General features: G+C 40.5%; 50 protein-coding genes and 1 pseudogene (1 of these 51 running past the window's edge). 23 read left to right on the forward strand and 28 right to left on the reverse strand.

Annotated features, from left to right (window positions below; genetic code table 11):
• Positions 1-79: 79 nt before the first annotated feature.
• Positions 80-232 (reverse strand): hypothetical protein, encoded by a 153-nt coding sequence (locus AB5N96_RS06170; protein ID WP_499704956.1) that lies wholly within the window; start codon positions 230-232, stop codon positions 80-82.
• Between the two features lie 15 nt (positions 233-247).
• Positions 248-1,465 carry a helix-turn-helix domain-containing protein gene (locus tag AB5N96_RS06175; protein WP_499704957.1) on the reverse strand — a complete coding sequence of 406 codons (1,218 nt, stop codon included), beginning with the start codon at positions 1,463-1,465 and terminating at the stop codon, positions 248-250.
• A 451-nt stretch (positions 1,466-1,916) separates the two neighbouring features.
• Between AB5N96_RS06175 and AB5N96_RS06180 the strand changes: the two genes are divergently transcribed.
• Entirely contained in the window at positions 1,917-3,233 is a 1,317-nt protein-coding gene (locus AB5N96_RS06180) for a S8 family peptidase (RefSeq protein WP_499705090.1), read from the forward strand.
• Positions 3,234-3,271: 38 nt separating this feature from the next.
• Here the strand turns inward: AB5N96_RS06180 and AB5N96_RS06185 are convergent, their stop codons facing one another.
• Complete coding sequence (locus AB5N96_RS06185; RefSeq protein ID WP_204590534.1) at positions 3,272-3,745, reverse strand: competence protein ComK; 474 nt, start codon at positions 3,743-3,745, stop codon at positions 3,272-3,274.
• Between the two features lie 247 nt (positions 3,746-3,992).
• On the opposite strand from AB5N96_RS06185, the gene AB5N96_RS06190 reads away from it, so the two are divergent.
• Positions 3,993-4,454, forward strand: coding sequence for a sigma-70 family RNA polymerase sigma factor (locus tag AB5N96_RS06190; protein ID WP_499704958.1), 462 nt, complete (start codon positions 3,993-3,995; stop codon positions 4,452-4,454).
• Between the two features lie 64 nt (positions 4,455-4,518).
• On the opposite strand, the gene AB5N96_RS06195 is transcribed toward AB5N96_RS06190, so the two are convergent.
• The 3 genes from AB5N96_RS06195 to pcp all read right to left on the reverse strand — a co-directional run bounded on the left by AB5N96_RS06195 (position 4,519) and on the right by pcp (position 7,239).
• Complete coding sequence (locus AB5N96_RS06195) at positions 4,519-4,830, reverse strand: hypothetical protein (RefSeq protein ID WP_392454341.1); 312 nt, start codon at positions 4,828-4,830, stop codon at positions 4,519-4,521.
• Positions 4,831-4,915: 85 nt separating this feature from the next.
• Entirely contained in the window at positions 4,916-6,619 is a 1,704-nt protein-coding gene (locus tag AB5N96_RS06200) for a phospho-sugar mutase (RefSeq protein ID WP_499704959.1), read from the reverse strand.
• A gap of 11 nt (positions 6,620-6,630) precedes the next feature.
• Positions 6,631-7,239: a pyroglutamyl-peptidase I gene (pcp, locus tag AB5N96_RS06205; RefSeq protein WP_499704960.1), complete on the reverse strand. Its 609-nt coding sequence runs from the start codon at positions 7,237-7,239 to the stop codon at positions 6,631-6,633.
• 108 nt (positions 7,240-7,347) lie between these two features.
• Between pcp and AB5N96_RS06210 the strand changes: the two genes are divergently transcribed.
• Positions 7,348-8,520: a DUF2157 domain-containing protein gene (locus AB5N96_RS06210; protein ID WP_499704961.1), complete on the forward strand. Its 1,173-nt coding sequence runs from the start codon at positions 7,348-7,350 to the stop codon at positions 8,518-8,520.
• Positions 8,517-8,975, forward strand: coding sequence for a GDYXXLXY domain-containing protein (locus AB5N96_RS06215; RefSeq protein WP_499704962.1), 459 nt, complete (start codon positions 8,517-8,519; stop codon positions 8,973-8,975). Before AB5N96_RS06210 ends, AB5N96_RS06215 begins: the two co-directional genes overlap by 4 nt.
• Positions 8,976-9,637: 662 nt before the next feature.
• Here the strand turns inward: AB5N96_RS06215 and AB5N96_RS06220 are convergent.
• Complete coding sequence (locus AB5N96_RS06220; RefSeq protein WP_499704963.1) at positions 9,638-10,051, reverse strand: pyridoxamine 5'-phosphate oxidase family protein; 414 nt, start codon at positions 10,049-10,051, stop codon at positions 9,638-9,640.
• Positions 10,052-10,117: 66 nt separating this feature from the next.
• Positions 10,118-10,648 (reverse strand): CAP domain-containing protein, encoded by a 531-nt coding sequence (locus tag AB5N96_RS06225; protein ID WP_499704964.1) that lies wholly within the window; start codon positions 10,646-10,648, stop codon positions 10,118-10,120.
• Positions 10,649-10,769: 121 nt separating this feature from the next.
• Here AB5N96_RS06225 and AB5N96_RS06230 point away from each other — a divergent pair, with 121 nt between their 5' ends.
• Positions 10,770-11,330, forward strand: coding sequence for a biotin transporter BioY (locus tag AB5N96_RS06230; RefSeq protein WP_499704965.1), 561 nt, complete (start codon positions 10,770-10,772; stop codon positions 11,328-11,330).
• Here AB5N96_RS06230 and AB5N96_RS06235 read toward each other — a convergent pair.
• Together AB5N96_RS06235 and AB5N96_RS06240 are read right to left on the reverse strand one after the other, a co-directional pair.
• A complete protein-coding gene (locus AB5N96_RS06235) occupies positions 11,327-11,782 on the reverse strand; it encodes a VanZ family protein (RefSeq protein WP_499704966.1) in 456 nt (151 codons plus the stop codon). The two genes, AB5N96_RS06230 and AB5N96_RS06235, sit on opposite strands and share 4 nt — an antisense overlap.
• An 8-nt stretch (positions 11,783-11,790) precedes the next feature.
• Positions 11,791-12,219, reverse strand: coding sequence for a hypothetical protein (locus AB5N96_RS06240; protein WP_204590545.1), 429 nt, complete (start codon positions 12,217-12,219; stop codon positions 11,791-11,793).
• 117 nt (positions 12,220-12,336) lie between these two features.
• Here AB5N96_RS06240 and AB5N96_RS06245 point away from each other — a divergent pair, with 117 nt between their 5' ends.
• A complete protein-coding gene (locus AB5N96_RS06245) occupies positions 12,337-13,641 on the forward strand; it encodes a diguanylate cyclase domain-containing protein (RefSeq protein ID WP_499704967.1) in 1,305 nt (434 codons plus the stop codon).
• Positions 13,642-13,915: 274 nt separating this feature from the next.
• Positions 13,916-17,698 carry a S8 family serine peptidase gene (locus AB5N96_RS06250; protein ID WP_338032459.1) on the forward strand — a complete coding sequence of 1,261 codons (3,783 nt, stop codon included), beginning with the start codon at positions 13,916-13,918 and terminating at the stop codon, positions 17,696-17,698.
• A gap of 41 nt (positions 17,699-17,739) precedes the next feature.
• Here AB5N96_RS06250 and AB5N96_RS06255 read toward each other — a convergent pair whose 3' ends face one another.
• The 3 genes from AB5N96_RS06255 to AB5N96_RS06265 are packed head-to-tail and all read right to left on the reverse strand — an operon-like array spanning position 17,740 to position 19,267.
• Positions 17,740-18,030: a hypothetical protein gene (locus AB5N96_RS06255; protein ID WP_204590547.1), complete on the reverse strand. Its 291-nt coding sequence runs from the start codon at positions 18,028-18,030 to the stop codon at positions 17,740-17,742.
• Between the two features lie 56 nt (positions 18,031-18,086).
• Entirely contained in the window at positions 18,087-18,713 is a 627-nt protein-coding gene (locus AB5N96_RS06260; protein WP_204590548.1) for an HAD family hydrolase, read from the reverse strand.
• Positions 18,710-19,267, reverse strand: a complete 558-nt coding sequence (locus AB5N96_RS06265; RefSeq protein WP_204590549.1) for a DUF2179 domain-containing protein — start codon at positions 19,265-19,267, stop codon at positions 18,710-18,712. Before AB5N96_RS06265 ends, AB5N96_RS06260 begins: the two co-directional genes overlap by 4 nt.
• Positions 19,268-19,447: 180 nt before the next feature.
• On the opposite strand from AB5N96_RS06265, the gene AB5N96_RS06270 reads away from it, so the two are divergent.
• A complete protein-coding gene (locus AB5N96_RS06270) occupies positions 19,448-19,786 on the forward strand; it encodes a YflT domain-containing protein (protein WP_204590550.1) in 339 nt (112 codons plus the stop codon).
• A 131-nt stretch (positions 19,787-19,917) separates the two neighbouring features.
• Here the strand turns inward: AB5N96_RS06270 and AB5N96_RS06275 are convergent, their stop codons facing one another.
• Positions 19,918-23,796 (reverse strand): endonuclease, encoded by a 3,879-nt coding sequence (locus AB5N96_RS06275; RefSeq protein ID WP_499705091.1) that lies wholly within the window; start codon positions 23,794-23,796, stop codon positions 19,918-19,920.
• 16 nt (positions 23,797-23,812) lie between these two features.
• Positions 23,813-25,435: a BCCT family transporter gene (locus AB5N96_RS06280; protein WP_499704968.1), complete on the reverse strand. Its 1,623-nt coding sequence runs from the start codon at positions 25,433-25,435 to the stop codon at positions 23,813-23,815.
• Positions 25,436-25,613: 178 nt separating this feature from the next.
• On the opposite strand from AB5N96_RS06280, the gene AB5N96_RS06285 reads away from it, so the two are divergent.
• Positions 25,614-26,777 carry a dicarboxylate/amino acid:cation symporter gene (locus AB5N96_RS06285; protein WP_204590553.1) on the forward strand — a complete coding sequence of 388 codons (1,164 nt, stop codon included), beginning with the start codon at positions 25,614-25,616 and terminating at the stop codon, positions 26,775-26,777.
• 300 nt (positions 26,778-27,077) lie between these two features.
• Here the strand turns inward: AB5N96_RS06285 and AB5N96_RS06290 are convergent, their stop codons facing one another.
• On the reverse strand, positions 27,078-27,695 hold the full coding sequence (locus AB5N96_RS06290) for a vWA domain-containing protein (RefSeq protein WP_204590554.1): 618 nt from the start codon (positions 27,693-27,695) through the stop codon (positions 27,078-27,080).
• Positions 27,696-27,773: 78 nt separating this feature from the next.
• A complete protein-coding gene (locus AB5N96_RS06295; protein WP_204590555.1) occupies positions 27,774-28,772 on the reverse strand; it encodes a macro domain-containing protein in 999 nt (332 codons plus the stop codon).
• Between the two features lie 209 nt (positions 28,773-28,981).
• On the opposite strand from AB5N96_RS06295, the gene AB5N96_RS06300 reads away from it, so the two are divergent.
• Positions 28,982-30,526, forward strand: coding sequence for a malate:quinone oxidoreductase (locus AB5N96_RS06300; RefSeq protein WP_204590556.1), 1,545 nt, complete (start codon positions 28,982-28,984; stop codon positions 30,524-30,526).
• A 504-nt stretch (positions 30,527-31,030) separates the two neighbouring features.
• Here the strand turns inward: AB5N96_RS06300 and AB5N96_RS06305 are convergent.
• The 5 genes from AB5N96_RS06305 to AB5N96_RS06325 all read right to left on the reverse strand — a co-directional run bounded on the left by AB5N96_RS06305 (position 31,031) and on the right by AB5N96_RS06325 (position 38,616).
• A complete protein-coding gene (locus AB5N96_RS06305; RefSeq protein WP_499704969.1) occupies positions 31,031-32,314 on the reverse strand; it encodes a hypothetical protein in 1,284 nt (427 codons plus the stop codon).
• Between the two features lie 104 nt (positions 32,315-32,418).
• Positions 32,419-35,328: a glycoside hydrolase family 113 protein gene (locus AB5N96_RS06310; protein WP_499704970.1), complete on the reverse strand. Its 2,910-nt coding sequence runs from the start codon at positions 35,326-35,328 to the stop codon at positions 32,419-32,421.
• On the reverse strand, positions 35,325-36,746 hold the full coding sequence (locus AB5N96_RS06315) for a glycosyltransferase family 2 protein (RefSeq protein WP_392454381.1): 1,422 nt from the start codon (positions 36,744-36,746) through the stop codon (positions 35,325-35,327). The genes AB5N96_RS06310 and AB5N96_RS06315 overlap by 4 nt, the downstream gene beginning before the upstream one ends.
• Positions 36,746-37,795, reverse strand: a complete 1,050-nt coding sequence (locus tag AB5N96_RS06320) for a HEAT repeat domain-containing protein (protein ID WP_499704971.1) — start codon at positions 37,793-37,795, stop codon at positions 36,746-36,748. Before AB5N96_RS06320 ends, AB5N96_RS06315 begins: the two co-directional genes overlap by 1 nt.
• Positions 37,792-38,616, reverse strand: a complete 825-nt coding sequence (locus tag AB5N96_RS06325; protein WP_499704972.1) for a response regulator — start codon at positions 38,614-38,616, stop codon at positions 37,792-37,794. The genes AB5N96_RS06320 and AB5N96_RS06325 overlap by 4 nt, the downstream gene beginning before the upstream one ends.
• A 263-nt stretch (positions 38,617-38,879) precedes the next feature.
• Here AB5N96_RS06325 and AB5N96_RS06330 point away from each other — a divergent pair, with 263 nt between their 5' ends.
• Positions 38,880-39,314 (forward strand): hypothetical protein, encoded by a 435-nt coding sequence (locus tag AB5N96_RS06330; protein ID WP_392454389.1) that lies wholly within the window; start codon positions 38,880-38,882, stop codon positions 39,312-39,314.
• Positions 39,315-39,323: 9 nt separating this feature from the next.
• On the opposite strand, the gene AB5N96_RS06335 is transcribed toward AB5N96_RS06330, so the two are convergent.
• Entirely contained in the window at positions 39,324-40,451 is a 1,128-nt protein-coding gene (locus tag AB5N96_RS06335; RefSeq protein ID WP_499705092.1) for an IscS subfamily cysteine desulfurase, read from the reverse strand.
• A gap of 81 nt (positions 40,452-40,532) precedes the next feature.
• Between AB5N96_RS06335 and AB5N96_RS06340 the strand changes: the two genes are divergently transcribed.
• The 4 genes and pseudogenes from AB5N96_RS06340 to nadA (AB5N96_RS06355) all read left to right on the forward strand — a co-directional run.
• Positions 40,533-42,050, forward strand: coding sequence for an L-aspartate oxidase (locus tag AB5N96_RS06340; protein ID WP_499704973.1), 1,518 nt, complete (start codon positions 40,533-40,535; stop codon positions 42,048-42,050).
• Positions 42,031-42,882: a carboxylating nicotinate-nucleotide diphosphorylase gene (gene nadC, locus AB5N96_RS06345; RefSeq protein ID WP_499704974.1), complete on the forward strand. Its 852-nt coding sequence runs from the start codon at positions 42,031-42,033 to the stop codon at positions 42,880-42,882. The genes AB5N96_RS06340 and nadC overlap by 20 nt, the downstream gene beginning before the upstream one ends.
• Positions 42,879-43,985, forward strand: a complete 1,107-nt coding sequence (gene nadA, locus AB5N96_RS06350; protein WP_499704975.1) for a quinolinate synthase NadA — start codon at positions 42,879-42,881, stop codon at positions 43,983-43,985. The genes nadC and nadA (AB5N96_RS06350) overlap by 4 nt, the downstream gene beginning before the upstream one ends.
• A gap of 250 nt (positions 43,986-44,235) precedes the next feature.
• Positions 44,236-44,484 (forward strand): annotated as a pseudogene (gene nadA, locus AB5N96_RS06355) (quinolinate synthase NadA); the annotation flags it as partial.
• A 150-nt stretch (positions 44,485-44,634) separates the two neighbouring features.
• On the opposite strand, the gene AB5N96_RS06360 reads toward nadA (AB5N96_RS06355), so the two are convergent.
• Positions 44,635-45,498: a DegV family protein gene (locus tag AB5N96_RS06360; RefSeq protein WP_499704976.1), complete on the reverse strand. Its 864-nt coding sequence runs from the start codon at positions 45,496-45,498 to the stop codon at positions 44,635-44,637.
• A gap of 102 nt (positions 45,499-45,600) precedes the next feature.
• On the opposite strand from AB5N96_RS06360, the gene AB5N96_RS06365 reads away from it, so the two are divergent.
• The 6 genes from AB5N96_RS06365 to AB5N96_RS06390 all read left to right on the forward strand — a co-directional run bounded on the left by AB5N96_RS06365 (position 45,601) and on the right by AB5N96_RS06390 (position 52,306).
• On the forward strand, positions 45,601-47,205 hold the full coding sequence (locus tag AB5N96_RS06365) for an ATP-binding protein (protein ID WP_499704977.1): 1,605 nt from the start codon (positions 45,601-45,603) through the stop codon (positions 47,203-47,205).
• Positions 47,189-47,866, forward strand: coding sequence for a response regulator (locus AB5N96_RS06370; protein ID WP_204590569.1), 678 nt, complete (start codon positions 47,189-47,191; stop codon positions 47,864-47,866). The genes AB5N96_RS06365 and AB5N96_RS06370 overlap by 17 nt, the downstream gene beginning before the upstream one ends.
• 327 nt (positions 47,867-48,193) lie before the next feature.
• Positions 48,194-49,225 (forward strand): tripartite tricarboxylate transporter substrate binding protein, encoded by a 1,032-nt coding sequence (locus AB5N96_RS06375; RefSeq protein ID WP_499704978.1) that lies wholly within the window; start codon positions 48,194-48,196, stop codon positions 49,223-49,225.
• 55 nt (positions 49,226-49,280) lie between these two features.
• Positions 49,281-49,736, forward strand: a complete 456-nt coding sequence (locus AB5N96_RS06380; protein ID WP_204590571.1) for a tripartite tricarboxylate transporter TctB family protein — start codon at positions 49,281-49,283, stop codon at positions 49,734-49,736.
• 14 nt (positions 49,737-49,750) lie between these two features.
• Positions 49,751-51,277 carry a tripartite tricarboxylate transporter permease gene (locus tag AB5N96_RS06385; RefSeq protein ID WP_499704979.1) on the forward strand — a complete coding sequence of 509 codons (1,527 nt, stop codon included), beginning with the start codon at positions 49,751-49,753 and terminating at the stop codon, positions 51,275-51,277.
• A 120-nt stretch (positions 51,278-51,397) separates the two neighbouring features.
• Positions 51,398-52,306 (forward strand): GAF domain-containing protein, encoded by a 909-nt coding sequence (locus AB5N96_RS06390; protein WP_499704980.1) that lies wholly within the window; start codon positions 51,398-51,400, stop codon positions 52,304-52,306.
• 17 nt (positions 52,307-52,323) lie between these two features.
• On the opposite strand, the gene AB5N96_RS06395 is transcribed toward AB5N96_RS06390, so the two are convergent.
• Positions 52,324-53,184 carry a DegV family protein gene (locus AB5N96_RS06395; RefSeq protein ID WP_499704981.1) on the reverse strand — a complete coding sequence of 287 codons (861 nt, stop codon included), beginning with the start codon at positions 53,182-53,184 and terminating at the stop codon, positions 52,324-52,326.
• Between the two features lie 208 nt (positions 53,185-53,392).
• Between AB5N96_RS06395 and AB5N96_RS06400 the strand changes: the two genes are divergently transcribed.
• Together AB5N96_RS06400 and AB5N96_RS06405 are read left to right on the forward strand one after the other, a co-directional pair.
• Positions 53,393-53,665, forward strand: coding sequence for a hypothetical protein (locus AB5N96_RS06400; RefSeq protein WP_499704982.1), 273 nt, complete (start codon positions 53,393-53,395; stop codon positions 53,663-53,665).
• Between the two features lie 134 nt (positions 53,666-53,799).
• Positions 53,800-55,293 (forward strand): sensor domain-containing phosphodiesterase, encoded by a 1,494-nt coding sequence (locus AB5N96_RS06405; protein ID WP_499705093.1) that lies wholly within the window; start codon positions 53,800-53,802, stop codon positions 55,291-55,293.
• Positions 55,294-55,332: 39 nt separating this feature from the next.
• On the opposite strand, the gene AB5N96_RS06410 is transcribed toward AB5N96_RS06405, so the two are convergent.
• The 3 genes from AB5N96_RS06410 to AB5N96_RS06420 all read right to left on the reverse strand — a co-directional run.
• Entirely contained in the window at positions 55,333-56,532 is a 1,200-nt protein-coding gene (locus tag AB5N96_RS06410; protein ID WP_204590576.1) for an MFS transporter, read from the reverse strand.
• A 62-nt stretch (positions 56,533-56,594) separates the two neighbouring features.
• Positions 56,595-57,314, reverse strand: a complete 720-nt coding sequence (locus AB5N96_RS06415; RefSeq protein ID WP_204590577.1) for a class I SAM-dependent methyltransferase — start codon at positions 57,312-57,314, stop codon at positions 56,595-56,597.
• A gap of 76 nt (positions 57,315-57,390) precedes the next feature.
• Positions 57,391-57,671, reverse strand: partial view of a queuosine precursor transporter gene (locus tag AB5N96_RS06420; protein ID WP_204590578.1) — the end only. 352 nt of this gene lie beyond the right edge of the window; only the last 281 of its 633 coding nucleotides appear in the window; its start codon lies off the right edge, out of view — the gene reads right to left on this strand; its stop codon occupies positions 57,391-57,393.

Consider the following 57,671-nt stretch of genomic DNA (forward strand, 5'->3'; position numbering starts at 1 on the left):
ACACAAAAAGCGCGCACCGCAGAATTTTCTGCAGTGCGCGCTTTTTCAATTAGAGTCTAGGTTTTGTCCCAGCCTCTACTCAACCTATTGGTGGCAAGATTGGAATTGTTGGTGGTTTCGATGGTCCAAATGGAGACAAAAAGTCTGGACCAGCAAGTACATTTACATCTGCCGATAAAGAAAAAGCCAAAGCAAATACTAAAATCGCTCCAAATAATATACCTTTTTTCATAATTAATCTCTCCTCTTAGTTTAAAAGTTCCAAAGCTTTATCATATTGCCCTCTATCTTTATAATATTCTGATAGTAAATGTGCAAAATGTCGGTGTGACTCTTTAAGTTCTAAATGCCTTTTGGTGTAAGGAAGTATTTTATGCTCTAAGAAATTCATAGCATCTGCCTCTTGATTATTAATATACATGGAATAAAACTTTGAAAACAATTGATAATGTAAAATTTTCGATCTAGATGCAATAGAATACAACTCTTTAAAATTCGCTTCACTATTTTCTTTATCATTTAATTGATTTTCAGAAATAGCTTTATTATACAAACAAAGCATATAGAGCTCACTTTCTTCTGGTAAAAGGTCCATTGCTTTGTCAAAGTATAAACAAGATTTTTCATGATTGTCCATCGTATAATATAAATCGCCCATATTATGATAAATTCTTGGTAATAGGTTACTCATCTTCAAGATTCTTGTATTTCTTATTAAATGCTTATAACTTTCTTCAGCTTCATTAAACATATTGGCCCTAGAATAATTGATTGCTAAAAGCATCTGAGTATTTACTATACGAACAAAATTAAAATCCTCTTTAAACTGTTGCAAAGCATTTTTACCATAATAAATTGAAGCGCCATACTCACTCAGAGAAGATTTAACTAAGGAAAAATTATAACTAAGTTCTCCTAAATGCTCACTAGAAATGAAACTTTTTTCAATCAACTCACTTAACTGTTTATCTGCTTCTTCCATATTCCCCCTTAACATTAAAACTAATGCACTAATATAATTGTGTAAATACATTTCTTGTTGGGAAAAGTTTGACTTATGAGCATTTAACCATTTAAGTTGATTTTCAACTTTTTCTATAGAGTTAAGCAGTAGATAAAAACGAGTTTTAAATAATTCGTATAAATATAAGTACTCTGTAAATGGAATTAATTCCTCTTTCAATTGTAAATTTGAAAAAGTAATTTTTGCTTCTTCCACCTCAAGATAATACATCTGATCTGTAAACTGCTTCAACAGCTCTTTAATCTCCACTTCTAACTTCTCAACATCCTGCAAGTCTATACTTAGGCGCTCTAAGAGTAAGCGGATTGTCTCTTCGTTGGCTTCTTTGCTGTTGTTCTCAATCTTACTCAAATGAGGAACGGAACAAATCCCATCTGCAAGGGTTTGTTGCGTAAGACCTTGCTTTGTACGATGGAACTTAATTAAGGATCCTATCTTCATTTTTCCTCGACCTCCCCTCGGCTCTTCTTCATTTTAGAACAAATTTTCGGAATTTACAAAACAAATAATGGAATGTATAGACAGGGAAATAGTAGAAAATGTTGGGAAAAGAGAACAAATATTCGCCCTAAAGTTTTCCCAATAAACAAAATATTCTGCCCATGCTATAGTCATATCAGCACCACACCCAGCTCTTTGCAAAGAAGATCGGGAACAGCTTGTGCGAAATCGTGAAGTAGAATGCTTAGCGCTATCATTCCACTGAATCGCTCGCACGAAACCTTTTGAACGTATCCCTTGGTACTGAGTCTACTAATGAAGGGGTGAGTGGTTGGACACTCGCTCGTTAAAAGTAGCGAACATGCAGAATCAAAGCGATACCAAAAAAGGGAGTCCTACATAATGAGGACGAAAAAATCAGACAATGGTGGAGGAGAAGAGACGTATGAAGATGAACAAAGCAAAAGCAATCGTGATGAGTGGATTACTGGCATTATCTATGGCTGGCTCGATGACGAGTGTAGCAGCAGCTGAAGTAAACGTGAATGCAAATGGTGGCGAAAAGATTCGTGTTCTTATTGAAGCATCAGCTTCTAGTGGCGGCGGCGTATCAACAATGAGTCAATCGAAAGCACAATTGAATTCCGCTAAAGCAACTTACGGGAAACGTTGGGAGTTTGCTAATGGCAACTCATTCTCTACTGAGATGACGGAAAAACAATTTGCTGCATTGCAAAAGAACAAGAACCTTAAAGTGACGAAAGTTGATCAAGTGACTGTAGCAGCTGACTTGCGCGCAGCAAAAAAGCCAGGTACTGTTCAGACAACAGCGCAAACACCTACACAACAAGTTCCTTGGGGAATCAAGTCCATCTACAATAATAATAACTTGGCCTCTACAAGCGGTGGCGGTGGCATTAACATCGCAGTTCTTGATACAGGTGTAAATGTTAACCACATCGACCTTGTGAACACTGTGGAGCAATGTAAAGATTTCACGACGGCAGCTGGTTTAACGAATGGTCAATGTAACGATGCTAATGGACACGGTACGCACGTTGCAGGTTCTGCATTAGCAGACGGCGGTAGTGACAAACTTGGACTTTACGGAGTTGCTCCAGATTCAGACCTATGGGCATACAAAGTATTAGGTGATAATGGTTCAGGATACTCAGATGACATCGCAGCAGCAATTCGCCATGCAGCGGATCAAGCAACAGCTACTCGTACAAAAACTGTTATCAACATGTCTTTAGGTTCTTCTGCTAACAACAGCTTAATCTCGAGTGCAGTAGACTATGCATATGGAAAGGGTGTTCTAGTAGTTGCAGCAGCTGGGAACTCTGGTCCGGCACAAGGTTCAATCGGTTACCCAGGCGCACTTCGCAATGCAATCGCTGTTGCAGCTCTTGAAAACCGTCTAGAAAATGGAACTCTTCGCGTAGCAGACTTCTCTTCTCGTGGGTTCACAGCAACAGATGGGGACTATGTAATTGGTGTTGGTGATGTTGAAATCTCTGCTCCAGGTGCAGCAATCTACTCTACCTGGAACAATGGTGGCTACAACACTATCAGTGGTACATCTATGGCGTCTCCTCACGTGGCAGGTCTAGCAGCAAAAGTTTGGGCACAAAACCCAACTTGGACGGCAGCTACATTACGTACAAACTTACAAAACCGTGCAAGAGCAAATGATATCTTAGGTGGCCGTGGTGCTGCAGTCGGCGATGACTATGCATCAGGTTTCGGATACGCTCGCGTTCAATAATAATCTACATGTAAAAACCCCGTCCTCAGACGGGGTTTTTAGTATGTATGAAGTGTATAAAAGCCAACAACACTGAAATTTCGACTCCTCTGTTTCTCTAACATGGCTACTGAAGCTTTAACGCAGATTTTTTCTCCATTTAGAAACTCCACTTGAGTTTTCGATTCCGTTAGTTTTGTGAAGGTCATGAAGTGATTGAATAACCATACACAATCCAGATGATTCGGAGAGCACGTTGGGAATGCCGCCACACCTGGTGTTGCTATTAAAACCGGTACTTTCTTCGTATAACGCCGATTACTTAAAGCGCGCGTCGCTTCTTCCCTTCCTTTGTAAGACGCTCCATTGCGAATACATAATTCTTCTAACACTTGAAATGCTGTTAGTTCTGAATAGTGCACACCGTCTTTGGTGAAAATAATTGATTTGAAAGGGTGTATATACCATCCTGCCACAGCATAGATCGATCGACTATCCACTCCAGATAATCTCCACTGTTCACCTATCTTCATTTACTTCTCCTTCTTAAGTCCGACTAATTTCAGTATAGCGTTCCATTTTTAGCCAGTAAATACTTTTATCTGAATTTTCCTCATTTTATGAAAGTTTCGTTTTGCAAATTTGTAGTTTTGTAGTGTAAACGACTACGTTTGCTATCCCAAACGTTCACTTGCTCTGTTCGCACGTACGAGAGGAACTCTGTAAAGTAAGACTCACCTAGGAAAACCCTACTTGTACAAGTACTAAAGGACAAAAAACATGCCCTCTTTTGAAGAAATTGCTGAAGCCTACCAACCGATGATTAGTTCGATCTTACGTAAAACGTTCATCTATAAAGATCATGAAACCTTTCGTCAAGTCGCTATGATTGCACTTTGGAAAGCATCAATGAACTATGAAGAGTCAAAAGGATCGTTTGCAGGGTACGCTTATCGCTGCATGTATGGAAGTGTGCTCGATGAGTTAAAAAAATCATTTAAGGATGTTCCAATGGAAGACTCTTACTTTATTTCTATAGAGGTAGAAGCGGTTTCGGAACAGATAAAATTAGTAATCAATAGTTTACCACTCCCTTATCAACAAGTGCTCTACTTAAGTTATTTTCACGGTTTGACAGCCGAAGAAATAGCAACTGCAATCGGTCTATCTACTGCTGGCGTAAAAAAGAGAAAGAAAAAGGCTTTGGCTCAATTACGGGAATTGTATTTCAATCACTCTTAGACTCTAATCGAGACGATAAAAAATCACAGTCACCTTTATTGTAGGAGACTGTGATTTGGGGGTCTTATTTAAATTGGAGGACCATGATACCACGACGTAGTAGAACATAGCCTTCTTTTTCAAGCTGCTTCAAAATTTGAGAAGCGAAGTAGAGAGTCAATCCCGCACGCTCTGCAATTTCACTTTTTGAGGCTTCAACCACGCGTTCTTGATTCATCAATTCAAAAACGGCTTGAACGACTGCGTGGACTCGGTTTGGTGCATGGCTTGAAAAAACCATAGATTCTTCCTTTAAAGTTTCGAGAAAACGTTTCTTTAGTCCAGATACATATAACTGATCCATCGGTCGTGTTGCAAGAATACTTGTACTGTTCATGTTGATTCCTCCTCAGCTCTATTCTTCTGTAACTAAGTATAGCAACCGAGTTTTTAAAAAGATAGGACTTGGGGGTTGGGAAAGTTTACGAATTTAATTTCATTTCCATCCAACTATTGACCCAAGAAGCTACTTCATTTAGTCTAGTAGTTGCTTCTTCTATTGTCGATTTGTGTACGCCAAAGTAGTACTTTATCTTTGGTTCAGTACCACTAGGGCGTAAACAAACCCAAGTTCCATCAGATAAAACAAATTTTAGGACATTTGCTTTTGGAAGACTTAAAGCTTTCTCTATTGTGCGGGACTTTTGAACTTGGGAAAGATAATCTTCAATATAGACAACTTCGCTGTTTGCTAACTCAAAAGGGGCTTCCTGGCGAACCATTTCAAGAGCTTTACTGATTTTATCAGCACCTGTTGCCCCTTTTACTGTGACCGAAATCAATTTTTCTTTAAATACGCCATAGGTTTCATATAACTCTTCCAAGCCGTCTAGCAGTGTCATTCCGCGTTCTAAATAATAGTTCGCCATTTCCGTTAAAACAAACACTAATTGGATCGCATCTTTATCACGCGCAAAATCTTTGGCAAGGTAACCATAGCTTTCTTCGTATCCGAATAAAAATTCGTAAGATGGGTCATGTTCGTTCTCCCGAATCTTCTCTCCAATAAACTTGAACCCAGTTAAAACATCTTCTACAGTCATGCCAAAACTCTCACCGATGGCACGTCCCATTTCCGAAGTTACAATTGTTTTGTAGATATAACCATGTTCGGGTAGAGTCCCGGCTTTTTGGTGTTGGGAAAGAATGAAGTGTAGTGCCAGTGCTCCGGTCTCATTTCCATTCAATAATTTATAGGATCCTTGATGCCAAACTGCAAGTCCTACTCGGTCACCATCTGGATCGACAGCGATTAGAAGGTCCGATTGGTGGTGCTTTCCGTAGTGAATCGCAAGTTCAAATGCACTTTCATCTTCTGGATTTGCGGATGTTAACGTAGGGAATTCTCCGTCCGGCTTCATCTGCTCCTCTACATAGGCAAAGTTGGATACCTGTAGGTTGTCTACAATTTTTCGTACAGTAGTTCCTGAAGCCCCGTGAAGAGGTGTAAATAGTGTGCGCAATGAAGTTGACTGAAGCTTTTCTTTATTGAATAGCACGGTTTCAACTTTTGAACAATACCGTGTATCTAGCTCGTCGCCAATCTTCGTTACATTCTTATTTGCATAAGTAGGGGCATCCAAACTTTCTGGTGCACCAATTTGCTGTATAGATGCTACAACTTTTTCTGCATCTTCAAGATTTAACTGTGCCCCGTCTGGCCCGTAGATCTTCAAACCATTATATTCAGGTGGGTTGTGACTTGCTGTAATCATCATTCCCATCGAGCACCCTAATTCACGTACAGAGAAAGACAGTTGAGGCGTTGTTCTCGGCTCAGCGTACAAATAGACTTCAATCTTACAGTCACTTAGTACAGCCGCAACCTCTGCTGCAAATTCAGGAGATTTTCTTCGATTGTCATAGGCAATCACAAATCCTTTTTCGCTCTCTTCTGGAGCAAGCGACTGAATATAAGCAGCGATTCCGTGAGCAACACGGCGAACGGTTAAGATATTCAACCGATTCGTCCCTGCACCAATCACTCCCCGCATCCCTCCTGTTCCAAATTCTAATTCTTGATAAAATGCATCGAATTTTTGTTCGTCGGACATTCCGAGTAGTTCTAAGCGTAACTCCTCATCTAATGCCTCCGACTCAAGCCAGCGATTATATAGTTCGTTCATTGGTAGTCCTCCTAGTTTTCTGTAGCAACTTGCAAACAAATGCGGATAGAAGATACTAGGTCATTATGGGACCAACTTGGTACTCTTCCATGCTCAATTGCTAATTCGTGTGAAGCTGGAATGTGGATAAATCCAGATTGCATTGTGGGTGCTTGCTGCTCTGCGTAACGACGTCCTGCATACATGATGTTGTTGCACAAATAGGTACCTGCAGTATTTGAAATCTCTGCTGGGTATCCAGCTGCCGTTAGGGCTTGAATCATTTGACGAATGGGAAGTGTTGAGAAGAATGCTTCTTGTCCGTTCGGGTCAATAGGTTCGTCTTGGGGCGCGTGCCCTTCGTTGTCGGCATCTCCATCTTTACTATTGATGGCAACGCGCTCTGGAGTTATTTTCGTTCGGCCTCCCGCAAGTCCTAGAGAGATATGTATATCTGGTTTCAATTCATTTAAAAGTTCAATCAGTACGTCTTCGGACCGATTGAAATCTACAGGAAGTATACGCCCACAAATTTTGTAGCCATTTATCTCCTCTCCTTGTAACTCTTCTACTATCTTCATCGTCGGATTAAGTGAGAAAGATAAAAATGGCTCGAAGCCTGTTAATAATAGTGTTTTCACCTGTTTTCCCCCTCGTTTATGTCTTCTACAGTATACCTCAAAATAAGGTATATTTTGATAGGCAAAAGTGAAAAAGTAGGAGTATACTTCAAGTAGGAGGTGGAGAAAATGCACGATTGGCAAAAGAAATTGTCGGAGTGGCAGCAGGCAGGCATACTGGATCAAGCGGCTGTAAATGCAATTCTTCAATACGAAGAAAAACAACCGGTCAAACGCAAGATCCCTTTATTACTTTCTATTGGTCTCATCTTTCTAACGCTTGCGGTCTTTAGCTTTATAGCAGCAAACTGGAGTGTTATTCCAGACATTTTAAAAACCGTTACAATTCTTCTCTTCATGTGGATTGCGTATGTACTGGCTTACTTTTCTGAAAAGAAGCAGATTGGTCAGCCTTTGATTTTCTATTTAACAGGGTACGCATTCTTTATTGCAGCCGTTTTAGTGACTCTTCAAACATTTCATTTATCTACTTCAAATTCCATTCTACCTTGGCTAGCCTATATAGCAGCTTTAGCTCATCTCTATTTAGTGAAGCATCCATTGTTTTCTGTCGCTAGTTTTATAGCGGGGACACTACTCTTATTCTCGTTCATGCCTGATGTAGGCTGGGTTGAATGGATTGTATTCATTGCCATCACTGCAACGCATTTCTATGTGACGAATCGACCAGAAGCCATTGCGTTTAGTTATCTTCATTTGTTTGGAGCAGGTCTCGTCCTTTGGATACTCGTTGAGTATGAGAGTGCACTTTGGCCGCTTTGGACACTTTTTGTATTAGCTGCGCTAGTTTTTGTTCTACCAGACAAAAAACTAGTTATCCGCCCATTGATTCAAGTCATTGCAGCGATTACTGGAATTGGATATCTCATTGCGAGAGCTGAAACTGATTTTTCATTGGTCGATTTGAGTTGGTTAGAATCCAGTTCTCTAGCAGTAGTTGCCCTTCTATTTGGATTCTTCGCATGGCAGAAGGACCGACAAATTGTCTGGGTAGCAGCACTTGGCGTGATTGGATTACTTCTCTTTGATGAGACGGCAATCGGCTTAACGATTTTGGCCGAACTACTTGGTTTTGGCTATTTATTCTTCGCACAGCGCGAGGGCCGATCGTTAAAAAGCGGATTCTTGTTCTTTATTTTGATCCAATTTGTGATTTACTTCATTTATGCATGGCAACGACTTGATATGGCATTGTTCTTCTTACTGGGCGCGATTTTATTGTTTGTTCTTGCAGGAATCGGCTGGTGGTTGAACCGCCGGAAAGAAGGTGCTGCACAATGAAAAAGTTCAGTTTACCACTTATTCAAACACTTGCAGTAGGCGCTATTCTACTCAGCTATTATGCAACGACTTGGTTTGGCGATGAGTTTGTATTACGCGCTGAACCGTATGACCCTTGGGATCCGTTCTATGGAGAATATGTTCTTCTTCAATATCCGGACATAAATGATGCAGTTCGGGATGCAGGCTTTCAAGATGGAGATCAAGTTCACTTTTCATTGACTGAAGGAGAAGATGGGTATGCTACGATAGATCGAATAGAGGCAGAGAATTTCTTCGGAGCGCTTGATGGCACCTATTGGGGGAATAGGGTGTCCGTAGAGAATTTGGAACAGTTTTATGTAGAACAGGGACAAGGTCTGGTGCTAGAAGAGGCTGTTGATTTGAAAGCCACTATTTATGTCAGTCCGTGGGGAACTATTCGTCCGGTGGATCTAGAACCGCGGGAGGAGTAGCTTTAGATGTGAAACTGACTGATTGCAAACCAGAATGTACTTTAAATAGCCTGATTCATCTTCCGATGATTGCTTTCAAGAACAAATTAAGAACGAAAAGGACTGGGGCCGCTCAATTCGAGCGGCCCCAGCGCGATTCTTCTTAGTTTCCCCTTACACAATCTTCTCCAGCTGAATCCGTCTAATTGAAGTGCTTTCTTGCAGGAAGTCGTTCCTTCCATATTTCGCTGAGTCGGCTCCGCCTCTAGCTGTTTACAAAACTAGACTATCTTGCTCTTACTAACTTAGTATCAAACGAGCTGTGCTAATGCAAGGCTCGATTCAGCATCTTAACAAACATAGTTGAGGACAGCGAGTACTATGAAAACTATTCGAGTTTCGATAAAAGCTTTAAAATCAAACTGAGCATGTGTTCATTAGGCAACATTCTTGATGTGATTAAAGTTGGGTGGAGTGGAGGGGCTGACTCCGAAGGGATCAAAAGCGGAACGTGAGACCCCACAGGCGTGATCTTGGGCCGAGGAGGCTCACGACGCGCCCTCGGAAAGCAGTCCCGCAATGGAACTCAACTGCTTAAAACGCACATAAAAGTGACAAGTAATAGACAAAAAATACCACAAGCGCTAAGCTCATGGTATTGATTATGAAAAACAAGTAAATTTTTAAAGCGAAAGGTCTTGCGGCTTTTCGCCTTTTTTATTCATTAAACGTGCAGACTCAGGAGTTACCTTCAAAATCACGAGATTTGGATCATTCGGTCCGTCAAACCAAGCTTTCATCCGGTCATTCCAAATTTTCTCTTTCAAACTATCATCTTCAGATATCGAAACGCGCCCTAAAATCTCCAAATACGCATCTCCAAAACCTTCCCCATCATAACCGATTAAAATATGTGTATAAGGATTAGATTCAAGCTCATCTACTTTTTCAGAACCTTTACTTGTAGGTGTATACAATGTAAATTCTTCATTAAAAAAAGTCATATAGCGACTATGTGGCTTTCCTTCACTAACCGTTGCCATTGTGCCTAAGCGACTTTCCTCTAAAATTCGTAATGCCGTTTGTTTTGCCTCCATCATCCAACACTCCCTTTACTCGAATTGGTAAAAGTATTCCCTTCTCTAAAGGAAATAAACGCCCGGTTAGTAGGCGGTAAACATCTGCACCCAATAGGTTCCGTAGTCTCCGCCGCCTTCTGTAAATCCAAACCCGATATGAGTGAATAAAGGACTGACGATGTTTTCATAATGGCCTGGACTGTTCATCCATCCTTCATGTACTTCCTCTACTGAACGTTGCCCCGCCGCAATGTTTTCCCCAGACGCACGCCACTTAATTCCGAATTGGGTCAACATATCGCTAGGTCCGCCATACGTGGGCGATACATGATCAAAATAATTCGAGGTAAGCAAATCCTGTGCTTTAAGCTGCGCCACTTTTGCTACACTCGGATCATAGAGTAGAGGCTCCACACCAACTTCTGCTCGTGCTACGTTTACTTTATCAAGCAGCGATTGTTCGTACGTGGAAAGATCGACAGGCTCCACACTTGATGGGAGAACAATTTTCACCTTTTCGGTTTCGGACAAATCAAATTCAAGAGGAATTACGACACACCCTGCCAAAAAGAGAACTAGTATTGTATACAAGACACTACTTGCAAATGGTCTCATCTTCTTCCCCCTAACTTTTAAAAACTTACTTGACTCCAGCGTAAAATCTCAGTACTCTTAATATGTGTTAACCGAAATAAATAATAGGTTAACTCATTTTACATAAAGGTGGATGAGCAACATGAGAAATGAACAGTTAAAGATGATGATTGTTAGTGCATTATTTGCAGCAATCATTGCGGTATTCGCACAGATTTCAATTCCGCTTCCGTTCTCACCTGTCCCAATTACAGGCCAGACGTTAGCAATTGGACTAGCAGCCACAATCTTAGGAAGCCGCTACGGAACTTTATCCGTAGGAATCTATTTATTGCTTGGAGCAGTCGGTGCGCCGGTATTCGCAGGGATGAGTGGCGGCTTAGGTTCTCTTGTAGGTCCAACTGGTGGCTATTTAGTTGGATTTTTACCAACAGCATTTATAATTGGCTGGTATCTTGAGAAAACAAGTTTTTCCGTAAAACAAGCAATCATTGCCAACCTAATTGGGATGATTGTCACGTTAGCCTTCGGAACAGCATGGCTCAAGGTTGCTGCAGATTTAACTTGGACAGCAGCCATTGCAGGTGGGGTTACACCATTTATTCCATTAGGGATTGTAAAAGCGGTGCTTGCAGCAATGGGAGGTATTGCTGTTCGTAAACGTTTAGAAAGCGCTCGATTGCTTTCGATTCAAACAAATTAATGCTTTATTCGGTCCGGAGATTTGAATTTCCGGACCAATTTATTTGCTGAATACAGCAGTAGCATAGCTGTAGCGGCTCCTAAGCTATCGATTGCTACGTCCTTCGCTTGTCCTCCTCGTCCATCTACAAATAGCTGATGAAACTCATCCGTTACTGCATAAAGAGTAGCAAATCCCCATGCGTACAAATATCTTTTTTTAGAACGATCAAGTGCTAGCCATAAAATAAGAGCGAGTCCAAAGTATGCTACAAAGTGTGTTGACTTTCGAAGCAGATAATTAATTGTTTCCATAGAATACGAATCTTGTCGTGTTAGACTTTGAATTGTTTCTATAATCATTTGTGTAATGCCCGTACTTAACTCATTTGATACATCAGCTGGTTGATGGGAAAAATAAAAAATACCACTCATATAAATTACTACGATAGACCACCAAAACTTTTTTGACACAATGTTCCTCATTTCTTCTGTTGCTTTTCCTTTACTTTCTTTTCTCTCTTCGCATCAAGGTATTTGATGAAATTTAGATAACTAAATAAAAAGGCTAAAAATACAGTTACGTTTCTTGCTGTTTCACCTGCCGACATTAAAACATCTAGTCGATCAAGTTCTTCATTACTCTTTCCATTGTATCCCATCTCAACAATCGTATACAAAACAATCGCACTTAGAAAAACACTGACGCCACCAGCAAGAACACTGATTAAAATAGACAACATGCCCTCTGGTAATTTAGGTAATACTTTCTTCGTTGTAAAATAACCTACTGCCACGAGCGAGATTGGTACTGTGAAAAAAATAAATAAGAAAGGAATAGTCACGGAAACAGCTGCAAGTAATAAGAGAACTACTAGTAGAGAAATCTTTGTACGCTTAGAAATTTTCACAAAATCTATCCTATCTAATTAGTATTTTGAATCACTCTTATTATACTTATCAAAAAGTTACATTCCTAGTTTCTTTCTATGGCATAATAGACTTTAACTAGAGTCGGAGGTGAGGCAGTGCGAATCCATCGAATTTTCCATGAGCTTGAGTCTGATTTTTTATCGCTCATGACCCAAGCATTTGATCAAATAGATGACTTATTGTTTGTGATGCGGTTCACTGGCAAAGACTATGAATACATTTATGCAAATAGAGCGGCTAAAGATACAGTGAATTTGCCTGATTTGTCTAACCCGGTCTACTTACATGATGTTGTTTCTGAAAGTGCTTACAAACGCCTGTTTTCTTATTATGAAGAAGCAAGGATCACTCAAGAGAAAGTCCTTTTCACTGCACCTATCGAACATAGGGGACAACAAATCATTGGTGAGAGCTTGCTTACTCCTGTGTATATGAAAGAGCACAACCTTCACTTTATTCTTGCAATTGTACGTGACATCACAAGCCATGAGCAAGCATTGCAGAATTTAAAATTAGCCCAAAAAGAACTAGAAGAAGAAAGACTGCGATTGGAATCGTTGATCGAATACAATAATGAAGCGATCTTCCAAGTAGATGATAATGGAAAAATCGTGAAATGTAATCCTGAAGCAAAACGCTTTTTAAAGGGAACATCAGATGAAATACAATCCACTTACCTATCTGACTGGTTTACAACAAACTTTTTTTCAGAATGGTTCACTACTGTTCCAAAACCTATGAAAAATTCACAACATGAGCTCTGGATTACACTACGGAATCAAATCGAGCGGCACTACATCAAAGTGAAATTTATACCTATTCTTATTGCAACCACTCGCCAAGGCTGGTATGTGTTAGTGCGTGACGCAACAGTTGAAACAACTATTCAAGATGAGTTGCAACGAATGGCGTTTATCGATCATCTTTCCGGCCTCCCGAATCGTCGCGCTTTTGATGACCGTCTTGACTATTTACTTGAACAAGCAGGCCAAACCGGAGACTATGTTGCCGTGTTCTTATTAGATGGATACAAATTCAAGCGCATCAATGATGAATTTGGCCATGACACGGGAGATGCTGTTATTCGTGAAACCGCACATCGACTGGAACAAGTTGTTCGAGATCAGGATATGGTAGCACGCTTCGGAGGCGACGAATTTGCGATTATTGTGCCCCATATAAAAGAGTTAGATATAATCAATAATTTGGCTTCTCGCATTCTCTCTCAATTTGAGCAGCCCTTCTATTACCGAGGAAAAGAAATTTCAATAAGAGTAGGAATTGGCTGCTCCCACTTTCCAGGGACCGCTAAAAATAAAAATCAACTTTTAAACGAAGCCGATTATGCACTTTATGAAATCAAAGAAGGTCCAGGGATTGGATTCAGGCTCTACAAGTAAGAATGAATAACGTATAAAACTTGGCTAAATGCCAAGTTTTTTAATTCTCTTATAAATTACATCTCCACCTTTCGAATCAAGATAAATAAAAAACTGTTTAATTTCGTTATACTTTCTTCGCAGGTGATTTTTTGTCAATAAGCTATCTGAATTAAGATTGAAAAATTTAATTTATTCTTAATATTTGTAACACTTATGTAACGATAAATTATAGTTAGTTTATGGTAAATTTTTAATTGTTACGCAATTCAAACTACTAACAGGGGGAAATTTAGTGAATCAGAAAAAAACTATCGTTATCGCTATGGCTACAGCATTAGCATTAAGCACAGCTTCATTCGGAGCTCCTTCTTCACAAGCTTCCACTGAACTATCTAAACACATTTCAAGCTTTTCTCAACAAAAGCCTCAATTGCCTACAAATTTGCTTCTTCAAGTACCACAAGATGAAAATGAAGTTGTTCGAGTAATTGTAGAAATGGAGGAAGCTCCTGGAATTGAAGAGGCCACTAAATTAGGTAAACGATACAAAGACCTGTCGGAAACTGAACAAACTGCCATAGAAACTAAAATTAAAGGTAAACAAAATAAAGTTAAAGAAAATGCTAAGAAGAAAGTAAAAGGAATTCAGTTTAAACAAGAATTTACAACCGCTTTCAATGGCTTCTCTGCTGAAGTTACAGCTAAAGAATTAGAAAACTTAGCAGATGTTGAAGGTGTCAAAGCAGTTTATGAAGCCCTTGAATATACACGTCCTGTTGAAACGCCGGAAATGACAAGTTCTAAAGAGCTCGTTCAAGCACAGCTGGCATGGGAACAGTACAACTTTAAAGGTGAAGGTATGGTCATTGGTGTTATTGACTCAGGAATTGACCCTTCACATAGAGACTTTGTTCTCTCAGAAGATACGAATGAAGAATTAGAATCTAAGGAGATTTCAAAGTTAGTTCGCCAGGGAAAAATTGAAGCTGGAAAATACTTCAGTGATAAAATTCCATTTGGCTATAACTATATGGATGATAATACAGAAGTTCGCGACCTAGGCCCTGGAGCAAGTATGCATGGACAACATGTTTCTGGAACAGTCGGAGCAAATGGTGATGAATCCAATGGAGGAATTAAAGGCGTTGCACCAGAATCCCAGATTCTCGCTTTAAAAGTATTTGGTAACGACCCTGAATTTCCTTCAACATTCGGTGATATTTATGTAAAAGCAATTGATGATGCAATAAAGTTAGGTGCAGATGTAATAAATATGTCACTTGGATCTACTGCTGGATACCAAAATGGCGATAGTCCAGAGCAACAGGCAGTTTCTCGTGCTCAAAAGAACGGAATGATTGTATCGATTTCTGCTGGAAATTCGGACATGTTTGGTTCAGGAACTTGGTATCCTTCTACTGAAAACCAAGATTATGGACTAACTGGATCTCCTTCCGTTTCGAAAGATTCGTTCGGAGTAGCTTCGTTTGAGAATTCAGTTCTAGCTGCTAAAGGTTTTAGTTATCAGGTGAATGGTGCGGATGCTGGAGAGGCACTTTATTTATTGGCAAACGATGTAGAACCTAAAGCAGATACTGAGTTTGAATTAGTTGATGCAGGTTTCGGTTTACCTGAGGATTTCAATGGAAAAGACCTCTCAGGCAAATATGCACTTGTATCACGTGGTCAAATTTCATTTGTTGAAAAAGGTTTGAATGCACTGAACGCCGGAGCAGCAGGTGTAATTGTTTACAATAATGCTGCCGGTACAATTAACATGGCGTCAGACCCTTCTATCACAATTCCGTATATGTCTGCTCTACAAACAGATGGATTGGCGATGAAAAATGAACTGACTGCTGGTAATAAAGTATCTGTAACTTTTGATGGTAGAATCGTTAACACTGCTAACCCAGAAGCAGGTAAAATGAGTTCATTTACATCATGGGGGCCTACACCAAACTTAGACTTTAAACCAGAAATCACTGCTCCTGGTGGAAATATTTATTCTACATTAAATAACGATACGTATGGTTTAATGTCAGGTACTTCTATGGCTGCTCCTCATGTAGCAGGTGGTTCGGCCTTAGTATTAGAGAGAGTTGATCGCGAATTTAAAGCAAAAGGTGCAAAACGATCATTACTTGCTAAAAACTTGTTGATGAACACAGCAAAGCCTATCGAATTGACTCCAGGTGAATACGTTTCGCCTCGTCGCCAAGGTGCTGGGATTATGCAACTAGCGAATGCTTTAGAAACAGATGTGCTAGTAACTAATAAAGAAACAGGTGAAGCAAAGGTTGCTTTAAAAGAAATTGAAAATGGCAAATTTGAATTCACTTTGAATGTTGAAAACTTTGGAAAAACTGAAAAAACATATAACGTGGGATTACAGCTGCAATCTGATGCACCAGTAAACGTTGGCGGCGGTAAATTTGTAACTATTTCAAATGACTCTAGATACGGCTCTTATGTATTTACAGAAGGAACTGAAAACTCTGAAGAAGATTCTTACGAGTATAAAGCAAACTTCGAAAATTCAATTACACTAAAAGGAAAAGAGTCGAAGGAACTGAAATTTGTTGTTGACGCTTCCTACTCCCAATGGTTAAAAGATTACTTCACAAATGGCTATTTTATTGATGGATTTGTAACACTTACAGATGCAACCCCAACTGAAGAAGATGAAGTCCTACAGCCTCTTGTAGTTCCATTCTTCGGATTTAACGGGTCATGGGATGATGCACCTATCTTCGATAATGATTTATGGGAAGAAGAAGACACGTTCTGGGGCTTCCAAGGCCTTTATACGCCAACTGCGAATGGTTTATCACCTTTATTAGGTAAGTCATCAGCTGAGGATAGTGTAGATCCTAACTCATTTGCTTTCTCTCCAAATGGGGATGGGCGACAAGATACAGTACAGCCGATTTTGTCGTTAATGAGAAATGCAAAGGAATTCCAAGTAAATGTGGTGGACGCTACGGGTCAAGTAGTAAGAACGCTACGTAACGATTATGATTTAAGAAAGAATTACATCGCGTCAAATCCTTATGTATTTAATTCGGGATACTCGTGGGATGGCAAACTGAATGGAACTATTGCACAAGATGGTCAATACAAAATTCAGTTGAAAGCAAAAGTTGATTTCAAGGATGCTCAGTGGCAAGTTAAAGAATATAGTCTTTACTTGGATACAACATCTCCAGAATTATACACAGATTATGACGGTGATACGCAATTAGTAAATCTCGATATTCGAGAAGAAGGTTCTGGCTTTGATCGACTGGAAGTAGTGGTTGATGGTAAGGTGGCAAAAACAATCTATTCTACTATTGAAACAATTGATTTGAATGAATTTGAAGGTTCATCAGTACAACTAGTGGTTTGGGATGTTGCTGGTAATTCAAGTTCAAGTCAAATTGTTGGAGAATCAGTAGACAACAGTGATTCTACAACTCCATCCACACCGGTAGAACCAGATTCAACGCAAGATGAGACATGGAAATCTAGTTATGATGCACCGGTTGTATCAATTAAATCACCTGGTTTCTTCTCCGTAAGCAGTCAAAAAAATGTTGTGGTAACAGGTCAAGTAACAGACAACTCTAAAGTAGTGTCCGTCAAGGTAAACGGTCAAATTGCGAGTTTTGATGGTCTGAATTATTCAGCGCCTCTATCGTTTAAAGACGGTGTACATGTTCTACGGGTAGAAGCTTTAGATGATGAAGGTAATGAAACTTCTGTTCAACGACAAATTTTCGTTGACACGACTCCTGCTACAATTTCTACAAAAACGAAGAAGTTTGTAGCTGCTTCTAATGCAACAAGTTTCGAGTTACCAGTAACGGTCAAAGACAATTTTGATGAAATTCGTTTATATCTCAATGATAGTGAGATTTATTACAATGCTCAATCAGAGCCTTATGGCATGACTCCTTTCTCTCGTACTACAACTTTATCCGTTCCATTAACAGGTGCATCTACAACTGCAACCATTAAAGCAGTTGATTTGGCTGGGAACGAAACTGAGTTTAAGGTCACTATTGATAAATCTTCTAAAGGTAAGAAATAAACTCAATAAAAAAAGCCGCCAGCGCTGGCGGCTTTTTCTAATTATTCTTTTCTTGTTAAAACTTCAAGCGCATAAATCACAGCAGTGATTGTATGGAATGCCCATCCAACGAATGGAATCCAAGCGATTACGCTCGTGACCATTCCAAATATCGCCCCAAGTTTTGCTCCATTGTTTTTAAGCGCTAAAACTAATACAACAGCGTGAATGACAAAGCCAAGTCCAAGAGCACTATACCCTGTTGAAACTACTATCGTTCCTCCAAGAATAGGAATCGCTAAAATCACTTGAAAAATCAATGCAATGATCTTTGCAACGCGTAAATTACTCATAATGTTCGCTCCTTTAAGTATGATGACTAACTATACGGTTGATAAATGAAATGGTTTCATTTAGTGTCCATCAATTTAACTAGTTCTTTAAACGTAGTTATCTTTTCATCATAGTCTTCAGGTGTTCCAAACCCGTAACTTGCAAAGATAAATGGAATTCCTGCGTGGCGAGCTGCGTCGAGATCACCTTGTGTATCTCCTACATAAACTGCTTGATCAATTGAATTCCGTTCCATTACGAGGAGTATATTTTCCCCTTTAGACAAGCCTGTTCGACCAGGATTTTCATAGTCTTTAAAATAAGATTCTAAGCCATGTGCTTCGTAAAATGCTTCAATGTAGCCGTCTTCACAGTTCGAGACAATATAGAGGTCATGTTGTTTGGCTAGTAGTTTTAAAGTTGCTTCTAAATGATCAAATAGCTTTCCACCCTTTTGGCGAATCAGTTTCTGATCAACTACCGCACAAGCATCCATTAACTGTTTGCGGCGTTCAAGTGTTTCATCTGGAAATAACTTCTCCGCAATGACGGGTATTTGCAAGCCCATTAAATTCCCGATGTCTTCTTTCGTAAATCCAGAATGGTCTGGGATATGGTGTTGGATGGCTTCCGTCCAGGCTTCTGCGATCGTCTGACGAGAATCCCACAGCGTACCGTCTAAATCAAAAATAATGCTTTTCATTGTGCACCTCCCTGCTGCTTCTCTTTTGCGAGTTTCCGATTCCGTTTCATTGACTTTGTAATATATCCGCCTTTAAAGTTACGAGGCTCATACGAGACGATAAATGCATTAGGTTCATACTCACTGACGATTCGAATAAATTCTTGCTCTCTGTCACGTCTAGCCGTACAGTCTAGGCGGTAACGTCGTGCTTCATTCATCCCCTCCACTTCAGATGTTGAAACACTAAACCCTTCACTGCGAAGTCGATCAATCATTTCTTCATTCTTGTTCATCACATTTACTTCCAATGAAACAAATCCTATTGCAAGTCGTTGCTCGAGGGTTTGGCCTAAATAAATCCCTATACCGAAACCTAGTGCATAAGAAACCATATTCATATAGTTTGAAAGATCACTAAATACGATTCCAAGAGCTACTACATAGATAATTCCTTCTAATATTCCAAAGCTAGCTGCTTTTGCTTTCATTCCCTTAACCATCATGATAGTTCGTAATGTAAGTATTGGAACATAGATCAGCTGTGCGATAAAGATAATCACAGCATCCACCATTTAACCACTTCCTTAATCGGTTTTGATTTGTCTAGTCTACCAGTACATCTTCACCCCATGCAAGAACTTAGGAATATACTCCCTATTTTTGGATTGCAAGTTTACGTATTGAGTAGCGGTGGAACTGTAGGAGTGGCAGCACATTTTCACATTCCTAAAAAACAAGGAGGCAATTCATTTATGGAAAATCGTTATTACAGAACGTTTGACAATGAGCAAGACCTTCAAAATGAAATGGATAGATTACGTGCAGAGGGATATACGGATGAAGACATGTATGTTATGTCAAAACGCGAGGACCGGATGAGTATTTATAGAGGTCACAATGACCATGAAGGCCATGAAAAAGAAGGTCTATGGGAGAAATTCAAAGAATTTGTTACCGGAGACGATGAGTCAAATGAACATTTTAATCGCATGAGTTTTGAGGAAAGTGAACGAAAACAATATTATGATGATGTTAACAATGGAAAGCATTTGCTTTATGCGGACCGGGAATACGGTAGACGCCCGCTCTAAAGCACTAAAAGCTGCCTTAACTAAATGCATACAAAAAGAGCGCTGGTTGGACAGCGCTCTTTTCTATGCCAGACAATGGTTGGCACTAAGTAGTACGTTTTAGAATTAAAATAGTTTCACAAGAATAGAAATTAATTTAATCCAAATACCATCTCTGCCCACTGTGGGTTATCGATGAACGGATTGCGATTTTCTTGTGCTTCAAATATACGATTGTTGCGTTCGATCTCAACAGCATCTACTGGATCAAGTTTGTGCCACTCAAGTAAAACAGAAAGCTTCCCATGGTATGGAGCTGAACCATTATTTACTTTTTCATTCAGCTCTAAATCCACACGATCTGTTTCATCATAGCGAGTCGCCATGTAGAATAACATACGCGCCACATCCCCTTTTACTCGTGTAGGTGGCTCGAATGAATCGCCATCTCGCTTACAATCTGGACAGTTAGTAACAGGAGTACCGCCCCAATCAAAGTCAAGATTTCCACGTGAACTGTTTACTTGAACATCAGTTGCACGTAAGTGATGGATATCTGTTCCAGGACCATTGCTAGTCCCAAAGTTACCATGAGACTTTGCCCAAACGTGTTCACGATTCCAGTCACCAACATTTCCTCCATTACGGTCTTTTGAACGTGAAACGCCAGAATAGAATAAAGAAACGTTGTTTGTGTTGTTTGGATCCTCGTCTGTATATTTTAAAGCTGTCCAGACTTGGGAATACGATAATACGATTTGCTCGTCAATAATGTCGTGAAGCGCGTCTTTCAGCGCTTCACCTGTTAGATTTGCAAGCCCCGTGTAATACCCATCAACCGAATCGTAGCTCACTGGATCGACTGGGTCAACTGGATCTGTTGGTTGTTCAGGTTCTTCTGGTTGAGCTAGCGTATTCATCGTATCAATAAAGGTGATGTTCTGTTCCGAAGCACCTTTAGTATATGAAATCTTTCCAACATTAAATGCATTTCTTAACTCAATTTTTTCTTTACCTGAAATCACGATTTCTTTAATAACGGTTCCTTCTAAATCATATTGAGCATTTGATTTGTTAGGATTCAATAGAACTGTACGATCCTCTAGCCCACTTCCTGTAATACCTGCAACCTGCGATTTGACTTCAATCCCGTTATTAATACGCACATTTTCTCCGATAGTCACATGTGTGTTCGGAGTAGCGACCACAAGCTTACCTGTCTTCGTATTTTCATAACGAAGGTAGCGATCATAAACTAGTGGTGGAACCGGTGGGATTACTTCCTTCGTAAAGTCTACTTGAATAAGAACTGGGTCATGGTCAGAAGCTCGTCCATGCTCTTCCATTTTATTTGCATTGATATGCAAAATATCAACGACTGTTTTTTCAAGTAAGTTTTTCGTTACTAGGATGTGATCAAGAACTTGATTGTTTCCTTGGTAGTAGTACGTGAAACGGTCTTCTACCGGTACTTGTTCAATCATGTTGACTAAAATATCACCTTTAAGTGCTGCAAGTGCTGGAGTGAATTCAAAGTCATTCATATCCCCTGCCACTACTACGTTTAGGTCAGGATTTTTGTCGAGCCCTTTTTGGATGAAGCTATTAATCATTTTGGCAAGTTCGATACGTTCAGGTTCAGAGCCCAATACCGGTGGTTGATTTTTACCAAACAAGCCTTGGTCCCCGCCCTTAGAGTTTAAGTGAGCTGTAATCACTACAACTTTCTCACCATTGAACATAAATTCAGCAGCAAGGGGTTTACGTGTGTTCGGTTGTGGAAGATCTAAAATACGACCTGGATTCAATGTTAAAGAGCCAGAATCTGTCCACTGCGTTGCCTGGGTTGAAGTTCCTTTCGTACCTGGAACTAGTTCTACACGATCTGCATTGTATAAGTATCCAACACGAATGTTTCCGCCCGGTTGCCCACCATCTTGATTGTGAACAGGTGCAATATCTGTATACGAATACTCTGGACCACCAGCAGCTTTAATCGCTGCAATTAAACGCTCATAGGACTGAGATGCATCTGGATTTCCTGAATCTACAGAACCATCGTTATCTTGTACTTCTACAAGTCCGATAATATCTGGAGATTTCATTTTGTCCACGAACGATTTCGCAATGCGTTCAACTTTTTCGTCCGATGTTTGAGAAGCGTTTGCTGAGAAGTTTTCTACATTATAAGTAGCAACTGTCAGTTTTTCATCCGCTACTTCAATGGAAGTTGTTTCATCTGGATGTGTACCTTCAATTAATTCTGGTAATTGCTCGACAGATGTAAAGACTTTATAGTTCCCAAATCCATAGCCCACAACACCAACAGGAGCTGTTGCAAAACGATCTCCTGATTTTGCAACATACGATTCATTGTCAATATCAAAGATGACACGTTCTGGATTGTAATCGTCTGCTGAAATAGTGATTCCACCAAGCAGGTTCAACTCGTTATTTGTCGCTTCAGTGTTCACGACAATTACTTCACCAAACTTCTGTGGTCCAACGATATGAGCGTTTGGAACAGATACGCGCATTCCCTCTAATGACTCCCAGAAATCAATCCCATCTTCATCTGGATCAAACGAAGTTAAGTTATCGTTATCAATAATTTTTGTAGGTGGCATACGATCAACGCCGATACGAATTGGTTCAGGTAGTTCTGCTGTTCCAATTTTTGATACTGTAGAATTCCCGATACGTGTAATTGGTAGGTCTGTCTGACGGTTATCGGAATACCCTTCATAGAAATTTTCTTGAACAGTTCCACTTACAGTGATTAGATCACCTACTTTGTAAGTAGAAGCTGCATTTGGTAAGTTGACCGCAATCCCCTCTGCAGTTGCAGGGTTATCGTCAGGGTCCACAGTTTGAATAAAGAAGTTCGCTGAGTTATAGAAGTGAGTGATAACGCCCGTCACTCCTGCCACACCAGCACCAGTGTATGGAGAATAGTGATCTTCTCCTTGAATTTCTTCAATTGTTACATTTTCAGTCTTTAAAACAGTAAATTTAAATGAGAATACTTCTGATGTTTCAGAAGATGTCACTGCAATCGCCTTGATTGTAGTAGTTTCTTCAAGAACGATAGGACCTTCATAAACTGTACTCTCTGTCGTTGGTGTAGAACCATCAAGAGTATAGTAAATTGTTGCATTTTCCCACTCTGTTAGAAGTTCAATGGATTGACCCTCATTTACTGCACCCGGGAAAACATTTGTAAATACAGCAGGTTTTGTAGAAAGTTCAAAGCTTGATGCACCTGTTGTTTTCAATTGGAATGTCGTATTGAACGTACCTGCAATCCCGTAAATGTCCAAAATGTCTCCATTTGAATATTGACGAATAAAGTCTTCATATGTGTAGCCATTTCGGTTGTCATTGCGCACTACTACAGATGAACCATCTTCTGTAGTTGCTGTGAATTCGATTGTTCCAAATCCAGGATCACGTAAATTTGAGACAACAGCTTCTTCAAGAAGTAAACGTTCCCCTTGCGTAGAAGCATTTACACCTGAAGCTGGTACAACCTGCACTTCTGGTAATGGATTGTTTGTATCTAGCTTAGTAATCGTGGGGTTCGTGATTTGTAATTCATTTTGGAAAGCATCAAGAGTTCCTTGGATTTGAATACGGTCACCCTGCTTCACACCAGTATCAGTAGTTGTATAAACATAGATACCTGCAGTAGCATCTTGAATATAGAAGCCATTGTTACCGAACTTCGCAATGTCCGTTGTTACAATTCCTTCTGTAACTACAGAAGATTTTAAAGTCGCAGCTCGTACTTCTGCTACAGTCTGGCTTTGAATCAGAGTATAGCTATACGTTTGAATAGCACTAGTTTCCAAACCATCTTTTTTTGCAATAGCTTTAATTGTAGTTGCTCCATTGATTTCAATAGGCATTGTGTAGACTTGCGTTGCTTGATTTGAGTCAGAAGGGTCAGACCCATCTACTGTGTAATAAATCGTAGCATCTTTTGTAGTTGTGGCAAGCGTGACTTGTGAGCCCGCAACTAAATTTATCAGTTACAGGATTTATTTGCTATTCTTTTTTAGTAGGGTTATTATCCTTCAATGCCTCCAAAGGTGTGCGCTTTTTCTTTCTCGCACGCAATTTCAAATAAATTGTAGGAGACTCATACTCATCCGATGCTTCAATATCCCTGTTAGATGCTCGCATGAACGACCATCCGAGTAAGAACATAATAAAAATCAGAGGGAATCCCCCTACTATACTGGCCGTTTGTAATGTATCAAGCCCACCAAGGAAGAGGAGTGAAAGTGGTAAGATGCACAATGTGAATGCCCAGAATAGTCGATTCCACAGTAAAGGCTCTCCATCAACAGATTTTTGAACGACAGAAGCAAGTATATACGACGAGGAGTCAAACGTTGTGGCTAAGAATATAATGGAGAGCACTGTAAATACTAACACCATTAAGTAAGAGAAAGGCAATTGTGACACTACTGCAATAATCGTAGCAGCAGGACCATTGGTTTCCATAAAGCTAATGACATCAAATTGACCCGTGAGTTGTAAATGCAGACCGTAGTTCCCAAAGATTCCAAAGAACAGGACACACCCAAGAGTTCCGTAGATCATTGTTCCAAAAATCATTGAACGAATTGTTCTTCCTCTAGAAATACGAGCAATAAATAATCCAACGAACGGAGCATACACAAGCCACCAAGCCCAGTAAAACACTGTCCACGCTTCCGGGAATCCACTTTCAGTAAATCCACCTAAATTCCCAAATGGCTCTGCCCATGTTGCCATTCTAAAGAAGTTATCTAAAATTAACCCAACTCCATTAAAAGTAGTCTCCACTATAAAACGTGTAGGACCGAAGAATAATACAACCGCAAGTAGGAATAGTGCTAACCAGATATTTAAATCACTTAACACTTTTATCCCTTTTTTCAAACCTGAGGCTGAGCTAATAGCAAATATAATTGTACATAACAACATAATAAGTGCTTGAGTAAGAAGGTTTACAGGAATGCCAGTCAAATAATTAACCCCTTCAGCAATCATCGGAGTTCCAAGAGCTAGTGTAGTACCTGCGCCCCCTAGTAAGCCGAATATAAATAAAATATCAATGATTTTACCAAGTGGACCGTCGACCCACTTTCCTAACACTGGTCGTACTGCTTCACTTACTTTAAGAACACTCTTTTTTCGTACATAATAGAAGTAAGCAATTGGAAGTGCAGGAAGTGTGTAAATAGCCCAGGCAATCGGTCCCCAATGGAACATTCCATAAGCCGTTGCCCAAGGGATAGCTTCTGGAGATTCTGGCTCTAAACCAAATGGAGGTCCCTGATAGTAATAGACCCACTCAATCACAGACCAATATAAAATACTTGATCCAATACCGGCAGCAAATAACATCGCAGCCCAGGAAAACGTATTGAATTCTGGTTCTTCCCCTTCTTCTCCTAATTTAATATGTCCATTTTTACTGAATGCAACAAAAATTAAAAAGAAGAATGCACCTAATCCCATCGCAAGATACAAGATTCCAAAATTTGTTGTCATATATTCGTTTGCTAGACCAACAATTACTCTACCTGATTCAGGAAAGAACACGAGTGGCAATGTGACTGCCATCAAAAGTAAAAATGCACCTATAAATGTTGGCCAATCAATTATCTTTGATTTCATCTGTTTTCTCCTTTCAGTTTAGTAGTACAAGTGTACCAGAGATTTTCATGAAAATTATTTTTTAAATCAAGTTAATTCATTTTATTATTCTATTTATTCAAAAAATAAGTATTTTTACTATTCCGTGATATGATACTTCCATGAAAAACAAATGTGTTTTTAGGAAGGACGTAAGCATATGAAAATCAAGTTTGGTTTGTTACCTCGAATTATACTGGCAATAGTATTAGGAGTAGTACTAGGTTCATTTGTTCCTGAAAACGTTGTGAAGTTTTTCGCTACATTTAACGGGCTCTTTGGTGGGTTCTTAGGCTTTGCAATCCCACTTATCATTATTGGGTTTATCGTTCCTGGGATTGCTCATCTAGGCAAAGGGGCTGGGAAACTTTTAGGTGTTACGACAACTACAGCATATGTTTCAACAATCATAGCTGGAACATTGGCGTTTACTGTAGGAAGTTTATTGTTACCTGGCTTCGTCGAAAACACAACTGCAGGAAATGTAGTAAATCCAGGAGAAGCACTGCTTGGCGGTTTTTTTGAACTTGAAATCCCTCCAATTATGGGTGTCATGAGTGCACTAATTTTTGCATTTGTCTTAGGTATCGGAATTTCAGCTACAAACAGTACAAACTTGCGTACAATTATGGATGAATTCCAACGCATTATTGAAAAATTAATCACGTACGTGATCATTCCACTATTACCGATTCATATTTTAGGAATTTTCATGAACATGACGTATGGTGGTCAAGTCCAATCGATTTTGTCGGTTTTCGCCAAAGTCTTCATACTGATCATTGCACTTCATATCACCATGCTTCTACTTCAATATACGACTGCAGGAGTCGCGAGCGGAAAGAATCCATTGCGTTTGATTCGCACGATGTTACCTGCCTACTTCACTGCTCTTGGTACACAATCATCAGCTGCGACAATACCAGTAACTTTGCAGTCAGCTAAGAAAACAGGGGTTAACGAAAAAATTGCGGAATTTGCTGTACCGTTATTTGCAACAATCCATTTATCAGGTAGTATGATCACTCTTGTAAGTTGTTCTATGGGAGTAATCCTGTTAACTGGTGGAGCACCTAGTTTGTCAGAAATGGGGCCATTCATCTTGTTACTTGGCGTAATGATGATTGCTGCGCCGGGTGTCCCAGGTGGCGCTGTAATGGCTGCAGCGGGTCTACTTGAAACAATGCTTGGGTTTGACCCAACGATGGTTTCTCTTATGATTGCATTGTATTTAGCGCAAGATAGCTTTGGTACGGCTACGAATGTTACAGGGGACGGGGCTTTGACTGTTCTTGTGGATAAGTTTTCTGGAGCAAAATCTTAGATGTGTAGAACGCTACTCTAAAGTTGAAATCTCTACAGCTTGAACACCATTTCCTGGGGGACTTTCACCGAGCCTCCTCACATCGACTTTGTCTTGTTGCGGGGTCTCGGCAAAACTCCGATAGCCCGGGAAATGGCGTCCTAGCTTCCGAGTTCTGAAGATGCAACTCTGATATATGGTGACAGGCACCATCTGGGAACCACTGGTAAATGGTGACAGGCACCGACTGGTAAAATACTCATTAAGACAAACCAAAACCAGTAGTTTCTCTGATATTTAGTCAGAGAAACTACTGGTTTTTTAGCTTCGTTGGTGGAAATCTTGTTCGACTTGTTTCTTCCATTCCCTCGTAATCTTTTTGCCCGATCGAACAGAAGACACGGCTTCATTTATAGAAGCAAAGTTCAACTCAGTTCCTTTCGCATCGGCATGGTAGTTGACAGCATAGTCACGATGAATTCCAAACTGTTGAGCAGTGGCAACTGCATCGATGTTCGCTCCTAAAAACAAGAACTCCCATCCTAATGCCGTTTGAGCTGAAATGAGTTGTTGAACAGACTTCGTCGTATACTCTTTACTAGCATTTTCCATACCGTCTGTTGTGATTACAACTAACACCTTCACATCTTCATTTTTTTGAATGGTCTTCATCTTCTGAATTCCATAACCGATAGCATCAAGCAATGCCGTCGTTCCTCGTACGTAGTATTCTTTCTCTGTCAAAGCCCGCACTTCATGAATACTCGTCCGGTCGTGTACCCATTCTAGGTGATGATCAAAAAGTAAGGTGCTAATCCGAACATCGCCTTCAACTTCTCGTTGCTTTGTGATTAGACTGTTGTAACCGCCAACAGTATCCTTCTCTAACCCACTCATTGAACCGCTGCGATCAAGAATAAAGAGTACTTCTGTTTTCATTTTTAGTTCCTCCTCTAGATATAATCTATCTAGAGTCTACCAACAGAAGACATTCTCATGGTCGCTTCAAAAGCGACATCATGACGCTCCCAACAGTGGCTGATGATACGTAAAGAGAACTTCGTTGATTGTATAAATATCATAGTTCTGATTGCGAATAAAGTATTCAATAATCAAATCAAATTTTGTACTTTTTGATAAGGAGTACCCTGCGGCTGCTAAAAGCTCTTGTGTCTCTTCAAGGGACAATTCTAAAGCAATAGCTAAAGAGAGCGCGGTAGACTTTTTAGGCTGATACTCACGTTTGGAACGAATCTTTGAAAAAAGTCGTCGATCGATATTTGCCTTTCGGTAGACATACGGATCGGATAATCCTCTCTCATCAATCAACCGGATTAGTTTATCAGAAAATGTCTCATCAGTAGTAGCTAAGAAGTCGTCAAGTGTCGACCTTTTCGTTGATTCAAAAGTAGGTAGTTCTTGAAATGAAAACGCTTCGTCCACTTGCATTTTATTGCGTTCCCGCCCATATTTCTTTTCTAATCGGTGCACAGAATGTTCATCAATGAATTCTTCAATCGATTGTTTTAACTGTTGACTCACTTGGACAGAATTTTGATCAAAGAGAACAAGAAATACTGTAATATCCTTTTTTTCAACAAATGCTTGAATAGTTTTTTTGGCGATTAAAAACGCTTTTTCTTTGGGAAATCCATAGACTCCTGCCGAAATCAACGGAAATGCAACGCTCTTTAATTGATGATCACAAGCTAGCTCTAAAGCGTTTTCATAACAGCTCTGTAAAAGTTCTTCTTCTTTTTGTAATCCCCCATTCCATTTAGGTCCTACAGTATGAATAATAAATGCAGCGGGTAATCCAAATCCTGGTGTTACGACTGCTTGCCCTGTCTGAATGGGAGCAAGAAGAGTACAAGCTTCTTTTAACTTTGCTCTTCCCGCCTTATCAAAGATTGCACCACACACTCCGCCACCTTCTAGAAGTTCCTTGTTTGCGGCGTTTACTACTGCATCTACCTTCAATGTTGTAATATCATCACGTATAAGTATGTATGGCATATTGAACCTCCGTCCTATTTTCTCTATCATATCCTAATTTTTACATGCATTCTACTTAGTAAATAATAGTAGAAATTTGTCAGTCAACAGGCGTATAATAATGAATGTACGTATATAAATCATGAAGTATGTTCCCCGTTCAGTTGGAGAACCTGCTTTTTTTAATAGGCGAAAGCGCTTAATTAAACTCAAGGATGTGGAACGCAATCATGAACAGTCAGGATAAACAAATGGATGTTATTTTGATCGGTGCCGGTGTAATGAGTGCCACACTCGGTGCTTTACTAAAAGAATTAGTCCCTCATTGGAACATTAAAGTATTTGAAAAATTAGATGCGGCGGGTATAGAAAGTTCGAACGAATGGAACAACGCAGGTACAGGACATGCAGCTCTTTGCGAATTGAACTACACACCGCAAGCAAAAGATGGCTCCATTGATATTACAAAAGCAATTAAAGTAAATGAACAGTTCCAATTATCTCGTCAGTTTTGGTCTTTCTTAGTGGAAAAAGGATTACTCAAAAAGCCAGAAGATTTTATCATGCCGATTCCACACATGAGTATGGTGCAAGGTGAAGCGGATGTTGATTTTCTTCATAAACGATTCGAAGCTTTAAAAACGAACCCTTTATTTGAAGGAATGGAATTTTCAAAAGACCCGAAAAAACTTGCCGAGTGGATTCCAGTTATCATGAACAATCGCACAGATGGTCAGCCGATTGCTGCAACGAAAATCGACACTGGAACAGACGTAAACTTCGGTGCATTGACACGTATGTTGTTTGACTATTTACAACAGCAAGATGTGGAAGTGAACTACAAACATCGTGTCGACAATTTGACGCGTTTAGAAGATCGTCGCTGGGAATTAAAGGTGACGAATCACGAGACGAAAGAATGGGAATACCACCAAGCAGACTTCGTATTTATCGGGGCGGGTGGCGGAAGCCTTCACCTTTTACAAAAATCAGGTATTCACGAATCCAAAAACATTGGAGGATTCCCTGTCAGCGGGTTGTTCCTCGTTTGTAATAACCCCGAAATTGTAGAAAAGCATCATGCGAAAGTGTATGGAAAAGCAAAAGTCGGCGCTCCTCCAATGTCTGTGCCTCACTTGGATACACGCTATATCGATGGCAAGAAATCTTTATTGTTTGGTCCATTCGCAGGCTTCTCACCGAAATTTTTGAAGACAGGTTCAAACTTAGATTTAATCAAGTCTGTTACGCCAAATAACGTGTTTACGATGCTTGCAGCTGGCGCAAAAGAAATGTCTTTAACAAAGTATTTAATTGAACAAGTCATGCTGTCTCACGACAAACGTGTAGAAGAATTACGTGAGTTCATCCCAGATGCAAAAGCAGAGGACTGGGGAACTGTCGTTGCAGGTCAACGTGTACAGGTCATTAAAGATACAGAGGTCGGCGGCAAAGGAACACTTCAGTTTGGAACAGAAGTTGTGAGCGCAACGGATGGCTCAGTAGCTGCTTTACTCGGGGCTTCTCCGGGAGCTTCAACTGCTGTACATGTCATGTTGGAAGTATTGGAACGTTGTTTCCCAGAGTTTATTGAAGAATGGCAACCACGTGTGAAAGAAATGGTTCCTTCTTATGGAGTTTCTCTCTCAGACAACCGTGAATTGTTCTTTGATTTGTTGAATTCGACTGCGCGTACTCTGAAATTGACTGAGATGCATTTAGAGAAACAACAACAAGAAACTGTTGCAGTTGCAGCAACTCCTGAGAACGCATAAATTTAGAGAATAGTAGTAATGGATTCAATCTCTGGCGATGCGGTAGTGAGTTCCAGGGGGAGCATAGCGGAGCCTCCTCTTGGCATACGAGAAGCTCGCACTTCTCGCCTCCACTGCGGGGTCTCCGCCATACTCTGATTCCCCAGGAACTCACTACCTCCTCTTGTCGATTAATAAAGTCGGCAAGTAATGAATATAGAACTCGCCCGCTGTCCTAAACAGTGTATAGGGTGACAGGCACCATCTGGGAACCAGTGGTAAATGGTGACAGGCACCTATTATAAATCCCGTAGGCCAGGTTGTTATTTCCCGGGTCATCAGGGTTTTCACGAGACCCGGCAACGAAGATGAAAATGCCCTTCTTTCATCTTACGTGGGGAGGCTCGGGGAAATCCTCCCAGGAAATAGCGGCCTGGGTGGAGGGATTTATATGTGACAGGCATCCATAAAAATTACAAATAAAAACAGTAGTTCACTTAGCCTAATAAGTAAACTACTGTTTTTTTATTGATAAATGACATCTGCTAGTCGCATATTATTTGGATCGTACGCCTCAAATACTGTTTTTTCCTCTTCTACTGCCATGCGTATATTACACGCTGACTGATAAATCGGGTCTGATGCATAGTCAGTTGATAAAGCACTTTCACCAGTTCGGGTGTACGCATAATAAGCTCCATTTGATTTCCGGTAGACAAAAGTTGAAGTGTCTTTGTAGAGAAGTACGTTCTTTAGGTTGGACACATTTAAATCATAAGCTGCTTGTGAAATCGACGGGTCTGGTAACAGACATACGGTCGAGCCATTCATAAAATCGACACGTTGACTATCATTATTTGGATTGACTATTTGTTCCTCGGTAGAACCTTTTGTAATAATAATTCGGTTGGCAATGATATGAGAACTATCAATCTCTGTTTGAGAGTTTGAATTGAATTCTAAATCTAGTGTTGTTGTAATTAAATTTGAGTTTTTTACTTGGAAATGCTTTTCAAAAGATAAAGAAGCTCCGGAGAGAACATTTACATTTAACAAACTTCCCCCTGATCCGAATTGTTGATGGTTGAATGTCCCACCTTGTTGAAAGTAGTAAAAATGCTCTCCTTCAAAATTATAAGTTTGACCATTTGCCGTATTGATTGGGTTGGTTACTACAATCGTATCATTATTTGGTAAAGAGGCATATTGTGCAAATGTATAAGACGTGATAAAGGAGTCTGTCTTGTCTCCTTGCCACATTAGTTGTTCCGGTAACTCTATAAATAACTCTATCGGTTCACTGACATCCGTCTCGGTAAATCCGACCACTTTCAAAGATAGCGTGGAATCCTCTGTATTCAAATTTGAACGCTCAATAAGCCGGTACCCTCTGGTCTGTTGATCTACAATTGTCGTATAGCCCGCCACAATGGATGGTGGTGTTGAAGCAGTTTCCATATAGACAGTGTTGGCATAATAAGCAGCTAACTCCGCATTTTGTGTGGTGGCAAGTGCAGTCATATTAGTTGTTAAATCTGTGTAACTTGTCGAAGTTTTTTTCACTTGATCCATCTTAGTAGCTGTGTCAGCAATCAATTGATTCACATCACGGATGATCTCTTCTTTATAAAACTCTGCTCCCATTTCTGCGAGCGCCGTTGTTACAATGCTTGAATCTGTTTTCTCAACCTGCACTTTTTGTGAAACAGCAATACGCGTGAAAGAGAACATGAAAAGCATGAGCATCATTACAAGACCTAATGTGATTAAAAGTGTGTACCCTTTTTCATTTGTTAGATGCGTTCTCAAACTTTTCACATCCTTTCATTAGTATTGAAATATAGTAATTTTGAATCAATTATCTACTTATTTTGTCATTTATCTTAGTTTACACTACGAACACTGTTCCGTCATCATTCTAAATCCTCAAATGTTTGTTGAAGGATATAGTATGATTCTTTAAGGCGTTCCTTTGAAGTTGGGGTGTTCCAGCTCTCCCATGAATAACGACGAAGACCTCCATCCTCTGATACGACCTTAGCCCCTTCCGCTTCTCCCATCACGAGACCAATTCCAATTGATTCGATAAACTCACTTGCCTCTTCACCGTCTTTGAACACATCCCCAATTACTTCTAAGCGACTTGGATCTCTAAATTGAAGTAGCAGCCATGGAATTCTAATTTCTACTGAATTGTCTCCAAACTCATAATCCGCAAGTGAGTTATAATCCGCTGAATTAGGATTACCATTGCCCCGTGTCAACTTTCCAGTCTCATAAAATTCAAATGGTAGTACTTCATCTAGTTCTGGATAATACAACTTTTTGTTTAGAACATAATAGATTGGTGTAAATTTTCCTGTATTCTTTCTTCCGTTGGAAACAGGCTCAATCATTTTTTGGTCGTTGCCATATAAATAATGATAATAATCGTAGTACGTATCAGCTACTAAACGGCTTTCTTCACCATTCATATCCACAATGAAATCAATTCCATCTTCAAAAGATACTTCGTCTATTTGCGTATTTCCTTGATCAGGAATTGTATCAAGAACAATACGTGCTCGCTCCGTATCCTGAAGTCCTTCAATTTTTAAATACAGATGGGCTTCATCATGCGTGACTTTTAGAGATGCAGACGAATCTCCAATAAAGTCGTCTACTTCTGTCCAATCCTCGAAACTCCCATCTACTTGTACTCTCATAGAATCAAAGCTCAACAAACCAAAATTCTGTTCATTTGTCTGTCGATTAGACCAGTACGGGCGTCGTTCGCGATTATCATATTCTTGAGTATTCCATGTTCGTTTGAACCACTCATCCTGCCAACTGAACACTAAACCACCTAAATAGTCTTCCGCCATAATTGTTTGGAACAGTTTTGAAACATATTCTCCTTGTTGCTGTTCTGTCACGTTCCCTTGGTTCCATCCATAAGGGTTGATATGCGTTCCACCACGTGAAGCTGGGATTCCAAATTCAGCAATCAGAACCGGCATCTCGTGTGCTGCCCGTAAATCATTTAGATAGCCTGCATAACTATTTTTCTCTCCATCTTGATCGACATATTCTAAGTACTCCTTATCAACATTTAAGAAGTCTGGATAGTACGGATAAACGTGGTACGATGCGAACTGACCGATTGGTTCCATTTCATTTTTCAAGCGAATTACATTCGGATTCACACTTACTAGATCCTCGTCGATATTTGGTTCGGATGGGTGATCCAGCAAATCCGTTGTAACCCAGTTTGTAAAGCTAATCGGGCGGAGTTCATTATAATTGTCTGCCTCATAGGTTAAAATGCCATCCATATGCATCGCTAACCAGTGTTCAAAAGGAGACGCATTTTCTGTTTTTACAAATTGACCATCGTAATCTTTAAGATGATCATTTTCTTCATTCGTTCCAACAACCATTTCCGGATACCATTCAATCCCCATAATCCAGCCGACTACATACTCCGATATATCTGCTTCGTAAGTACCGGAAGCGTGACCTACTTGGGGAAGAATTCGGGCATTCCCATGTATCACATCGACAATGTCTTGATATTCTTTAATAAATCGTTTATTGGTTTCCTCATTGAATGCATTTTGTGTTTCCTCTAACAACTCTTCTTCCGTCCATGCGCCGTGAAATACATAAAGCGGGACGTCATGCTCTTCATTATAGCGTTTCAATGCACGATAAAAACCTGGAGGATGGACCGTATACACTCGAATCGTGTTAGCATTCATTTCACCGATTTGTTGGAACCAACGATAATATTCTTCCTCTGTAATCGCTGCTTCCCCTGGAAAGAATCCTGGTTTACCCATTCCAATATTTACGCCTTTAACGGACATCTCTTGCCAGTCCCCGTCTACTTGCACTTCAAACTGGTCACCCGAAATTCTTGAGTGATTCACCAATTCTTCATTCTTTCGGACTGATACACCAGACAAATCTTTTGCGGATGCAACCATGTTTGTCAATTGGGAAGTAAATGTCGACCAGTAAAATCCGTCCCCACGATTTGCATAGAAGAAGTTGTACACAGAAGACAAACCAAAGATTTGGTAAAGTGCTGGTGGCGATTCTAGAGATTGATAATCCGCTGCCATGTAGACAGACTGAATCTCTGGATGCTCGCGTTGCACGATTGCTGGCACTAGTCCTTCTGTCAATTCAACAGGCAATTGTTGGTGAATAGATTCTGGGAGCGCAAACCAAAATGAAACGTCCTCTTCAATCGGAGTAGTCACAATCTGAATCCAACCGCGATAATCACTTTCTACCCAATCATTCGAATCACCATGCTGATAGACTTCTTCCGATTCTATAACAACTGTTTGTTCGATTCGTTCATTTGTAAATATATACCCGCTCCCCTCATACTCCCAATTACCTTCCACTAATTCTTTAGTCGAGTCTGGAATATCAGGATTACTTGCTGACAAATCCTCGAAGTAGCGCATAATCCAACCTGTAAACCGAACCCCTGTGAAGTCTTCTATTTCTCGTGTAAGCAACTCGTCTTGTACACCTAGCCAATCAATCGGTTGTATTAGAAGCAATTTATTTAGTTGTTCTGAGGTAGTCGCTTCTCTCCACCGCTGTTCGTTGACTGATCCTGATACAATATCTAATTCGATAGTGGCATCGTCTGAATCCGCATATTTTTCATGCTTAAAATACCAATCTATTCCTTGATGGTTTTCTAAATCATCTTTTACTCGGTCAGAAGCTGTGACTGATGAATTCGGTGTTGCCACCCAAAGCAAATAGGGCAGGCCAAATACGCCTGCCACTACAAGTACAACTAAGATAAATCGATTCACGAGGTCATCTCCTTTTTCTGGAAACCAGTACGTTCCATTTTGCCCCACTCGCGTTTTCTAAAGATTGTCCGAATAAGCCCTTCCAATCTCCATAAAAGCGTCAATGGGCGGTACCAGAAGATTTCAGTTAAAGCCATGATTAACAGGCGATAAATATCTCGGATACGTGGGTAGCGATTTACACTCCAAGCTTCCATTAATACAGATCCCATTGAGAATACACTTCCATAAAGTATCAGTAATAATGCTAGCAAGATTGCAATTTCGATGTATACATCACCTGCAAATAAAGCAAATATTAAATAAATGTATCCTCCAATCTCAATAATCGGGCCTAGAAATTCAATCAACCAGAAATAGGGCATCGATACCATGCCAACAGCTCCGTACTTTGGATTGAAGGTCATTCGTTTATGGCGCCATAAACTCTCAGTTAATCCTTGATGCCACCTTCTTCGTTGCTTTCGAAGTACGGAAAGTTTAGAAGGAACTTCTGTCCAGCAAACCGGATCCGGAACAAATTCAATTCGTTTCTTTTCTTTACTTTCAGCAAGTACTCGGTGCAAACGAACAACCAGTTCCATATCTTCTCCTATTGTGTTCTTCGCATAACCTCCTGCTTTAATAACCCAGGACTTTGAGAACACGGAGAAGGCGCCAGAAATAATGAGCACTAAATTATAGCGACTTAGAGCAATCCGTCCCATTAAAAATGCGCGTAAATATTCGACTGCTTGCATGACAACAAGTAAGTTGTTTGGTAGAGCAGGGCTTGAGATAGCACCGTGCTCCACATAAAGGCCGTTTGCAATACGCACATTCCCACCAGCAGCTATTACTTTTCCATTCGATGCAACAATCGGCTTCATAATACGCAATAACGAACGATCTTCTAATATTGAATCCCCATCAATGGAGCAGATATACGGAAATCTGGAAACATTGATACCTGCATTTAGAGCATCTGCTTTTCCACCGTTCAGCTTGTCGACCAAAAGTAAGTTAGGGTGAATCGTAGATTGATAGATGGCAACAATCTCTTCATTCTCCAACTGTTTGCGCACGACCTTGTTCAGCTTTTCCATTGCAAAATAAGAAATCATCGTTTCTTTTGTGAGGTCTGTAGACCCGTCATTTATTACTATGACTTCAAATTGAGGGTAGCGAAGGCTGAGTAATGACCGAACACTATCTACCACACCTTTTTCTTCGTTAAATGCTGGAACTAAAATTGATACAGGCTTTGAGTAATAACTAGAAAGAAAATCGTCATCAAGCTCTTCTTTATCCAATTGGTATTCTTTACGCAGCTTTAATAAAGAGAGGAGTAACATAAGCGTATATATGATAATGACACCGATCATGTAAAAAATCAGAAAGCGTCCAAAAAATACTAAAATAGCTTCCCAAATGGCCATTACGCAAACACTCCCCTCATAAGCTGTTCTTCAATGATTTCAACCGCAAAACGATCCTGCGTGCTATCTTTGTATGCAAGCAATAGCTCAGTCCCATTTTTTTGCTTAGCTACTGAGCGTGCAGCTGTAGAACGAACCCACCAACTCGAATCTTCAAGTAAAGGCAATAAGTAACCTATACTCTCATCTAGTGGGAAAGTTCCAATCAGCCGAGCAGCAAGCATACGTTCTTCCCAATAGTCCGACTCGAGAAATGGCACAATTGAAGAGTAGTCTTTATAAAAACCAATCATTTCAATAGCCTTTAAAATGCGAATACGAATTTCGGACTCTTCTTCCAGTTGAAGCTGGCTCATTAAAAATTCTTGATATTCCACATAATTCTTCTCTCCAATAACATCGATTAAAGAAAGTTTTGCCGGTCGAGAGAGAAAACTATAATTCTGAACCAAGTCTTGCAGTTGACGATTTTCAAGTTTTAAAAGAAGTGCTCGATTTTGATGTTCCGAAAATTGATGTTCATCGTCTTTGATAATATGCAAAGCTATTGTCTTACCAGTCATAATTTTTAATAATGATAGATAATAATCTTCTTCTACAGTGGCTACTTTCTTTGACTCCCAGCGCTTCAGATGACTTTCGGCTAATGCGACTAACTGAAAATCAATGGTTCGATAAAGTCCGTTCATCCGATGACTCCACTCGGGGCTCCGTAACATTTTTCTGTAGTACCCCTCTAAATAAGAGTTAGCAAATAAGTAAATCTTTTGCCGAGTCCCTTCTACATACACGCTATTTAAAAAATTGATGAGTAGCTTCTCTGTAGCATTTGTTTCAAGCGGTCCTTTTGGAATTAGACGTTCATCCCAGTCCCCTCCATAAAACAAGTAGTCCATCCATAAATGCTTGGTACGATCGATATAGTTCTTTTCATTTGCTAATCTTCGCTTCTCTAAAAGCCGTAAGACTGTTAAATACAAACTAAATAGCAGCAAAAGTGTTAAAAGGACGAGAATAATCCATAATAGCGTTATACTTGAAACTGTCATTCGAACCACAGCCTCTCAATTGTTCTTCTGAAGAGAGCTTCAAACAAGCGAAGATTAAATGGCTTATGAATCACTTCATCAATCCCCATTTGATAGGCATTAATTAGATTTTCTTCAGAGACACGGTCCGTCAACATAAAGATATGAAATTTTTGATGACTTGCTTGATTTCTTAGGAAATGTACGACTTCAATACCGTTCTTCTTCGGTAATACATCGTCTAAAACGACCAAATGATGATTAGCACTTGTGTACCACTCTGAGGATTCGAATTCTAAACCGTCTTCAAATAAACGGACATCTAATAAGAAGTTTTTAAAGTTCATAGTCGAAATTGATCGGTGCAATACTTCTTGAACTATTTTGTCGTTTACAATAACACTAACTTTAATCGTGCTCATCTCCGTAATTGTCCACGGTCCTCCAATGTAATGTACTGGAGATTCATCCACAGTTGAACTTTTCATGATTTTAACAACTTCCATTAAACTCATTTTGGAGTCTCGAACTTCTGTGAATAAAACTTTGTAACTATGGACATCTTCTAATGAAAAATGAGATTTCAGCCGTTTTATAAACGCTTGAACTTCCTTCTTTCCACTATTTGGTAATACTGCCCACAAACCTTCTTTTTCCGGATCATGAAAAACTAAGTCAGAGTTACGAATAAATTTTAAGACTTCCTCATTTTCGACTTTCGCTTCTTCTGTCAGCGGTTTTATAAAAACAACGGCAATAGGGGCTTTCGACCTTTCCAACGCACCTTGGATGAGTGAGAATATGGACTCTGCTTCATCTACCCAATACAATTTTCTCCCCACTATCATCGCCCTCTTTCTTTCAATAAAATTGTTACTCATACAATAGCACCTTTTTCATAATTTTAATAGTACTATTCGCATTATTTTAAATTAATTTTTGGTTTTTTAATAAAACAATTTAAATAACATAGTAAAATAGTATTTATATGAATCTAATCTATGTATGACTAAAGATTTTTTAGCCTTTACACTTGACTCTTTTCGAGAAAATAGATACCATTGCATGAATCTGAATCAATTGAATAGAAAGGGAGGAATGTACAATGCATAGAACACATACGTTGTATGATTTGCAACATGAAAAAAGTACGGCCCCTTCTTCACTGTTTTCAACCAATGCACGTTTACTTTGGTTTAAGTCAATTGAGCATCAGCAGTTATGCCATTTATCCAATCAAAATCTTAGTGAGTTGATGGCACTTAAGATCTTACCTGAATTTACATTATTTGAATCTCTCCACCGTCTATATGAAGATCCTATGGCTGGTACTTTAGAAGATGGCGAGCTACTACAAACAGTTGCTTACAATTTCACTGAAGAATTTTGGAAGAACCACCCAAAAAGCAATCATCAGATGACTGAGTTTTTGACGATGCTCTCGACTTTTAAAGTCGCCGAAAATTATCACTGGAAAAGCGAAATTGAAAAGAAGAATTATTTCTATGCTTTAGAAACATTATCGAATCAATTAAAGTAGAAAGAGACCTCATCTGAGGTCTCTTTCTACTTTATAGGAACGAATCCACTTTATTAAATTCTCCACTTCTCTCTCAGTAGTTAAATACCCGAATGAAATTCGCACAAATTGCCGCGCAACATCTTCTTCGTAGCCTAGAGCGCTTAGCGTAGACATCGCCTCTCCGTGCCCCACTTTGCATGCACTTCCGGTTGAGATGGAAATTCCGTGTCTGTTTGCTTCTAACATGGTATGTTGTCCGTCCACACCAAAGCCCGACAATCCCACTATAAAAGGTGATTTAGTTGTCCCTTGCCCAACATATTCCACAGTCTCAGGCAAAGCATTAACCACTCTCATATGGAACTTTTGCACATTTGCATAGAGATCATGTTGTTCCTTTAGCGAGATAAATGCCGCTTCTGTTGTAGCTACTATAGAAGGAATATCCACAGTGCCTGCTCGAAATCCAAATTGATGCGTTGTGCCGGGATATACAGAGCTCCAATGAAAGTCTGGATTGATCAAACAAACGCCGCATCCTTTGGGTCCCCCGAACTTATGGCCCGAAATAACAAAACTCGCAACGTCCTGTTGCCAACCAGTCAATGTACATTTTCCGAACCCTTGCACCGCATCACAATGAACGGGTATCGATTTTCCCTTAACAAGTGACAGTATCTCTTCTATAGGTTGTAGAATTCCTGTTTCGGAATTCACCCACTGACATACTACTAAAATCACCTCGTCACTAAGCATGTCATTCGTTTTTTGCAAATCCACAACACCGCGTTCAGTTAAAGGCAACCATTCTAAAGCAAAGCCCTCACTCTTCAATTCATGAACAACCGTTAAAATGCTCGCATGTTCAAGCGGACTTACTAAAATCGTTCCTTGCTTCCCTTTTACGAGTGACCGAATAGCCAACTGATTTCCTTCTGTAGCTGATCCCGTGAAGAAAACACTATCAGGGCTTACCTGTAAATGATCAGCCCATATATGTTTGCATTGCTGAAGCACTCGTTGTGCTGCACTTCCGACGTCATGAAGACTTTGAGTATTGCCATAAAATTTTCGCGCTGCTTCTACATAACTTGTAAGTGCTTCTTCTCGCATAGGGGCTGTCGCAGCATAATCAAAATAGTTCAACTTTTTCACAACCTTTGATTCGAACTTGTCTTTCATTTTGCCTGGGTTCATAATAGGTGTCAAGACACTTGTAAAGTAGGTGTAAATTTTATGGTTGATGTTTGTATAGTTGGTGGCGGTTTAGCGGGGCTTATTCTAGCAAAAAACCTTTCATCTACACTAAATGTTGTGATTATCTCGGATTCGTTTATCAAAGGAAATAGTTGGCTTGCACAAGGTGGTATCGCCGCTCCGCTCGGCGAGAGTGATGCACCTTCTTTCCATCTTCAAGATACGCTTCTTGTCGGCTCAAAACATGTGGATGGTTTGGCTGCAAAGGAAATTATTGAAGACGGTGAACGTTTAGTCCGAAGTCTAGTTAATGAAGGATTTCCAGTTGACCTCACTTCAGATGGAGATCTGGCGCTAGGTAAAGAAGCCGCGCATTCCCGTCATCGAGTGCTTCATGCAGGAGGAGATCGGACCGGGAAGTTTTGGATGAAGAAAGCTACTACCGCTACACAGTCTGTTAAAAGAATTATAGCTTCGGCTCACTCTCTTGTTATGGAAGATGGAACTTGCAAGGGTATTCGCATCGTCACGGAGCAGCATCAAGTAGAAACTCTATACGCCACTAGAGTTGTATTGGCTACCGGTGGAATCGGTGAACTTTTTGGAGTTACGTCGAATTCTTCCGCAGCTAAAGGTACGGGGTTATCACTTGCCTATCATGCAGGTGCTCGGCTGACGGATTTAGAATTCATTCAATTTCACCCTACTATCGCAGTAGACAAGCAAGGAACTAAAGGATTGGTGACAGAAGCATTACGAGGAGCAGGCGCAATTTTTACTGATCAAGAAGGCACTCCTCTTGCTATCAATCCCCTTGGACCTCGTGATGTGACTGCGCGCTTGATTGATTATCACTGGCGAAACCAACTTCCGGTTTTTCTAGATCGAACGCAGGTGGAGAAATTTTCGGAGCGCTTTCCAACTGCGAAGCAAGTTTTTAAAGACCAACAGCGGATAGCTGTTCGTCCTGGTGTCCACTTCCATATGGGAGGTATTCAAACGGATCTAGGTGGACGTACTAGTATTCCTGGACTGTACGCTTTGGGAGAAGTGGCTTGTACAGGTTTACATGGAGGCAATCGTTTAGCGAGCAATTCGCTGCTCGAGTGCATTGTGATGGGTTATAGAGTAGCTGAGGATATTCAATCAACTAGCGCGCCCATGACTGGAATAAGAGAGAGCAAACTCCCAGAGCCACCCACAGAAATACGAAACAAAGATTTTTCTCAAGAGTCTTTAGTGCATTACTGTGGAATTTTGCGAGACGAATCAAGTGAGACATATGCCAACTCACTCCCACTTCAACAATGGGACTTAGCCAATGTGCCCGTTCACACCATTGATTTACTACATCGCTATACTACGAGCTCTTTACTTGCTCAGTCTATATCCCTGCGTAAAGAAAGTCGGGGCGCCCATTTTCGAATAGACTTCCCATCTATTCAAGACGAATGGAACCACAAGGTTATTGTTCACGAAGGAAATCAGAAGTGGATTGAAACGAGAAATTCTAGTCAGTTGAAAGAGAGGGTCTACTATGAATCGATTCATCATTGAAGAAAGGCTACGCCAATTTTTTATTGAAGATATAGGAGAAGATGATCTATCTAGCCGTGTTTTTGACAGTGCACATCACTCTACTGCTTTTGTCCGTGCAAAAGAAGAGGGAATTGCCTGTGGATTGTTTATTTTTGAAATAGGATTTGGTCTGCTGGATCAAAACGTGAAGGTCACTCTACATAAAAAAGAGGGAGAACCCTTCCATAGTGGCGATAGTTTAGTAGAGCTAACTGGACCCACTCACTCCTTGTTGTCTGGGGAGCGTGTATTGTTGAATTTGGTGCAGCGCATGTGTTCAGTGGCAACCTTTACAAGTCACTGTGCAGAACAACTTGCCGGAACACCTGCCCAACTTGTCGATACTCGGAAAACGACTGCAGGGCTACGTATATTTGAAAAGTATGCCGTCCGGGTTGGTGGTGGGAAAAATCATCGTAATGGTTTGTACGATGCAGTCATGTTAAAAGATAACCATATTGCGGCTTGTGGATCGATTACACTTGCGGTGCAAAAAGCACGTCAATTCGTAGGTCCTCTTGTGAAAGTAGAAGTAGAGATTGAAACTAAGGAACAGTTGATAGAGGCAATTGAAGCAGAACCCGATGTTATTATGATTGACAATCAATCCCCTGAAACAATCAAACAGTGGGTACAACTCGTTCCAGAAACTATTTTAACAGAAGCATCCGGTGGAATTACTATTGAGACACTACGTGCATATGGCGAAACCGGTGTTGACTTGATTTCAATGGGCGCACTCACGCATAGCGTAAAACAACTGGATTTAAGTCTAAATGTCACTTCATCACATAAGGAGGTAATGAAATGAGTATTTTATCGCTTCTTACAGAGACCAGCTCACTCCCTGCGCAGTATACAACACTCTCTACTGAAGAATTAAGAAAGCGCGCACGTGCTGCCCGTGAAAAACTTCAAGATCGTGTCTATATTCTCGGGCACCATTATCAAAAAGATGAAGTCATTCAATTTGCTGATGCTACAGGTGATTCTTTGCAGTTATCACAAATCGCTGCTGAGCAAACTGCAGAAACCATTATTTTCTGCGGTGTTCACTTCATGGCAGAAACTGCAGATATCTTAACATCTCCGGACCAAAATGTAATCTTACCGGATATGCGTGCGGGTTGTTCAATGGCGGACATGGCAACAATTTCTCAAACCGAACGTGCTTGGACACACTTACAGGAGCTGTTTGACGATACAATATTGCCACTCACCTATGTCAATTCGACTGCTGCGATTAAATCGTTTGTTGGGAAGTATGGCGGAGCTACTGTCACCTCCTCTAATGCCCACAAGATGGTGAAATGGGCATTTACTCAGAAACAACGATTACTTTTTTTACCCGATCAACATCTAGGTCGCAATACAGCAGCTGACCTAGGAATCCCACTCGAGCACATGGCCATCTGGGATCCAATTGCAAATCGTTTAGAAGCTTTATGTGCACTAGAAGATGTTCAAGTCATCTTGTGGAAAGGCCATTGTTCGGTGCATATGAATTTTTTACCGAAGCATGTGGAAAACTTGCGCAAAAATGAACCAGACCGAAGAATTCTCGTACACCCTGAGTGTACGCATGAAGTAGTAACAGCATCTGATGATAACGGATCTACGAGTTATATTATTGACCAAATCAACCAAGCACCGGATGGTTCTAAATGGGCGATTGGAACTGAGATGAATTTAGTCAATCGCTTGATTGCAGATAACCCCCATTTGGATATCGTGTCACTCAACCCATTTATGTGTCCGTGCTTAACAATGAATCGAATCGACCTTCCTCATCTTACGTGGGTGTTGGAGGAGCTAGTTGAAGGCAATGTGGTCAATCCAATTAAGGTTGACGCAGAAACTGCCGAATATTCGAAGATTGCACTTGAGCGGATGTGGAAGTATTTAGATGTGTAGAACGCCGCTCTAGAAACTCCGACTTTATTCTCGGTGCCTGTCACCATTTACCAGCAGTTCCCATATGGTGCCTGTCACCCATCCTGAGCGGTCGTTCATCGGATAAATGCTTGATTTATTCTACACTAACCACAATTTATTCTACCGAAAGTGACTTTTCTTCTACCGAAGTCATATTATGGAAACTATTTATTCTCGGTGCCTGTCACCATTTACCAGCAGTTCCCATATGGTGCCTGTCACCCGAGACAAATGGGCAATCGGTACGGAGATGAATCTCGTGAACCGCTTGATTGCGGACAATCCACATCTCGACATTGTGTCACTGAATCCCTTTATGTGCCCCTGTCTGACGATGAACCGAATTGACTTGCCTCATTTAACGTGGGTATTAGAAGAATTGGTGGAAGGGCGTATAGTGAATCCTATTAAAGTGGACCAAGACACGCAACATAACGCCAAACTCGCGCTGGAACGTATGTGGCATCATCTTGGCTAATTGAAAAAACTCGCGCCCTTTTTGGGAACGCGAGTTTTTGTATTGTAGAAGAAACTTCGGAATATGCCGAAGAAAAATCAAAATTTGAAGAAGAAAACCCCAATCTTGTCGAAGAACGACCGCTCAGTCCTCCCCCTGCCTACCTCAACTTTACTTTTCCATAAAGAACAACGACAAACCTCCTGGTCCAACATGTGTTGCAACGGCCACGCCCATCTGCATAATATAAATATCGCCAGTAAATGTCGTTTCCGATCGCAATTTGTCTTGCAAATCAAGAGCTACTTGACGGTCCGTCGTATAACCTATTAAGACGAAGTTTGTTTGCTCCGTGTCAATTCGCTTTGAAAACTCTTCGATATAATGTTTGAAAACACGGTTGCGTCCCCGTTCTTTGGCAACGACCGCACCTTTTCCATCGTTCATGGACATGATTGGCTTAATATTCAGCAGTTTGCCTATAACTGCGCTCGCTCCTGAGATCCGACCACTACGAATCAAATGACTCAGATCATCTACAGAAAGATAATGTTTCACTTTTGTTTTATGAGTCTCTACGAAGTGGACAATATCTTCAAATGAGTAGCCATTGTCTCTCATCTGAGCGCTCTTCATGAGCAACCAACCACTTCCATGGCTCATAGACTTAGAGTCTAGAATATGGATTTTCACATCCGATTCAGGATGCTCCTCTAAAAATTGTGATTTCCCTAATTCTCCAGATTGATACGAAGCGCTTGTTCCACTGGACATACAGATACATAAAATTTCTTTGTGTCCGTCATCTACTGCTTTTTGAAACACGTCAGCATACAGTCTTGGACTTGGTGCACCAGTAGACGCCTGCTCGCTTCCCGCTTGTAGTCTTTGAAAATAACTGTCTGTCGTAATATCAATCCGGTCTTGATAATCTGTTCCTTCTATGGTTACTGTTAAAGGTATAAGATCAATAGAATAAGATGTCAGCACATCTTGAGAAATATCACATGTAGAGTCAGCTAGTAATTTCATCATAATTAGGTTCCACCTTTTTTTGCAGTTCTAATCAGTGTAAGCGATTTCGTTAGTAGTTGTTAGTGACATCTGTCATGAATAATGAAGGAGTTATATTAAATTATGAAGAACACTACTTTACAGTTTCGAATCATGAAGTATATGCTCGCTCTCACCATCACTGTAGTTATCCTTGTTATTACAGCATCCTACTTCGTCATGGCCCATAGTGTGAAACAAGAAATTGGAGAACGCGCGTTAAATATTGCAGAAACCACAGCCCAACACCCAGACGTCATTCGAGCTTTACAACTACCCGAATCCACCTCTGAAATACAACAACTTGCTCTCGACATCCAACAAGAGGTCAAGGCCCAGTATGTCGTCATTGGAGATGAAAATGAGATCCGCTACGCACATCCTATCACAGAGCGAATCGGCCAGAAGATGGTCGGTGAAGATAACGACAAGGCACTTCTAGAAGGGCAATCTTATATTTCTGAAGCCACTGGAACACTCGGTAGAGCTATACGAGGAAAAGCACCTGTTATTGATGACAACGGGACCATCATCGGAGTAGTTTCCGTGGGGTTTTTACAAGACACGGTCTTTCAGACTAATCTTCAGTACGCCAAATATTTGATCTTAATATTTGCGATTGCAGCTCTTGTAGCAATGGGAATTTCACAATTTTTGACTCGTCGCATCAAACATCAATTGCTTGATTATGAACCAGAAGAAATTGTGTCCTTGTTAACTCAGAGGAATGCTCTACTTGCATCGATTCGAGAAGCCATCATCGTTACAGACACATCCGGACAAATTGTTTTGAGTAATCCAGCGGCCGATGCTTTCTTTCCTGGAAAGACTTCGATTCAAGGTCTAGAAATCCAAGAAGTCATTCCTAATACAAGACTTCTCGATATTATGAAATCTGGACAAACGGAACTCGATAAAGTCATGGTGATTGGTGGCAATGAGACATTGGTCAACCGAATTCCTATAGTACGAAACGGAGAAGTAACTGGAGCGATTGCTAGCTTCCGCAAAATAGAGGATATTGATACGATTGCAGAAGAACTTGCACAAACCAAGCAGTATTCAGAGTCTTTACGCGCACAGACACATGAACATCAAAACTTCTTGTATATGATTTCAGGATTACTCCAGCTTCAAGAATATGAGGAAGCAGTTGACCTTATCCACCAACAACAGACAGAAAATGCATCATTGATCACATTCATTTCTCGTCACATCCAAGAACCTTACATCAGTGCTATGGTAATTGGATTTTATAACCGTGCGAGAGAACTTAAGGTTGACTTAGAATTAGATGAAGATAGTTCCTGCGGCGTGCTCCCTTCGACAATTGAAAAACATCTCCTGATTCCGGTTATCAGTAATTTAATAACCAATGCGTTTGAAGCGGTTGAAAAACTCCCTCTCAAAGACCGTAAAGTACGAATATATGTGAAAGATACAGAGAAAGAATTGGTTGTAGAGATAGAAGATTCAGGGGAAGGAATCGATGTAGCTAGACTTCCCGAACTATTAAAAGGGAAACAATCTACAAAAGATGCGAAGACACGTGGCTACGGCTTAGCAATCGTGCAAGAAAACGTAGCCTTATTAAATGCCACCCTCTCTTTAGAAAACGGAGATCTTGGTGGTGCACTATTTGTACTTGCCATTCCAAAGGAGGATGTACCTGATGACACGTCCCATTGAAGTGCTGATTGTGGAAGATGATCCACGAATTGCACGGATTCATGAAAAGTTTGTAGCTTCAGTCGATGGCTTTACTGCAGTAGGAATCGCTCACACTGTTGAAGAAGCGAAGATGTGGATGGATGAGTTGCAACCGCAACTCGTTTTAGTCGATGTTTATTTACCTGATGACCTAGGAACTCAGTTTGTAGATTATGTGAAGCAGTTGTACCCCTATACTGATGTAATTTTGATAACAGCTGCAACTGAAGTAGATGTAGTTCGCAAAGCTTACGCTGCTGGCATAGAAGATTATCTACTGAAACCCGTCACCATGCAGTCGTTCACCGATAGTTTAACCAGCTATAAAGAAAAAAAGCAGTTGCTAACCTCGACAACAGAATTTACGGAATCTCAAATCCGACAGTTGTTTAAGAAGACCTCACAACCCGATATGGAAGCCGCTCCTAAAGGTATTGATCGCCTGACTCGTGAAAAAGTGTCTAGCGTCATCTCAAAACATCCTGACGGCATTACGGCAGAACGATTAGGTGCGGAACTAGGCATGAGCCGCTCTACTGCAAGGCGCTATTTAGAGCACCTAGTGACTGAAAACACTCTTCTTGTCGAACAAGTCTATGGCTCTGTCGGCCGACCAGAACGTCGCTACTTTCTAAAATAGTTACTCTCCAAAACTAAAATTTAAAATGACTTATACTAAAATTTCAGGCCTGAAATTTACTATAAAGAGTGTAGGGGTGACTCCAGCGGGATTATAAGCGGAAGCTGAGACCGAGGCTCAGCCCGCGCCCGCGGAACGCTTCCCCTACACGTAAGATTACAAAGACAAGCAGTTTCTCAAAAATTGAGAAACTGTTTTTTCATGAACACAATTGAACAAAATGAAAAAAACGAAAAAAATAGAGAGTATGTTCCAAATATATTCAATTTTCTAAAAATCATTTACTCTTACCTAAAGCAAATGAAAGCGCTTTACAAAAAGGGGGAAATGACAATGAAACTTGGAAAAAAACTTGCAACACTAGCGGCGAGTGCCGCACTACTTGTCAGCTTAGCAGCCTGTTCAAATGGGGAGAACGCAGCTTCTGTCAAAGAACCAGCTGATTATCCCAAGAATAACTTAACCATCGTTGCGCCCTCTGGTGCAGGAGGTGGATGGGATCTAACAGCTCGTGCCATCAGTAAAGTCATGAACGAAACGAAACTGATCGATAAAGCCATCACAGTTGAAAACCAACCGGGTGGCGGAGGTGCCGTCTTCATGGCAACGTACGCTACAAAAGAAGCGGAAAACGACCACATGTTAATGGTGAAATCACCACCTATTTTAATCAACAACTTAAAAGCTGAAGGAAACAGCCCTTATGGCTATAAAGATACAACACCACTAGCTCAGTTAACTAAAGATTTCGGAGCCATCGTTGTAAAGAAAGATTCACCTTACGAGACATTGACTGACCTACTCGATGCTATTAAAGAAGATCCAACATCCATCACTTTAGCAGGTGGTTCTGCTCCAGGTTCTATGGACCATTTACTAACCATCTTACCTGCCTATGAATATGGCATTGATCCAAAATCTGCAAAGTATGTTTCTTATGATGGTGGCGGCGAAGCGATGGCAGCCCTACTTGGATCGAATGCAGATGCTATTGGGACAGATGTATCAACTGTCACTTCGTATGTGAAGAGCGGTGACGTTCGTGTCCTAGCTGTCACATCTCCTGAAAAATTGGATCTTGAAGGACTTGAAGATGTTCCAACACTTTATGACTTAGGAATTGATGCAGAATTCACAATCTGGCGTGGGTTGTTCGGACCGAAGAACATGTCGGAAACCGCTAAAGCCTATTGGGAAGAAAAACTGGATGAAATGGTGAAAAGCGAAGAATGGAAAGCCGAGCTTGAGCGCAACGGCTGGGCTGATGAATACCGTGCTGGAGAAGACTTCACTGCTTTCTTAGAAGAGCAAGAACAAGTCATCACTGAAATTTTAACAGCATTAGATATGCAGAAATAAGACACGGTGCGGGCATGAAAATGCTCGCACCCGTCATTTATGGAGGTATTACGCTATGACGCTACGTTTTGACCGAATAGCAAGCATCGTATTTTTTATCATCGGTGTTCTGTTCTTTACAGAAGCCCTTAAAATCTCGGACAGTGCTTACGGGTCTTCAGTTGGACCAAAAATCTTCCCTATGGGATTGGGTGCTTCACTCATAGTTTTAAGTGCACTACTTATAGTTCAAAGTTTTAAAGCAAAATCTGTCAAAACAGCTGGAGACGAATCTGACTCTCCTCAATACAAACGTTTCTTGATCATTTTAGGGGCAGCCATTGGCTACGTCCTTTTATTAGAACCGCTTGGCTATGTAATCACAACATTTGTCTTTTTAGTTATTGCATTTCAAACGCTGGAGCGTGGTAAATGGCTCCCCTCTTTACTAATAGCAGCGGCTTTTTCAGGAATCATTTATTACGGCTATGTAAACATTTTAGGTGGATCTTTACCAGGATTCCCGATTTAGGACGGTGATACAAGATGGGAACAATTGATTATTTACTCAACGGATTTTTAGTTGCTTTTCAGTGGCACAATATTCTTTTTGCACTTCTCGGTGTAATAATCGGAACAGCTGTTGGCGTCCTCCCTGGTATTGGACCGATGAGTGGTGTGGCACTACTCATCCCTATCACAGCTACTCTAACATCTGGTCTACCAGTCGAAATGGCAGCTACAAGCTCGATCATTCTGCTTGCAGGTGTGTACTACGGAGCCATGTATGGAGGATCTACTACATCTATCTTACTAAATACACCCGGTGAATCGTCTTCTGTTGTGACAACATTAGATGGGTATCAGATGGCTCGCCAGGGGCGTGCTGGTGCAGCACTTGCGATTTCAGCTATTGGTTCATTCGTTGCTGGTATTGTGTCATTGATTGGACTGGTGCTTCTTGCACAGCCCCTTTCAAAAATCGCAATTGACTTTGGTCCAGCTGATTACTTTTCCCTGATGCTATTAGGTTTGGCTGCTGTAAGTGGACTCGCAGGGAAATCTGTGACGAAAGCTTTGATTATGACGGTGGTCGGTCTAATGCTTGGAACGATTGGAATCGATGCAGTCTCTGGTATCGCTCGTTTTACATACGACTCCCCTATCCTTTTTAGTGGAATTGAGTTCTTAACGATAGCTGTAGGGCTCTTTGCACTTGGTGAAGTATTTAAGACGATCTTTGAAAAAGAGACTCACGATGAACCTGTAGCTAAGATCACGCGAATTCTCCCAACAAAATTAGACTTGAAACAAAGTGCGGGACCAATCGGACGTTCTTCAATTTTAGGATTTTTCCTTGGTGTTCTCCCTGGCGCAGGAGCGACGCTCGCTTCCTTCTTCTCTTATATTTCCGAGAAGAAATTAAGTAAGGATCCAGACTCATTTGGTAAAGGAAATATCGCTGGAGTTGCCGGTCCAGAATCAGCCAACAATGCCGCTTCTGGCGGGGCCATGATTCCTCTCTTGACACTAGGGATTCCGGGTTCAGGTACAACAGCCATCTTGATGGGTGCATTCATTATGTACAACATTCAGCCAGGCCCATTGTTATTTGAAGAACACCCTCAAGTCGCTTGGGGCTTGATTGCAAGTATGTTCCTAGGGAACTTGATGCTATTGATCTTGAACATGCCGATGGTGCGAATTTTCGCGAAAATCATTGAAACACCGAAAAAGTATCTGTTACCTTTAATCATTGCGATTTCTGTATTCGGTGTCTATGCCGTACAGTACACTACGTTTGACCTGCTGCTACTTATTGGCTGTGGTGTCTTTGGTTACTTACTGGCGAAACATGATTATCCGCTAGCTCCATTAGTGCTTGCATTAGTACTAGGACCAATGATTGAAAACAATATGCGTCGTGCTTTGACAATTTCAAATGGAGATTTTAGTATCTTCATTACAAATCCGTTATCTTTAACTTTCTTGATTGTTACATTGCTATGGCTAGTAGTTCCATTGATCCTACGTATGCGAGGAAAAAACGTAATTATTAGCGAAGAAGCTTAATTTTTATCCAGTCACATTTTGTGATTGGATTTTTTTACATTTGTTTGAAAAAAACTCATGCTTGTAATTCGTGAATATGGTATCTTTATGATACGAATAATAATCGAAGGAGGGGCAAAAATGGGGCAAACGATTGCCGTATTGCATATTGATCGGTCCAAAAAGCTACTCAGTCCTCTCCTAGATCGGTCTTCACTATTTTCACACCTAACAGAAGATGAAGAATCTATCATTTGGGATAAAAGTAACACATCAGATTTCAGTCCGTTTCAACTTGTTCTTCACCATGGGTTATACGAAATTGTGATGGGTACTACACCGAGCGGAAACCATTTTGCTGTGTTTACGGCACACGAAGAAAAAGCTCTTCGTTCTTTATTTGAGATTGAATCTACAATGCGAAACCAACAGATGAAATTATTTGAGCTCGCGAAATCAAGAACAATCACTAAAGAATCGTTAAAAGAAACAATAGAGAGTGCTTGTGAGACCATCGCTCAATTAATTCAAGTGGAGCGAGTTGGTATTTGGTTATTCAATACCTCTCAATCGATTCTTGAAGCACAAAATATTTACGACGCGCGTTATGCGGAACATCTAGTCGGAGACAAAGTCGATGACATCCACTACCCTACTTATTTTGAAGCGGTTCAAAGTGCGCGGTCATTAGCTATTCATGATGTAGCGACGGACCCTAGAGTTGCCGAGATGTACCCATCTTACTTTGAAGGGATGGGGGGCATTCTCGGTGCCTGTCACCATTTACCAGCAGTTCCCATATGGTGCCTGTCACCCATCCTGAGCGGTCGTTCATCGGATAAATGCTTGATTTATTCTACACTAACCACAATTTATTCTACCGAAAGTGACTTTTCTTCTACCGAAGTCATATTATGGAAACTATTTATTCTCGGTGCCTGTCACCATTTACCAGCAGTTCCCATATGGTGCCTGTCACCCGAGATAAACCGAAACAAGCCCCTCACTACCCGCAAAAAAAAGACTGCAACGACTCAAAAAGAATCGTAGCAGTCCATTTTTATAATTTACTTCTCCATAAATAACATAGAAAGCCCACCAGGCCCCACATGCGTTGCGACCGCAACACCCATTTGCATAATATAAATATCGCCAGAGAACGTCGTTTCGGCTTGAATTTTTGTCTGTAAGTCAAGCGCTACTTGGCGATCCGTCGTATAGCCAATTAACAAAAATGTTGTGTTCGTAGAATCATTTCGTTTCGAAAACTCATCCACATAATGCTTCAGTACCCGATTTCGGCCACGCTCTTTTGCAACCACTGCACCTTTGCCTTGCTTCATTGACATGATTGGCTTAATGTTTAACAACTTTCCAATAAGTGCACTCGCGCCTGAAATGCGCCCACTTCGAATCAAATGACTCAAGTCGTCCACTGATAAGAAATGCTTTACTTTAGTTTTATGTGATTCTACAAATGTCACGATGTCTTCAAAAGAATGACCTTCTTTTTCTAGCTCTGAACTTTTCATGACAAGCCAACCACTTCCATGACTCATCGATTTTGAATCGACCACGTGGATCTTTACTTCCGATTCAGGATTCTCTTCAAAAAACTGAGTACGGCCGAGTTCACCAGATTGATACGAAGCACTCGTACCACTCGACATACAGATACATAGAATTTCTGAATATCCGTCTCGTATCGCTTTCTCAAAGAATTCGACATATAGCGATGGGCTCGGAGCACCTGTAGATGCTGCTTCGCTACCCGCTTGAAGCTTTTCAAAATATTGATCTGTTGTAATGTCTAATCGATCTTTATAATCCGTACCCTCTATCGTTACAGTTAAAGGAATAATATCAATCTCATAAGCTGTGATGACGTCTTGTGATAAATCACACGTCGAATCTGCCATTAATTTCATAAAAATAAGTTGCCACCTTTACGTATTTCCTATTAGTGTAAGCGATTTCGTGTTTCATTATTAGTGACAACTGTCATATAAACTTGATGTAGTTGTGAATTATTTGTGATTTTTAGCATTTAGTAAAGTTTCTAAACTATTCATACTGTTAAAAAACGTCGAACATGGTATCTTTATGATAATCACTTGAAACGGAGGAGGGGTATTCATGGGGCAAACCATTGCAGTTATTCTTATCGACCCTAGCACCCTCGATTTTCATCCACTAATCGATACTACGAATATCATTTCATTACTTACCAATGAGCAAAAAGAACAGTTCATGGAAAAGCATAAAACAAATGAAAATTCATCGTTCACCTTTTCAATTCAAGAAATAGCCTATGAAGTAGAAATTACTAAAACACCCTCTGGGGATTTATTTGCGGTTCTTAAGTCTCTACAAGAGTCTACAAGAGAAATCCTTAAAGTCTCTTCTTGAACTTGAATCGACAATGCGTGAACAACAAATGAAGTTGTTCGAACTCGCACAATCACGGACCATCACTAAAGAATCATTACGTGAGACTTTTGAGCATGCCTGTCAGACGATAGCAGAACTTATCCAAGTTGAGCGTGAGAGATGTACCCCCAATACTTCAAGGCCATGGGGGTATACAGTCCATGTTAGACGCCCCCATTATGATGAGTACGGGTATAGGCGGGGTGTTATGCTGCGAGACATTGTCGAAAAGGCATTGGTCAGAGTTAGATCAAACTTTAGTGGGCACACTTGCTGATATGGTTGCTTTTTTATATGAACGTATTTACCGCATCGAGACCGAAGAACGAATGAAACATCTAGCTTACGTAGACCAAACTACGGGACTCATGAATCAAAATGGCTTTGAACAGACGGTTGCTTCTATCCTTACAAATTCTGAAGATGGAAAGTTAATTTATTTAGTGATCGATCAGTTTGTGACTATTCAAGAAGTATTGGGATTTGATGGTGGCGATCAGGTGCTTCAACAGATTGCCGATCGATTGACTGCACTCTTCCCAAACCCGTCCCATGTAGCTAGATTGGCGATGGACCACTTCGTACTATTTGTTCCAAGTTTCCTTGCTACGCCTTTAGACGACCTGTTAATCCAATTGAAAAAACCTTATATCATCAAAGGTCAAGAAGTGTATGTTTCGTACAGTTATGGAAGTGCGACCTATCCAATTCATGGGACTAGCGTAAAAGAGTGTTTGCAAAATGCGCAAATTGCACTTAGCTATGGAAAAAAGTTAAGCACTCAAAGTATTTCCTCTTTATATAATCCATTTATGAAAGAGGCCAGCCAAATTCTGTTCGATACTGAATTTAACCTTAGAAAAGGGTTGGATATGCAACAGTTCAGTTTGTATTACCAACCGCAAGTGAATGCACGCACTGGAGAAGTTGAAGGCTTTGAAGCGTTAATACGTTGGCAGCATCCCGAAAAAGGAATTATTCCTCCTATCGACTTTATCCAGCATGCAGAATCGACCGGCCTTATCTTACCGATTGGTGAATGGGTCATTGACCGCGTATTTTACCAACTAGAACAGTGGAGAGACCAAGGAATTGACCAATGTAGCATTTCAATTAATGTTTCACCACGACATTTTTTACACGAAAAACTGATTCCTCATTTAGAACTTTGTTTACTCAAATATAACGTGAAATCTTCTGACGTCATTATTGAGATAACAGAAAATGTTGCGATGGGCGATTATTTAGCTGCGCAAAGTCGGATAGCCGAACTCCATGCTCTAGGATTTAAAATTAGTATCGATGACTTTGGTACAGGATTTTCTGCGTTTATCTACTTGCAGCATTTTACTATCGATGAGATCAAAATTGATCGGCAATTTATTTTAGATATCGAGAGCAATAAAAAAAGCTTAGGTATTGTGAAATCCATCCTAGACTTGGCGAACCTTTTAGACTTACGTGTTGTAGTCGAAGGAGTCGAAACAGAAAATCAACTGCATCTTCTTTCTCAGCTCGGATGTGAAACGATTCAAGGCTATCTATATAGTCGCCCATTAGATACCAACCAATTGAAAACTTGGTTACATGAAAGAAGCGCCCACTAGTTGTGAGCGCTTCTTTTACAAACCATTTATCAATACAAGTTATTTTCTATAATAAAGTATAAGTATAGGTAGTAGCAGTAAAGCCATACTCATACCTACAATACCAAGATGTGCATAACTTGTGAGTCCCACTATAATTCCAGAAACTAGGCTCCCTAGCGTTCCAGCAATTGCCACAAGCACATCAATCGTCCCCTGATACTTTGCCCGCACCTCTATACTCGTCGAGTCGATGAGAAGGGATGTCCCAGCAATCAAGCCAAAGTTCCAACCAAGACCTAACAAAACAAGAGGAATCACCATCTCAACTAAACTGTCTCCAGCAGCTTGAAGTGTAAGAATTCCTGTTATTCCTAAAGTCACACTAGCTGCAATGATCATTGGAGAGCGGCCGATTTTATCTACAAGCACTCCGGTAATGAGTGAAGGTAGATACATGGCGGCGACATGAAGACTGATGACAAGTCCGACCGCACCAATTGCGGCACCGTGTCCTTCCATATGAATAGGTGTCATCGTCATAATAGCTACCATTACAAACTGTGTAATGACGAGAACTAGAGCTGCTAGAATAACTCCTTTTTTTGAAGTGACCTCTAGAAGGCTCGTAGCCGTTGGTTGTTGTGTTTTAGCAAGTTCTTTTGCAAGGAGAAATGGGTCTGGTTTTAAACCAATAAATAGTATCAAACCTGCAATGAAGTATGCACTGGCCGCCAAAATAAACGGACCTGTTAATGTAGGAAGCGAGAGGGATTCTGCTACTCGTCCCATCGGTCCCACTAAATTTGGTCCTGCGACTGCACCTAGTGTAGTCGAAACAAGTGCAATACTTACAGCTTTTCCTCGTTGTGTCGGAAGTGCAAGGTCTGTTCCCGCATAACGTGCTTGAAGGTTTGTTGCTGTCCCAGCACCATATATAAATAATGCTACAAAAAATAAAGGAATCCATTCCAACGTCGTCCCAATGATAACGCCTATCGCCCCTAACGCTCCTAAGAAGAAACCGATACTAAGTCCAATGCGGCGTCCAATCTTTTGTGTCAGTCGTCCTATAGTAAAAGCGGTAGCGGCCGAACCCAGTGTAAAGAGCGCTGCTGGAACACCCGTCAGTGTCGTGAGCCCAAATAAATCCCTCGCAATCAAAGCTCCAACAGTTATTCCTGCCGCAAGTCCAGCTCCCCCAAATATTTGGGATAAGACTACTATCCATAAAGTCCTCTTGTAAATATTTTCTCTCATGTTTTTCTTTCCTATTCTGTACGAAGTAGTTTCTTATTTACCTTACACTAGTGATGCATTTGTTACGATAGTTTTTTCAAAAGAATGTGATAGAAGTAGGAAAAGAAAGTAGTATTGTTTTGTAGCGCGACTTCTTCTTCTAGCCAGTGATACGATTCATCTAAATAGTCCATTATATAGCTAAGCCCTTTTACTTCTACGTCATATCTCTTTCCTAGTTGATTGCTCCAATGCAATAAATCTTCCAGAGGATAGAGTATGCGCAAATCTGAGCTTTTTTGAACTCTCTCTTTCACTTGTTCTACATGTAGATCATAGATCTTTCCTATAGTTTCTAACTGTATATCAGCAGTTGGCGACAATGCCCGAAAATTTTCTTCGAGCGCTTTTGCAGCTGGATTTTCTGAAATGATGGAGAGTGTTCCTCCCTGATTTAGTTGATTGGCAAGCTTTTGTATGAGCTGTTGTGGATTTTGTGAATGTGCCAGCACATTATGACAACAAATCAAATCATAGGATTCTTCTAAAGCCAACTTTGACTGATCATGGTTGAGAATCTGATAGTGGATAGACAGATTTTGATTAGATGCCTCATAGCGACATTTTTGAATTTTTTTATAGTCTTTGTCAGTGCCCGTTATAGTTGCACCCGGATAGGTTTTACTAAGTTGTCTTGTCAACCATCCTTCTCCACATCCGACATCTAAAATTTGAGGCTGCGTCTTTAGAGCAGGTAATTGATGGAGTAGTAAGTTTGCGTAATGATGGGGTATGTAGGTCATTTCTTCACCTCAGTGCATTTGTTTTGACTCCATCATAGCATGAAAAAAACTCCCCATTTTTTGGGGAGCTAAATACTTACGACACAGCAATGACTTTTTGTTGCTTTATACCTTTTCGTATCCCATACACCACTCCATAAACTAATGGCGTAGTAGCAATTGATGCAAAAAACTTTACAACATATTGTGTTGCAATCATTCCGATAAGAACTCCTACCGGAACCGTTCCTGCAAATGCAATCGTAATAAAAATAGTTGTGTCGAGTAATTGACTAGCCATTGTAGACGCATTATTTCGAAGCCACAATTTCTTTGCACCATGACGCTTTTTCAGCTTATCAAACACATAGACATCCA

Source organism: Chryseomicrobium imtechense, assembly GCF_041475995.1.
Taxonomy (GTDB): Bacteria; Bacillota; Bacilli; order Bacillales_A; family Planococcaceae; genus Chryseomicrobium; species Chryseomicrobium aureum.

Excerpts from the sequence above, each read along its gene's own strand:
- AB5N96_RS06180 (WP_499705090.1), top strand. The coding sequence starts at position 1,917 with ATGAACAAAGCAAAAGCAATCGTGATGAGTGGATTACTGGCATTATCT.
- AB5N96_RS06190 (WP_499704958.1), top strand. The coding sequence starts at position 3,993 with ATGCCCTCTTTTGAAGAAATTGCTGAAGCCTACCAACCGATGATTAGT.
- AB5N96_RS06210 (WP_499704961.1), top strand. The coding sequence starts at position 7,348 with ATGCACGATTGGCAAAAGAAATTGTCGGAGTGGCAGCAGGCAGGCATA.
- AB5N96_RS06365 (WP_499704977.1), top strand. The coding sequence starts at position 45,601 with ATGAAGAACACTACTTTACAGTTTCGAATCATGAAGTATATGCTCGCT.
- AB5N96_RS06200 (WP_499704959.1), bottom strand. The coding sequence starts at position 6,619 with ATGAACGAACTATATAATCGCTGGCTTGAGTCGGAGGCATTAGATGAG.
- AB5N96_RS06270 (WP_204590550.1), top strand. The coding sequence starts at position 19,448 with ATGGAAAATCGTTATTACAGAACGTTTGACAATGAGCAAGACCTTCAA.
- AB5N96_RS06170 (WP_499704956.1), bottom strand. The coding sequence starts at position 232 with ATGAAAAAAGGTATATTATTTGGAGCGATTTTAGTATTTGCTTTGGCT.
- AB5N96_RS06390 (WP_499704980.1), top strand. The coding sequence starts at position 51,398 with ATGGGGCAAACGATTGCCGTATTGCATATTGATCGGTCCAAAAAGCTA.
- AB5N96_RS06415 (WP_204590577.1), bottom strand. The coding sequence starts at position 57,314 with ATGACCTACATACCCCATCATTACGCAAACTTACTACTCCATCAATTA.
- AB5N96_RS06395 (WP_499704981.1), bottom strand. The coding sequence starts at position 53,184 with ATGAAATTAATGGCAGATTCGACGTGTGATTTATCACAAGACGTCATC.
- AB5N96_RS06360 (WP_499704976.1), bottom strand. The coding sequence starts at position 45,498 with ATGATGAAATTACTAGCTGACTCTACATGTGATATTTCTCAAGATGTG.
- AB5N96_RS06225 (WP_499704964.1), bottom strand. The coding sequence starts at position 10,648 with ATGAGACCATTTGCAAGTAGTGTCTTGTATACAATACTAGTTCTCTTT.
- AB5N96_RS06280 (WP_499704968.1), bottom strand. The coding sequence starts at position 25,435 with ATGAAATCAAAGATAATTGATTGGCCAACATTTATAGGTGCATTTTTA.
- AB5N96_RS06285 (WP_204590553.1), top strand. The coding sequence starts at position 25,614 with ATGAAAATCAAGTTTGGTTTGTTACCTCGAATTATACTGGCAATAGTA.
- AB5N96_RS06215 (WP_499704962.1), top strand. The coding sequence starts at position 8,517 with ATGAAAAAGTTCAGTTTACCACTTATTCAAACACTTGCAGTAGGCGCT.
- AB5N96_RS06265 (WP_204590549.1), bottom strand. The coding sequence starts at position 19,267 with ATGGTGGATGCTGTGATTATCTTTATCGCACAGCTGATCTATGTTCCA.
- AB5N96_RS06185 (WP_204590534.1), bottom strand. The coding sequence starts at position 3,745 with ATGAAGATAGGTGAACAGTGGAGATTATCTGGAGTGGATAGTCGATCG.
- AB5N96_RS06220 (WP_499704963.1), bottom strand. The coding sequence starts at position 10,051 with ATGGAGGCAAAACAAACGGCATTACGAATTTTAGAGGAAAGTCGCTTA.
- AB5N96_RS06175 (WP_499704957.1), bottom strand. The coding sequence starts at position 1,465 with ATGAAGATAGGATCCTTAATTAAGTTCCATCGTACAAAGCAAGGTCTT.
- AB5N96_RS06400 (WP_499704982.1), top strand. The coding sequence starts at position 53,393 with ATGGGGCAAACCATTGCAGTTATTCTTATCGACCCTAGCACCCTCGAT.
- AB5N96_RS06380 (WP_204590571.1), top strand. The coding sequence starts at position 49,281 with ATGACGCTACGTTTTGACCGAATAGCAAGCATCGTATTTTTTATCATC.
- AB5N96_RS06370 (WP_204590569.1), top strand. The coding sequence starts at position 47,189 with ATGACACGTCCCATTGAAGTGCTGATTGTGGAAGATGATCCACGAATT.
- nadA (WP_499704975.1), top strand. The coding sequence starts at position 42,879 with ATGAGTATTTTATCGCTTCTTACAGAGACCAGCTCACTCCCTGCGCAG.
- AB5N96_RS06410 (WP_204590576.1), bottom strand. The coding sequence starts at position 56,532 with ATGAGAGAAAATATTTACAAGAGGACTTTATGGATAGTAGTCTTATCC.
- AB5N96_RS06340 (WP_499704973.1), top strand. The coding sequence starts at position 40,533 with ATGGTTGATGTTTGTATAGTTGGTGGCGGTTTAGCGGGGCTTATTCTA.
- AB5N96_RS06260 (WP_204590548.1), bottom strand. The coding sequence starts at position 18,713 with ATGAAAAGCATTATTTTTGATTTAGACGGTACGCTGTGGGATTCTCGT.
- nadC (WP_499704974.1), top strand. The coding sequence starts at position 42,031 with ATGAATCGATTCATCATTGAAGAAAGGCTACGCCAATTTTTTATTGAA.
- AB5N96_RS06320 (WP_499704971.1), bottom strand. The coding sequence starts at position 37,795 with ATGACAGTTTCAAGTATAACGCTATTATGGATTATTCTCGTCCTTTTA.
- AB5N96_RS06385 (WP_499704979.1), top strand. The coding sequence starts at position 49,751 with ATGGGAACAATTGATTATTTACTCAACGGATTTTTAGTTGCTTTTCAG.
- AB5N96_RS06290 (WP_204590554.1), bottom strand. The coding sequence starts at position 27,695 with ATGAAAACAGAAGTACTCTTTATTCTTGATCGCAGCGGTTCAATGAGT.
- AB5N96_RS06315 (WP_392454381.1), bottom strand. The coding sequence starts at position 36,746 with ATGGCCATTTGGGAAGCTATTTTAGTATTTTTTGGACGCTTTCTGATT.
- AB5N96_RS06300 (WP_204590556.1), top strand. The coding sequence starts at position 28,982 with ATGAACAGTCAGGATAAACAAATGGATGTTATTTTGATCGGTGCCGGT.
- AB5N96_RS06330 (WP_392454389.1), top strand. The coding sequence starts at position 38,880 with ATGCATAGAACACATACGTTGTATGATTTGCAACATGAAAAAAGTACG.
- AB5N96_RS06230 (WP_499704965.1), top strand. The coding sequence starts at position 10,770 with ATGAGAAATGAACAGTTAAAGATGATGATTGTTAGTGCATTATTTGCA.
- AB5N96_RS06255 (WP_204590547.1), bottom strand. The coding sequence starts at position 18,030 with ATGAGTAATTTACGCGTTGCAAAGATCATTGCATTGATTTTTCAAGTG.
- AB5N96_RS06295 (WP_204590555.1), bottom strand. The coding sequence starts at position 28,772 with ATGCCATACATACTTATACGTGATGATATTACAACATTGAAGGTAGAT.
- AB5N96_RS06195 (WP_392454341.1), bottom strand. The coding sequence starts at position 4,830 with ATGAACAGTACAAGTATTCTTGCAACACGACCGATGGATCAGTTATAT.
- AB5N96_RS06375 (WP_499704978.1), top strand. The coding sequence starts at position 48,194 with ATGACAATGAAACTTGGAAAAAAACTTGCAACACTAGCGGCGAGTGCC.